This is a genomic window from Lentzea roselyniae (assembly GCF_039537795.1).
Taxonomy (GTDB): domain Bacteria; phylum Actinomycetota; class Actinomycetes; order Mycobacteriales; family Pseudonocardiaceae; genus Lentzea; species Lentzea atacamensis.
Genome location: NZ_BAABBE010000011.1, coordinates 114,568 through 170,026 on the forward strand (window position 1 = coordinate 114,568; position 55,459 = coordinate 170,026).

General features: G+C 68.9%; 60 protein-coding genes (2 of these 60 running past the window's edge). 33 read left to right on the forward strand and 27 right to left on the reverse strand.

Translation table 11 applies throughout. The features are described 5' to 3' along the window. The 4 genes in view from ABFX45_RS21090 to ABFX45_RS21105 are tightly spaced (at most 9 nt apart) and all read right to left on the reverse strand, a layout consistent with a single transcriptional unit that may run on beyond the window. Positions 1–47: the 5' portion of an o-succinylbenzoate synthase gene (locus ABFX45_RS21090; protein ID WP_346131746.1), read on the reverse strand. Its footprint begins 916 nt before the window's first position; the window shows 47 of its 963 coding nt (coding positions 1–47); its start codon is at positions 45–47; its stop codon lies beyond the left edge, outside the window. Positions 48–56: 9 nt separating this feature from the next. Beyond that, positions 57–566 carry a GerMN domain-containing protein gene (locus ABFX45_RS21095; protein WP_109631601.1) on the reverse strand — a complete coding sequence of 170 codons (510 nt, stop codon included), beginning with the start codon at positions 564–566 and terminating at the stop codon, positions 57–59. Beyond that, entirely contained in the window at positions 563–1,936 is a 1,374-nt protein-coding gene (locus ABFX45_RS21100) for an ATP-binding protein (RefSeq protein WP_109631604.1), read from the reverse strand. The genes ABFX45_RS21095 and ABFX45_RS21100 overlap by 4 nt, the downstream gene beginning before the upstream one ends. Next, positions 1,933–2,613 carry a response regulator transcription factor gene (locus ABFX45_RS21105; protein WP_109631608.1) on the reverse strand — a complete coding sequence of 227 codons (681 nt, stop codon included), beginning with the start codon at positions 2,611–2,613 and terminating at the stop codon, positions 1,933–1,935. Before ABFX45_RS21105 ends, ABFX45_RS21100 begins: the two co-directional genes overlap by 4 nt. Positions 2,614–2,742: 129 nt before the next feature. Between ABFX45_RS21105 and ABFX45_RS21110 the strand changes: the two genes are divergently transcribed. After that, the gene (locus ABFX45_RS21110) at positions 2,743–4,254 is read left to right on the forward strand and encodes a trypsin-like serine protease (protein WP_346131747.1); all 1,512 of its coding nucleotides are present in this window, start codon (positions 2,743–2,745) and stop codon (positions 4,252–4,254) included. Here the strand turns inward: ABFX45_RS21110 and ABFX45_RS21115 are convergent. The 3 genes from ABFX45_RS21115 to ABFX45_RS21125 form a co-directional block, all read right to left on the reverse strand. Further along, on the reverse strand, positions 4,172–4,399 hold the full coding sequence (locus ABFX45_RS21115) for an ABC transporter permease family protein (protein ID WP_146231399.1): 228 nt from the start codon (positions 4,397–4,399) through the stop codon (positions 4,172–4,174). The two genes, ABFX45_RS21110 and ABFX45_RS21115, sit on opposite strands and share 83 nt — an antisense overlap. A gap of 160 nt (positions 4,400–4,559) precedes the next feature. Beyond that, the gene (locus ABFX45_RS21120; RefSeq protein ID WP_109631614.1) at positions 4,560–4,988 is read right to left on the reverse strand and encodes a hypothetical protein; all 429 of its coding nucleotides are present in this window, start codon (positions 4,986–4,988) and stop codon (positions 4,560–4,562) included. Next, entirely contained in the window at positions 4,985–6,625 is a 1,641-nt protein-coding gene (locus tag ABFX45_RS21125) for a DNA repair helicase XPB (RefSeq protein ID WP_346131748.1), read from the reverse strand. The genes ABFX45_RS21120 and ABFX45_RS21125 overlap by 4 nt, the downstream gene beginning before the upstream one ends. A gap of 109 nt (positions 6,626–6,734) precedes the next feature. On the opposite strand from ABFX45_RS21125, the gene ABFX45_RS21130 reads away from it, so the two are divergent. From ABFX45_RS21130 to ABFX45_RS21150, 5 genes are all read left to right on the forward strand, one after another. After that, complete coding sequence (locus tag ABFX45_RS21130; RefSeq protein ID WP_109631621.1) at positions 6,735–7,316, forward strand: LppU/SCO3897 family protein; 582 nt, start codon at positions 6,735–6,737, stop codon at positions 7,314–7,316. A gap of 69 nt (positions 7,317–7,385) precedes the next feature. Continuing rightward, positions 7,386–7,868: an LppU/SCO3897 family protein gene (locus ABFX45_RS21135; protein ID WP_346131749.1), complete on the forward strand. Its 483-nt coding sequence runs from the start codon at positions 7,386–7,388 to the stop codon at positions 7,866–7,868. A 55-nt stretch (positions 7,869–7,923) separates the two neighbouring features. Continuing rightward, complete coding sequence (locus tag ABFX45_RS21140) at positions 7,924–8,439, forward strand: LppU/SCO3897 family protein (protein ID WP_109631627.1); 516 nt, start codon at positions 7,924–7,926, stop codon at positions 8,437–8,439. A 117-nt stretch (positions 8,440–8,556) separates the two neighbouring features. Then, the gene (locus ABFX45_RS21145) at positions 8,557–9,108 is read left to right on the forward strand and encodes an LppU/SCO3897 family protein (RefSeq protein ID WP_346131750.1); all 552 of its coding nucleotides are present in this window, start codon (positions 8,557–8,559) and stop codon (positions 9,106–9,108) included. A 95-nt stretch (positions 9,109–9,203) separates the two neighbouring features. Beyond that, on the forward strand, positions 9,204–9,953 hold the full coding sequence (locus ABFX45_RS21150; RefSeq protein ID WP_346131751.1) for an LppU/SCO3897 family protein: 750 nt from the start codon (positions 9,204–9,206) through the stop codon (positions 9,951–9,953). 47 nt (positions 9,954–10,000) lie between these two features. On the opposite strand, the gene ABFX45_RS21155 is transcribed toward ABFX45_RS21150, so the two are convergent. Then, entirely contained in the window at positions 10,001–10,978 is a 978-nt protein-coding gene (locus tag ABFX45_RS21155) for an ABC transporter substrate-binding protein (RefSeq protein ID WP_346131752.1), read from the reverse strand. Between the two features lie 414 nt (positions 10,979–11,392). Here ABFX45_RS21155 and ABFX45_RS21160 point away from each other — a divergent pair, with 414 nt between their 5' ends. The 4 genes from ABFX45_RS21160 to ABFX45_RS21175 are packed head-to-tail and all read left to right on the forward strand — an operon-like array spanning position 11,393 to position 16,567. Beyond that, positions 11,393–14,785 carry a sensor histidine kinase gene (locus ABFX45_RS21160; RefSeq protein ID WP_346131753.1) on the forward strand — a complete coding sequence of 1,131 codons (3,393 nt, stop codon included), beginning with the start codon at positions 11,393–11,395 and terminating at the stop codon, positions 14,783–14,785. Beyond that, positions 14,782–15,201: a roadblock/LC7 domain-containing protein gene (locus ABFX45_RS21165; protein ID WP_030470879.1), complete on the forward strand. Its 420-nt coding sequence runs from the start codon at positions 14,782–14,784 to the stop codon at positions 15,199–15,201. Before ABFX45_RS21160 ends, ABFX45_RS21165 begins: the two co-directional genes overlap by 4 nt. 30 nt (positions 15,202–15,231) lie before the next feature. Beyond that, a complete protein-coding gene (locus tag ABFX45_RS21170) occupies positions 15,232–15,981 on the forward strand; it encodes a DUF742 domain-containing protein (RefSeq protein WP_346131754.1) in 750 nt (249 codons plus the stop codon). Continuing rightward, a complete protein-coding gene (locus tag ABFX45_RS21175) occupies positions 15,962–16,567 on the forward strand; it encodes a GTP-binding protein (RefSeq protein WP_030470877.1) in 606 nt (201 codons plus the stop codon). Before ABFX45_RS21170 ends, ABFX45_RS21175 begins: the two co-directional genes overlap by 20 nt. A 214-nt stretch (positions 16,568–16,781) precedes the next feature. Here ABFX45_RS21175 and ABFX45_RS21180 read toward each other — a convergent pair whose 3' ends face one another. Together ABFX45_RS21180 and ABFX45_RS21185 are read right to left on the reverse strand one after the other, a co-directional pair. Continuing rightward, complete coding sequence (locus tag ABFX45_RS21180) at positions 16,782–17,303, reverse strand: hypothetical protein (protein ID WP_346131755.1); 522 nt, start codon at positions 17,301–17,303, stop codon at positions 16,782–16,784. A 116-nt stretch (positions 17,304–17,419) separates the two neighbouring features. After that, positions 17,420–19,672, reverse strand: a complete 2,253-nt coding sequence (locus ABFX45_RS21185; RefSeq protein ID WP_346131756.1) for a helicase-associated domain-containing protein — start codon at positions 19,670–19,672, stop codon at positions 17,420–17,422. A gap of 85 nt (positions 19,673–19,757) precedes the next feature. Here ABFX45_RS21185 and ABFX45_RS21190 point away from each other — a divergent pair, with 85 nt between their 5' ends. From ABFX45_RS21190 to ABFX45_RS21210, 5 genes are all read left to right on the forward strand, one after another. Beyond that, positions 19,758–19,943 (forward strand): hypothetical protein, encoded by a 186-nt coding sequence (locus tag ABFX45_RS21190; protein ID WP_109633120.1) that lies wholly within the window; start codon positions 19,758–19,760, stop codon positions 19,941–19,943. A gap of 108 nt (positions 19,944–20,051) precedes the next feature. Continuing rightward, on the forward strand, positions 20,052–21,434 hold the full coding sequence (locus ABFX45_RS21195; RefSeq protein WP_346131757.1) for an NAD-dependent malic enzyme: 1,383 nt from the start codon (positions 20,052–20,054) through the stop codon (positions 21,432–21,434). Between the two features lie 46 nt (positions 21,435–21,480). Further along, positions 21,481–21,954, forward strand: coding sequence for a cyclic pyranopterin monophosphate synthase MoaC (gene moaC, locus ABFX45_RS21200; RefSeq protein ID WP_346131758.1), 474 nt, complete (start codon positions 21,481–21,483; stop codon positions 21,952–21,954). Continuing rightward, complete coding sequence (locus ABFX45_RS21205; protein WP_233439174.1) at positions 21,951–22,418, forward strand: MogA/MoaB family molybdenum cofactor biosynthesis protein; 468 nt, start codon at positions 21,951–21,953, stop codon at positions 22,416–22,418. Before moaC ends, ABFX45_RS21205 begins: the two co-directional genes overlap by 4 nt. Next, positions 22,418–22,843 carry a molybdenum cofactor biosynthesis protein MoaE gene (locus tag ABFX45_RS21210; RefSeq protein WP_112229007.1) on the forward strand — a complete coding sequence of 142 codons (426 nt, stop codon included), beginning with the start codon at positions 22,418–22,420 and terminating at the stop codon, positions 22,841–22,843. The genes ABFX45_RS21205 and ABFX45_RS21210 overlap by 1 nt, the downstream gene beginning before the upstream one ends. 103 nt (positions 22,844–22,946) lie before the next feature. Here the strand turns inward: ABFX45_RS21210 and ABFX45_RS21215 are convergent, their stop codons facing one another. Further along, complete coding sequence (locus tag ABFX45_RS21215) at positions 22,947–23,591, reverse strand: transglycosylase family protein (protein ID WP_109631664.1); 645 nt, start codon at positions 23,589–23,591, stop codon at positions 22,947–22,949. A 402-nt stretch (positions 23,592–23,993) separates the two neighbouring features. Between ABFX45_RS21215 and ABFX45_RS21220 the strand changes: the two genes are divergently transcribed. Next, positions 23,994–26,429: a tetratricopeptide repeat protein gene (locus tag ABFX45_RS21220; RefSeq protein WP_346131759.1), complete on the forward strand. Its 2,436-nt coding sequence runs from the start codon at positions 23,994–23,996 to the stop codon at positions 26,427–26,429. Here ABFX45_RS21220 and ABFX45_RS21225 read toward each other — a convergent pair. Both ABFX45_RS21225 and moaA read right to left on the reverse strand, forming a co-directional pair. Next, on the reverse strand, positions 26,393–26,650 hold the full coding sequence (locus tag ABFX45_RS21225; RefSeq protein WP_112229004.1) for a MoaD/ThiS family protein: 258 nt from the start codon (positions 26,648–26,650) through the stop codon (positions 26,393–26,395). The two genes, ABFX45_RS21220 and ABFX45_RS21225, sit on opposite strands and share 37 nt — an antisense overlap. A gap of 3 nt (positions 26,651–26,653) precedes the next feature. Continuing rightward, entirely contained in the window at positions 26,654–27,712 is a 1,059-nt protein-coding gene (gene moaA / locus ABFX45_RS21230; protein WP_428834177.1) for a GTP 3',8-cyclase MoaA, read from the reverse strand. A 115-nt stretch (positions 27,713–27,827) separates the two neighbouring features. Between moaA and ABFX45_RS21235 the strand changes: the two genes are divergently transcribed. The 4 genes from ABFX45_RS21235 to ABFX45_RS21250 all read left to right on the forward strand — a co-directional run bounded on the left by ABFX45_RS21235 (position 27,828) and on the right by ABFX45_RS21250 (position 30,477). Next, a complete protein-coding gene (locus tag ABFX45_RS21235) occupies positions 27,828–28,274 on the forward strand; it encodes a MarR family winged helix-turn-helix transcriptional regulator (protein ID WP_109631670.1) in 447 nt (148 codons plus the stop codon). Positions 28,275–28,277: 3 nt separating this feature from the next. Beyond that, complete coding sequence (locus ABFX45_RS21240; RefSeq protein ID WP_233439175.1) at positions 28,278–29,069, forward strand: HAD-IIA family hydrolase; 792 nt, start codon at positions 28,278–28,280, stop codon at positions 29,067–29,069. A 53-nt stretch (positions 29,070–29,122) separates the two neighbouring features. Continuing rightward, a complete protein-coding gene (locus ABFX45_RS21245) occupies positions 29,123–29,908 on the forward strand; it encodes a metallophosphoesterase (protein WP_346131812.1) in 786 nt (261 codons plus the stop codon). A 176-nt stretch (positions 29,909–30,084) separates the two neighbouring features. Then, on the forward strand, positions 30,085–30,477 hold the full coding sequence (locus tag ABFX45_RS21250) for a VOC family protein (RefSeq protein ID WP_109631688.1): 393 nt from the start codon (positions 30,085–30,087) through the stop codon (positions 30,475–30,477). Positions 30,478–30,536: 59 nt separating this feature from the next. Here the strand turns inward: ABFX45_RS21250 and ABFX45_RS21255 are convergent, their stop codons facing one another. Next, positions 30,537–30,911: a YccF domain-containing protein gene (locus ABFX45_RS21255; RefSeq protein WP_109631692.1), complete on the reverse strand. Its 375-nt coding sequence runs from the start codon at positions 30,909–30,911 to the stop codon at positions 30,537–30,539. A gap of 22 nt (positions 30,912–30,933) precedes the next feature. Between ABFX45_RS21255 and ABFX45_RS21260 the strand changes: the two genes are divergently transcribed. Next, positions 30,934–31,890, forward strand: a complete 957-nt coding sequence (locus ABFX45_RS21260; protein WP_109631696.1) for a Gfo/Idh/MocA family protein — start codon at positions 30,934–30,936, stop codon at positions 31,888–31,890. Here ABFX45_RS21260 and ABFX45_RS21265 read toward each other — a convergent pair. Next, positions 31,869–33,074 carry an Nramp family divalent metal transporter gene (locus tag ABFX45_RS21265; protein WP_109631701.1) on the reverse strand — a complete coding sequence of 402 codons (1,206 nt, stop codon included), beginning with the start codon at positions 33,072–33,074 and terminating at the stop codon, positions 31,869–31,871. The genes ABFX45_RS21260 and ABFX45_RS21265 overlap by 22 nt on opposite strands. A gap of 46 nt (positions 33,075–33,120) precedes the next feature. After that, entirely contained in the window at positions 33,121–33,663 is a 543-nt protein-coding gene (locus tag ABFX45_RS21270) for a TetR/AcrR family transcriptional regulator (RefSeq protein WP_170154735.1), read from the reverse strand. A gap of 52 nt (positions 33,664–33,715) precedes the next feature. On the opposite strand from ABFX45_RS21270, the gene ABFX45_RS21275 reads away from it, so the two are divergent. Beyond that, on the forward strand, positions 33,716–34,333 hold the full coding sequence (locus tag ABFX45_RS21275; protein ID WP_109633124.1) for an HAD family hydrolase: 618 nt from the start codon (positions 33,716–33,718) through the stop codon (positions 34,331–34,333). On the opposite strand, the gene ABFX45_RS21280 is transcribed toward ABFX45_RS21275, so the two are convergent. Then, complete coding sequence (locus tag ABFX45_RS21280; RefSeq protein WP_109631708.1) at positions 34,305–34,508, reverse strand: hypothetical protein; 204 nt, start codon at positions 34,506–34,508, stop codon at positions 34,305–34,307. The genes ABFX45_RS21275 and ABFX45_RS21280 overlap by 29 nt on opposite strands. 125 nt (positions 34,509–34,633) lie before the next feature. Between ABFX45_RS21280 and ABFX45_RS21285 the strand changes: the two genes are divergently transcribed. Together ABFX45_RS21285 and ABFX45_RS21290 are read left to right on the forward strand one after the other, a co-directional pair. Beyond that, entirely contained in the window at positions 34,634–35,023 is a 390-nt protein-coding gene (locus ABFX45_RS21285) for a cold-shock protein (RefSeq protein ID WP_030470853.1), read from the forward strand. A 13-nt stretch (positions 35,024–35,036) separates the two neighbouring features. After that, the gene (locus tag ABFX45_RS21290; protein WP_346131760.1) at positions 35,037–35,621 is read left to right on the forward strand and encodes an HD domain-containing protein; all 585 of its coding nucleotides are present in this window, start codon (positions 35,037–35,039) and stop codon (positions 35,619–35,621) included. Here ABFX45_RS21290 and ABFX45_RS21295 read toward each other — a convergent pair. From ABFX45_RS21295 to ABFX45_RS21305, 3 genes are read right to left on the reverse strand one after another with little or no spacing between them, the layout of a single operon-like run. Then, positions 35,618–36,073, reverse strand: a complete 456-nt coding sequence (locus tag ABFX45_RS21295) for a DUF2771 family protein (protein ID WP_170154736.1) — start codon at positions 36,071–36,073, stop codon at positions 35,618–35,620. The genes ABFX45_RS21290 and ABFX45_RS21295 overlap by 4 nt on opposite strands. A 10-nt stretch (positions 36,074–36,083) precedes the next feature. Beyond that, on the reverse strand, positions 36,084–37,586 hold the full coding sequence (locus ABFX45_RS21300) for an MFS transporter (RefSeq protein WP_233439176.1): 1,503 nt from the start codon (positions 37,584–37,586) through the stop codon (positions 36,084–36,086). 4 nt (positions 37,587–37,590) lie between these two features. After that, positions 37,591–38,346 (reverse strand): glutaminyl-peptide cyclotransferase, encoded by a 756-nt coding sequence (locus tag ABFX45_RS21305; RefSeq protein WP_109633126.1) that lies wholly within the window; start codon positions 38,344–38,346, stop codon positions 37,591–37,593. 58 nt (positions 38,347–38,404) lie between these two features. Here ABFX45_RS21305 and ABFX45_RS21310 point away from each other — a divergent pair, with 58 nt between their 5' ends. Both ABFX45_RS21310 and ABFX45_RS21315 read left to right on the forward strand, forming a co-directional pair. Continuing rightward, positions 38,405–39,133: a DUF3027 domain-containing protein gene (locus tag ABFX45_RS21310; protein WP_233439177.1), complete on the forward strand. Its 729-nt coding sequence runs from the start codon at positions 38,405–38,407 to the stop codon at positions 39,131–39,133. Continuing rightward, positions 39,130–41,904, forward strand: coding sequence for a sacsin N-terminal ATP-binding-like domain-containing protein (locus ABFX45_RS21315; RefSeq protein WP_346131761.1), 2,775 nt, complete (start codon positions 39,130–39,132; stop codon positions 41,902–41,904). The genes ABFX45_RS21310 and ABFX45_RS21315 overlap by 4 nt, the downstream gene beginning before the upstream one ends. A gap of 71 nt (positions 41,905–41,975) precedes the next feature. On the opposite strand, the gene ABFX45_RS21320 is transcribed toward ABFX45_RS21315, so the two are convergent. From ABFX45_RS21320 to ABFX45_RS21330, 3 genes are read right to left on the reverse strand one after another with little or no spacing between them, the layout of a single operon-like run. After that, complete coding sequence (locus tag ABFX45_RS21320; RefSeq protein ID WP_109631733.1) at positions 41,976–43,250, reverse strand: MFS transporter; 1,275 nt, start codon at positions 43,248–43,250, stop codon at positions 41,976–41,978. Positions 43,251–43,308: 58 nt separating this feature from the next. After that, a complete protein-coding gene (locus ABFX45_RS21325) occupies positions 43,309–43,734 on the reverse strand; it encodes a MarR family winged helix-turn-helix transcriptional regulator (protein WP_109631737.1) in 426 nt (141 codons plus the stop codon). 40 nt (positions 43,735–43,774) lie between these two features. Then, positions 43,775–45,208, reverse strand: a complete 1,434-nt coding sequence (locus tag ABFX45_RS21330) for an NCS2 family permease (RefSeq protein ID WP_346131762.1) — start codon at positions 45,206–45,208, stop codon at positions 43,775–43,777. Between the two features lie 16 nt (positions 45,209–45,224). Between ABFX45_RS21330 and ABFX45_RS21335 the strand changes: the two genes are divergently transcribed. Together ABFX45_RS21335 and ABFX45_RS21340 are read left to right on the forward strand one after the other, a co-directional pair. Then, positions 45,225–45,488: a DUF2530 domain-containing protein gene (locus ABFX45_RS21335; RefSeq protein WP_198681039.1), complete on the forward strand. Its 264-nt coding sequence runs from the start codon at positions 45,225–45,227 to the stop codon at positions 45,486–45,488. A 6-nt stretch (positions 45,489–45,494) separates the two neighbouring features. Continuing rightward, positions 45,495–46,259, forward strand: coding sequence for an ABC transporter permease (locus tag ABFX45_RS21340; protein WP_112228989.1), 765 nt, complete (start codon positions 45,495–45,497; stop codon positions 46,257–46,259). 128 nt (positions 46,260–46,387) lie between these two features. On the opposite strand, the gene ABFX45_RS21345 is transcribed toward ABFX45_RS21340, so the two are convergent. Beyond that, positions 46,388–47,011 carry a superoxide dismutase gene (locus ABFX45_RS21345; RefSeq protein WP_109631748.1) on the reverse strand — a complete coding sequence of 208 codons (624 nt, stop codon included), beginning with the start codon at positions 47,009–47,011 and terminating at the stop codon, positions 46,388–46,390. Positions 47,012–47,102: 91 nt separating this feature from the next. On the opposite strand from ABFX45_RS21345, the gene ABFX45_RS21350 reads away from it, so the two are divergent. From ABFX45_RS21350 to ABFX45_RS21365, 4 genes are read left to right on the forward strand one after another with little or no spacing between them, the layout of a single operon-like run. Continuing rightward, on the forward strand, positions 47,103–48,755 hold the full coding sequence (locus ABFX45_RS21350) for an ABC-F family ATP-binding cassette domain-containing protein (RefSeq protein WP_346131763.1): 1,653 nt from the start codon (positions 47,103–47,105) through the stop codon (positions 48,753–48,755). After that, positions 48,752–49,162 (forward strand): hypothetical protein, encoded by a 411-nt coding sequence (locus tag ABFX45_RS21355; RefSeq protein ID WP_030467775.1) that lies wholly within the window; start codon positions 48,752–48,754, stop codon positions 49,160–49,162. Before ABFX45_RS21350 ends, ABFX45_RS21355 begins: the two co-directional genes overlap by 4 nt. A gap of 49 nt (positions 49,163–49,211) precedes the next feature. After that, complete coding sequence (locus ABFX45_RS21360) at positions 49,212–50,450, forward strand: penicillin-binding transpeptidase domain-containing protein (RefSeq protein WP_346131764.1); 1,239 nt, start codon at positions 49,212–49,214, stop codon at positions 50,448–50,450. After that, the gene (locus tag ABFX45_RS21365) at positions 50,447–51,331 is read left to right on the forward strand and encodes a penicillin-binding transpeptidase domain-containing protein (protein ID WP_170154737.1); all 885 of its coding nucleotides are present in this window, start codon (positions 50,447–50,449) and stop codon (positions 51,329–51,331) included. The genes ABFX45_RS21360 and ABFX45_RS21365 overlap by 4 nt, the downstream gene beginning before the upstream one ends. 3 nt (positions 51,332–51,334) lie before the next feature. On the opposite strand, the gene ABFX45_RS21370 is transcribed toward ABFX45_RS21365, so the two are convergent. After that, on the reverse strand, positions 51,335–52,831 hold the full coding sequence (locus ABFX45_RS21370; RefSeq protein WP_109631762.1) for a glutamate-cysteine ligase family protein: 1,497 nt from the start codon (positions 52,829–52,831) through the stop codon (positions 51,335–51,337). A 209-nt stretch (positions 52,832–53,040) separates the two neighbouring features. Here ABFX45_RS21370 and ABFX45_RS21375 point away from each other — a divergent pair, with 209 nt between their 5' ends. Further along, positions 53,041–53,832, forward strand: a complete 792-nt coding sequence (locus tag ABFX45_RS21375; RefSeq protein ID WP_109631766.1) for a TrmH family RNA methyltransferase — start codon at positions 53,041–53,043, stop codon at positions 53,830–53,832. Between the two features lie 24 nt (positions 53,833–53,856). On the opposite strand, the gene ABFX45_RS21380 is transcribed toward ABFX45_RS21375, so the two are convergent. Continuing rightward, positions 53,857–54,459 (reverse strand): DUF2537 domain-containing protein, encoded by a 603-nt coding sequence (locus ABFX45_RS21380; RefSeq protein ID WP_346131765.1) that lies wholly within the window; start codon positions 54,457–54,459, stop codon positions 53,857–53,859. 167 nt (positions 54,460–54,626) lie between these two features. Next, positions 54,627–55,459, reverse strand: the 3' portion of a protein-coding gene (locus ABFX45_RS21385) for an ABC transporter ATP-binding protein (protein ID WP_346131766.1). 1,003 nt of this gene lie beyond the right edge of the window; only the last 833 of its 1,836 coding nucleotides appear in the window; its start codon lies beyond the right edge, outside the window — the gene reads right to left on this strand; its stop codon occupies positions 54,627–54,629.

The window sequence follows — 55,459 nt, forward strand, 5'->3', positions numbered from 1 at the left end:
GTGATGCCGCGGAACCGGGAGCGCAGCGGTATGGAGTAGACGTGCACGACGCCGATTCAAGCGCACTTCTGGGACTCCAGCGAATGGCCGCCACCCCGCAGGTTCACGGTGCCGACGGCCTGGATGCCGAGCAACGTGCACACGATCTGCTGGACCGCGGTCCTGCTGAGCAGCGAGACGTCGGTGGACAGGTTGACGTCGAGGCCGCCTGCCACGCGGTCGACCGTCGCGGGTGCGGCGTCGAACGGGACCTCGGTGCTGAAGCCGCGGCTCTGTTCGGCGTTGGTGGGTCCCTGGGCGAGCAGGGCGACGACGTCGTACCCGCTCAGGCTGCCCTGCGGGCGGTTGACCGCGACGACCTTGCCCGCGGCCACCCAGTAGAGCGCGGGCGAGGTGTTCTCGACGGGACCGCTCGGCGCTTCGAGGCCGGGGATCGGGTCGGTCGGCCGGATGCCGCAGCCGGAGACGACGAGGAGAACGGCGACCGCAAGCTGACGCAGGGGTCCCCTCCAGGGGGTCCCCCTGTTTTCATTCTCCCAGGCAGCACCGACATCTTTCGTCGTCACCGCTCACCCTCCAGCGGCAGCCGCAGCGTGAACAACGCGCCGCCACCAGGCCGGTTCGCCGCGATCAGCGTGCCGCCGTGCAGCCGCGCGTTCTCCCACGCGATCGCCAGCCCGAGCCCGGACCCCTCCGACCGCCCGCGCGCCGAATCGGCCTTGTAGAACCGCGCGAACACGTGCGGCAACACGTCCTCCGGCAGCCCCGGCCCGGAGTCCGCGACCTCGATCACCAGCGACGACTCCACCACCGACAGCCGCACCGACACCGGCGGCGCTCCGTGCCGCAGGGCGTTCCCGACCAGGTTCGCCACGATCACGTCCAGCCGGCGCGGATCCAGCCGCGCCCGCACCCCGGAAGGCAGCGTCGCCGTCACCTCGAACCCGCGCATCCGCAGCGTCCGCGACACCACCTCGGCCACGTCGACGTCGTCCAGCGCCAGCGCCGCCGTCCCCGAGTCGAACCGCGTCACCTCGATCAGGTCGTTGACCAGCCGGGTGAGGTTCTGCGTCTCGCGGTTCACCAGCCGGGCCGCCTGGCCCGCGACGCCCGGCAGTGCGGCCGTCTCGGCGTCCAGCACGTCGGTCACCGCGGTCATCGCGGCCAGCGGCGTGCGCAGCTCGTGCGACACGTCGGCCACGAACCGCCGCGCGTCGGCCTCCATCCGCCGCAGCTCACCGACGTGGTGTTCCAGCGAGGCGGCCGTGCTGTTGAACGTCGTGGCCACCGACGCCAGCTCGTCCCTTCCCCGCACCGGCACCCGCGCGGTCAGGTCGCCCTGACCGAGCCGCCACGCCGCCATCCTCAGGTCCCTGACCGGCCGCAGCACCCCGCGTGCCGCCAGGAACCCCATCGCCAGCGCCAGCACCAGCCCCGCGCCGCCGATCAGCCACGCGTTGCGCGCGAGTTCGCCGACGACCTGGATCTCAGAGGTGAACGGCCGCAGCACGTACACCTCGATACCGGACGACCCACCGCCGGAGACCCGCATCTGCATGCCCACGACGAGCCACACGCCGCCCCCGTACGGCACCCGTTGCCAGCCCACCCGCCCGGCCGACACCAGGGACCGCAGTTCGGGGGTGATCACCGAAGAGTCCATCGAGCCCGCGGAGACACCGTTGGCTTGAGCGAGGGCCGACCCCTCACGCCCGGAGACCTTCCCGGCGATGCGTTCCAGCGCCAGAGCGTCGGGTGGCCGGGCGGGCAGCGGGTACAGCTGCTCGATCCGGGTCGTGGTCTCGATGACCGCGTTGTCCTGGGCGCGCTGCACGATCGCGTCGCGCGCCCGCACGTAGCCGGCGCCCGCCACCGCCACCGCGGTCACGACGCTCAGGAAGGCGAAAGCGAGCAGCAGCCGCAGACGCAGCGTCACAGCGGCCCGAAGCGGTAGCCGAAGCCGCGCACGGTCTGGACGTAGAGCGGCGCCGCCGGGTCGTCCTCGATCTTCGACCGCAGCCGCTGCACGCACGCGTCGACCAGCCGCGAGTCGCCGAGGTAACCCTGGTCCCACACCGACTCCAGCAGCTGCTGCCGCGACATCACCCGGCCCGGCGACGACGACAGCTCCAGCAGCAACCGCAGCTCCGTCGGCGCCAGCGACACCGGCCGGCCGAGCCGCGTCACCACGAGCCCTTCGCGGTCGATCGTCAGGTCGCCGTAGCGTTCGGCCACGACCTCGGGTGCCGTCACGGACGACCGCCGCAGCACGGCGCGGATCCGGGCCTCCAGCACGCGTGCCTGCGCGGGCTTGGCCACGTAGTCGTCGGCGCCGGCCTCAAGACCAGCCACCACGTCGATGTCGTCGTTGCGCGCGGTCAGCATGATGATCGGCAGATCGCCGGACGCGCGGATACGCCGGCACACCTCGAACCCGTCCACGCCGGGCAGCATCAGATCGAGCACCACGACGTCGGGTGCGACGCTCATCAGCAGTTCGAGACCCTCCTCGCCCGTGCGCACCGCGTCCACGGTGTGTCCCTGGTAGGTCAGGGCGAGCGACAGGCCCTCCCGGACCGCCTCGTCGTCCTCGATCAGCAGTACGCGCGGCATGACCTCCAGCTTTCCCGACGGGTCTCATGAGGACGTCCTTGCCGCGTCATCGTTGCGTAACGGACGTCCGTGCGCAGTTGTTGCCCAGCCATCACCCAGCGCGCACACGGGACCGAAACCCTCTGTGGCATGCGAAGAGTGCTACTGATGATGAGCATCGCGGCCATCGCGATGATCACCACCGTCACCCCTGCGTCCGCCATTCGCGGCGGCGTCGAAGCCACAGCGCCCTACCCGTTCTCCGGCTCGCTGCAGCGGCCCGACTCACCGCGCGAGGACGGCCACACCTGCGGCGTCACCCTCGTCGCGCCGAGCTGGGCCGTCACCGCGGGGCACTGCACCAGGAACAACCCCAGCCTCGCCCAGGTCGGCAGGCCGAAGGACTGGACGGTCCGGCTCGGCACGACGGACGCGGGCAGCGGCGGCGAGGTGATCGAGGTCGAGCGGTTCATCACCTACGCGCAGTACCCGGTCCAGGACGGCGACATCGGGTTGCTGAAGCTGAAGAGGCCCGCGAAGACCGCGCCCGTCACGCTGCCTTCTGCCAGGCCGGCGGAAGGCACGCCGACGCGGATCCTCGGCTGGGGCATGACGTGCGACCGCCGCGCGCCCGAGTGCTACCCGAAGAAGCTGCGTGAGGCGGACACCGTGATCCAGCCCGCGCAGGCCTGCGACGGCATGCACGTCGATCGTGAGCTCTGCATCGGAGCGCTGGACGGCAGTGTCGCCGCCACGAACATGGACTCCGGTGGCCCCGCACTCGTCCGCGACGGCGACCGCTGGGTGATCGCCGGGCTGGTGAGCGGGTCGGGCGGTGACGACCGGCCGGTCATGTACACCGACGTCCACCACTTCAAGGGCTGGATCGACGACGTCGTCACCGGCAGGGTCAACCCGCCCGACACCCCGGTGCCGAACCTCGAAGGCGCCGCGTCACTGGCCGGTTTCTGCTCCGCGTCCGTGGTCAGGACCGATCACACGAGGCTCGGCGACCCGGCGCTCCTGCTGACCAACGGCCACTGCGTCCCGGAACGCCCGGCTCCAGGTCAGACGCTGAAGGACGTCGCGATCGAGATCCCGGTGACCATCGGCGACCGCCAGGGCTACATCCAGGCCAAGGCGAAGACGACCACCCTCGTCCGCGCGACCATGTCCGGCACCGACACCGCGCTGTACCGGCTCGACCGGACCTACGCCCAGCTCTACGCGAAGGGCGTGAAGATCTTCAGGCTCGCGGACCGGTCGGCGCGTCCTGGCGAGAAGGTCGACATCATCTCGTCGGGCAACGGCAACCGCTTCAAGTGCACGATCGAAGCCGTCGTCCCGCATCTGCGCGAAGAGGGCTACACGCAGGACAACGCCTACCGCTACGACCCCGCGTGCAAGCCGTTGCACGGCGGTTCGGGCTCGCCGTTGGTGCTGCGCGACGGCGTCACGGTCGTCGGCGTGCACAGCACCGGCAACGACAACGGTGAGCAGTGCACGGCCGACAACCCCTGCGAGGTCGCGGCGGACGGCACGGTGACTGTGCGCCAGGGTGCCCGCTACGGCCAGCAGGTCAAGCACCTGGTCGCTTGCGCGCGAACGCAGAAGCCTGGTCGACCACAACCACGAGAAGAAGCACCACGAGGATGTGCGTGACCATCTCGTCGAACCGGAACAGGTTGATCAGAAAGCCGATCCCGCCCGCACCGACCAGCCGGTAGAGCAGAAGTCCGGCGAGAGAAGGCATGACGGTCGGGAGCACCACGTGCAGCGCGATCTGCGGGCCGGACGAACCGGTCACCCGCAACGCATAGCGCGGCCGCGGTCGCTCCCGTCCACCGCCTCAGCCCACAGCTCGCCAACACCCGGTGTCGTGGAACACCAGCGCCAGCACGCCCGCGGAGGAACTGGGCTCGGTCCGGCACACGCACCTGCCGCCCGGCGTCGCCGAGATCCCGGCCCTACTCCAGGGCGGCGGTGTGGCGTAGCTGCTCCGGCGTCGGGTCGGCGACCAGCACGTTCAACGCCGCCGCGAACCGGTCGAACCGCCGGTCGAACTCGGCCAGCTCGCGCGACGGCTCGGCCACCAGCGCCGCCCGCCCCGCCTTGGGCACCGCGGTCGCCAGCGCGTCCCTCAACGGCTGAGCCCGGCGCAGCGCCACGAGCAGCGTCCAGAGCCGCTGCTCCACCAGGGCCACCTGCACCGGATCACCGGTCACCCGCAGGAAGTCCTCCCGCACGGCCGTGGCGCGCCGGCGTTGCGCGGGGCAGGTGAAGTCGGTCGACCGGACCACCTGCGTGTCCGGTGCCGACCGGGCCAGCGACTCCTCCGACCGGAACCGGCGCACCGGCACGGTCCCCGCCGGGTCCCACATCCACCAGAAGGTCATCCGACCAGGTCGTCCGCGTCGACGATCTTGTACGCGTAGCCCTGCTCGGCCAGGAACCGCTGGCGGTGAGCGGCGTACTCGGTGTCGAGCGTGTCGCGGGCGACGACCGAGTAGAAGTGCGCCTGCCTGCCGTCGCCCTTGGGCCGCAGGATCCGGCCGAGGCGCTGGGCCTCCTCCTGCCGCGACCCGAACGTGCCCGACACCTGGACGGCGACCGAGGCCTCCGGCAGGTCGATGGAGAAGTTGGCGACCTTCGACACCACGAGCGTGCGCAGCTCTCCCCTGCGGAACTTGTCGAACAGTTCCTCGCGCTCCTTGTTCTTCGTCGATCCCTTGATCACCGGTGCGTCCAGCTCCTCACCCAGCTCGTCGAGCTGGTCCAGGTAAGCACCGATCACCAGGGCAGGCTCGTCCGGATGCTGGTCGAGCACCCGCCGGACCACCGGGATCTTCGTCCTGGCGGTCGAGCAGAGCTTGTAGCGCTCCTCGGGCTCGGCTGTCGCGTACTGCAGCCGCTCGTTGTCCGTGAGGGTCACGCGGACCTCGGTGCACTCGGCGGGAGCGATCCACCCCTGCGCCTCGATGTCGCGCCACGGCACGTCGTACCGCTTCGGCCCGATCAACGAGAAGACGTCGCCTTCCTGCCCGTCCTCGCGCACCAGGGTCGCGGTCAGCCCGAGGCGGCGACGCGACTGCAGGTCGGCGGTCATCCGGAACACCGGTGCCGGCAGCAGGTGGACCTCGTCGTAGACGATCAGGCCCCAGTCGCGCGAGTCGAACAGCTCCAGGTGCTTGTACTCGCCCTTCGACTTGCGGGTGATCACCTGGTACGTCGCGATCGTGACCGGCCGGATCTCCTTGCGCTCACCCGAGTACTCGCCGATCTCCTCCTCGGTGAGCGACGTCCGTGCGATCAGCTCGCGCTTCCACTGCCGCCCGGCCACGGTGTTCGTGACCAGGATCAGCGTGGTCGCCTGCGCCTCCGCCATCGCCGCCGCGCCGACCAGCGTCTTGCCCGCGCCGCACGGCAGCACGACGACGCCGGAGCCGCCCGCCCAGAACGCCTGGGCCGCGAGCCGCTGGTAGTCGCGCAGCTTCCAGCCGTTCTCGTCCAGCTCGATCGGGTGCGCCTCGCCGTCGACGTACCCGGCGTGGTCCTCGGCCGGCCAGCCGACCTTGAGCAGCAGCTGCTTGAGCCGCCCGCGCTCGCTCGGATGCACGACGACCGTGTCGTCGTCGATCCGCGCACCGAACATCGGGGCGATCTTCTTGTTCCGCAGGACCTCTTCGAGCACCGCGCGGTCGTTCGTGCTGAGCACCAGCCCGTGCGCCGGGTTGTTGCTCAGCACCAGCCGCCCGAACCGGCTCATCGTGTCGACCACGTCGACCAGCAACGGCTGCGGCACCGGGTAGCGGCTGAACCGCACCAGCGCGTCCACCACCTGCTCGGCGTCGTGGCCTGCCGCGCGGGCGTTCCACAAGGCCAGCGGCGTCACGCGATACGTGTGCACGTGCTCGGGCGCGCGCTCCAGCTCGGCGAACGGCGCGATGGAGGTGCGCGCGTCGTCGGCGAGCGGGTGGTCGACCTCGAGCAGCAGCGTTTTGTCCGACTGGACGATCAGTGGGCCATCGGTCACGCGTACAAGTCTCCCTGACGACGCCAAATACGTTCGACCTGCGTCAACTGGCGACGACAAGTGTGAGGCGACACACGCAGCCAACACGACGTGTCGTACTTTCTCGGCCATGAGCACCGAGTCGACTGATCCCGTCGAGCCACCGGCCACGGTGGCACCGGCTCCCGTGGAGACCGAGACCGACGAGTCGCCCAAGAAGAACAACTGGCTGAAGTTCGTCATCGTCGGCGTGCTGGCGGTGGTCCTGGTCGGCGGTGGTGTCTGGGCGTTCACGGCGCTCAACAGCACCAAGGTCGGCGACTGCGTCAGCGCGTCGCCGAAGGACGTCGACAAACCCGACGGCGACTGGAACCTCGCGTCGAAGAGCTGCGGCGACACGAACGCCACGCACCGGGTTGCCAAGGTGCTGAACAGCGCCGACGACTCGTGCCCAGAGGGCATCTACGAGATGATCAAGGCCGACGGCGACACGATGTGCCTGATGCCGAACCTCGCGGAGGGCAACTGCTACACGTCCCGTGACGACGGCGCCTTCGTGAAGGAGAACTGCACGACCGAGTCGCCGGTGAAGATCGTGAAGAAGGTCGACGGCCTGCCCGAGGAGGGCACGGTGTGTCCGGAGGGTTCGAGCGAGCTGCGGTTCAGCGAGCCGGCCTCGGTCTACTGCATGGGTGTGCACGAGGGGAGTTGATCCCCTCCTGCAGTCCTGATCGGGTGAACTCGGTTGAGTTGATCACCGCCCGGCGCCGATACCCAGGCCATGAAGAAGGCCGGCCTGGGTATCGCCGTTGTCCTCGCGCTCGTTCTGCTCGGCGGCTTCGTGCTGAACCAGCTCGGCGACGTGGCGAAGGCGGCTCGGGTGGGCGACTGCGCGCGCATCTCCGGCTCGGCCGACAACCCGAAGTACCAGGCGCTCGACTGCGCCTCGGAGCAGGCCACCGTCAAGATCGCCAAGATCCTGCAGTGGAACGAGGACAAGTGCCCGACCGGTGGCATGGACTACTCGACGTACACGGGTGAGTCCACGCTCTGCCTCATGCCGAACTTCGTCGAGGGCGCCTGCTACGGCCAGGACCCAGACAGCGGCATCACCAAGGTCGACTGCTCCACGAAGGACTCGGTGAAGGTCGGCAAGGTGCTGAGCGGCAAGGCCGACCGCGCCGCCTGCGGAGACGCGCGTGCGGCGGTCTTCCCGGAACCCGCCGTCACCTTCTGCCTGGAGCGCGGCGACCGCCAGCAGTGATCTTCGGGTAAAGCGCGCCGCTCGCGTCCGTCCACGTGGGAGCCTCTGCGGCGTGATGAACGAGGAGGCCGCGCCCGAGGCGAGCCCGTGGAAGCAGATCCTCACCTACTCGGCCACGCTTCTCGTCGCCGCCGTCGTGATCTACGGGATCTCCGAGTTCCTGACCCCGGTCCAGCCGCCGAAGCAGGGCGACTGCGCCCATCTCACGGGCCACACCGGCCAGGGCCGCTACCACGCCGTCGACTGCTCGGAGTCCAGCGCGAACTACATGGCCGCGAGCACCGTGGCCACGTCGCAGGCCTGCCCCAACAGCGAGGACCTGAGCTGGGTGCCCGTGCGGGCAATGGATCCGGAGATCCGGTTCTGCCTCGTCCCGCTCTACGCCGAGGGCGAGTGCTACCCGGGCGCGCAGCCGGCCTACGACATCGAGGTCGTCGACTGCGGTGACCAGAACGCCTTCAAGGTCACGAGGGTCAGCAGGGACGTGCCGGCGCCGTCGTGCGCGGCCGGTGAACAGACCAGGAAATACCCCGAGGTCAAGCTGACGTACTGCCTCCGCCGGAGCCGGTGACGAACCGGCCGTAACGTTTCCGCAAAGCGCGAGCGGATCCCATCCCCGCATGGCAACCTCTCCTCCGGCCGTTGTCGGGGGGCATGGGCCACTTGGGGTAATCGGAAGCAGGAATCAATGAGCACTGAGCCAGTCGCGCCCGCACCTGCCCAGGAGCAGGCACCCGCGCCCAAGAAGGCGAGCATCGGGAAGCGCGTCCTGACCTACATCGTCGGCCTGATCGTCGTCGGTGCGGGTATCTACGCGTTCAACTACTTCACCAGCGATGTCGCCCAGGCCAAGGTCGGCGACTGCGCGAGCGTGACCGGGACGACGAGCAGCCCGCAGTACAAGGCCGTCGACTGCGCGTCCGCCGAGGCGACCTACACCATCGGCAAGTCCCTGGCTCTCAACGAGAGCTGTGGCAACGACTCCTACTCGGAGCTCACCCAGAGCGCGCGCCGCGGTCCCAAGACCAAGCTGTGCATCGCTCCGGTGTACGCCGAGGGCAAGTGCTACAGCGACTCGACGACCGCCATGGACGTCAAGGCCGTCGAGTGCTCGGGCGGCAAGGTGTTCAAGGTGAGCAAGGTCGTCAAGGACGCCGCCGCGCCGCAGTGTGCCGAGGGCGAGCAGGCGCTGACGTATCCCGAGCTGAAGCTGAACTACTGCGTCGGTCTTCCCGCGTAACAGACCTGCGCGAGTGTTCGACCTAGTGGAACCGGAGTCGTGGCATGCGGCTCCGGTTTCGTTGTTCTTCGCTTGACCCATCGGAGAGGAAACCAGTGACCACCCCCAACTACCCGCAGCAGCCAGGGCCCTACGGTCCGCCTCCCGGTGGCCAGCCGCAGCAGCCCTACGGTCAGCCGCAGCCGTACACGCCGCCGATGGGTCAGCCGAATCCGTACGGCCCGCCTCCCGGCCAGATGCCGCCGGGCCAGCCCATGGGCCAGCCGATGCCGTACGGCCCGCCGCCGCCCAAGAAAAGCGCCGCCGGCAAGATCATCGGTTCGATCGTCGCGTTCGTGCTGGTCGCGGGCGGTGTCATCCTCGTGAAGTCGCTCATCAGCGGTGGCCTCGGCAGCATCACCGAGCCGTCGGCCAAGGCGGGTGACTGCGCGAGCGTCACGGGCACCACGATCAGCCCGAAGTACAAGAAGGTCGACTGCACCTCGCCCGAGGCGAACTACTTCATCGCCAAGGCCATGAACAGCACCTCCGAAGCCTGCCCGAGCGAGGACTACGCCGAGTACACCGAGTCCGGCCGGCGCCGCTCCTCGTTGAAGCTCTGCCTGGTCGAGAAGCTCGAAGAGGGCAAGTGCTACGAGGAAGAGCTCGTGAAGATGAACATGGAGGGCATGAAGGTCGTCGACTGCTCGAAGGGCGGCAACGAGTTCGCCGTCCAGAAGGTCTTCAAGGTCGAAAAGGTGGTCAAGGCGGCGACCGCGGAATGCAGTGGGGTCGCCAAGCCCATCTCGTACACCGAGCCCGCGCCGGGAATCACCTACTGCGTGAGTGCGGCGGGCGGGAACTGAAAAGGCGGGCCGCCGAAACGGCCCGCCTTTTTCATGTCCAGTAGCAACTAATTCGTCGTGCCCGGCGGCAAAAGCTGCTGCACGTCCAGACGACCGGACAGCACGTCCTCGGTGTCCATCATGTCGGCGACCCGCTGGAGCCGGATCGGGTTCAGCGACAGCGGGAACGTTCCCACGGACACGAGCGCCGCGGTGGGCTGGTCGACGTCCGCGTAGCTGGTCAGCGAGTCCTGCACGGCGAGCTTGTTGGCCTGCGCGCGCTGCTGGGCCTGGCGCAGCACGTCCCGGAAGACCTTGAGGGTCTTCGGGTTCGCCTCGGCGAACTTCTTCGACGACGCGTAGCCGGACATTGGGAAGTCCAGTGTCGGGCCGCGCGCGGTGTCGGTGAGGATCTTCGCGCCGATGTTGCGCTGCGACTTCGTGATGAAGGGCTCGATCATGAACGCCGCGTCGACCTGGCCGGCCTTCAGCGCGTTCTCCATCTCGGCGAACGGCATCGACCGGAACTTGATGCGCTGCTTCTCGACCGCGGCGGTGTCCAGCACGGCACGCGTGGTCAGCGCGCCGATGTCGGTCTCGCTGTTCACCGCGATGGTCGGCGCCGCCTTCTTGCCGGGGTCGTCGTAGTCCGACCCGGCATTCGTGACCAGAGCCATCGAGTTCGGACCCGCTTGGTAGGCCTCGCCCTGGAGCTGGAGTTCGGTGCCTTCGGCGACCGAGCGGAAGAGGCTGACGTGAGTGGCCCACGTGATGTCGAGCGTGGTGTCCAGCTGCTTGATGGCCTCGGCCTCGCTGGGCTGGGTGACCAGGCTGACCTGCAGACCGGCCTTCTCGAACAGCTTCTCGTTCAGCGCGATCCGCAGCGGGGCCACGTCGACGACAGGCAGCACGCCGATGCGCAGGGTGTTGCGTTCCACGTCCGATGCGCCGTTGTTCGACGAACTTCCGAACAGGCTGCAGCTCGCGGTCAGAACGCACGTGATGAGCACTGCGGCAAGCCGCAGAGCTTTGGCTCGGGTAGCCATGGCACCTCTCGCCGGTAGGCCTTGAGTAGCATCAAATGATCAGTGAGTGTCGCCACAGACCAGGTCGTCCGCAGCCCCAACTGGGCGTTCGGACGGACATGAGGCATGCCGACGACCGGGGATGTTAACCACCTGAACGTATGAAAGGACACCCCGTCTCGATACGGTGAGTGCTTCTGGAGACTTCCCCCGAGGAGGGGGTGGCCATTACGCTCCCCGCCGGGTGGCACAGGTCGCAGTAGACCGACGTGTCTTCAGAACGAGGTAGGGCGCCTCACCGGGCGAACGACCTCTGTGCTGCAATTCGGCCCGTTTGACGAGTCCATGCTCGGTCCTGGGGAGAGACCGGGACACTGCTGCTGGAAGAGGAAGCCCAGAGTGGCCCGACGTGAGAGAGGTCCCAGCCAGTTTGGCGTGGGTGACACCACACGCTCCGAAAGGCCCGAATCGGGTGACGGACTGGCTGCGCTGGGTAACGGCACCGTGACGGCGACACCGGACGTGGTGAAGGCCGACACCGGAGCCGGCCCCGGATCAGGACCTGCCCGATCCGCGGGGTGGCGGCTGCGCAACTGGCGGTTGCGCACGAAGCTGCTCGCCGTTCTGCTCATCCCGACGGTCTGTGCGCTCGCCCTGGGTGGTCTGCGGGTGCGCAGTGACCTCCAGGCAGCGACGGAGTTCAACAACCTCGCGAACCAGATCCGCCTGGAAACAGCCGTCGCGGACCTGGTGCAGCAGCTGCAGCGCGAACGAGACCTGTCGGTCAGCTACGTCGCGTCGAACAAGAAGGTCGACCGCGTCGTCCTCGAGCGCCAGCTGCGCCGCGTCAACGACACCAGCGAGGCGTTCAGCAACAAGATCGCCGAGCTCAGCTCCGACCTGAACCCGGCTGCCGTCGAGCGCTTCCAGGTCGCGTTCAACCAGCTCAACCGTCTGAACAGCCTCCGCAACTCGGTGCGCGACACGCAGTATCCCGCCGAGGCGGTCCAGCGCACCTACTCGGAGTCCATCGAGACGCTCATCGGCCTCGGTGAGCAGACGATCTCCGAGATCAACGACCCCGAGCTGGTGCGACTGCACCTGACGACGAACGCCATCGCGCGCATCAAGGAGCAGGAGTCGCTCAAGCGGGCGATTCTCCTCGACGTCTTCCAGCGCAAGGCGTTCACGCCGTCCCAGCTGCGTGCCCTGCAGGCGGCGGACGCCGAGCTCGAAGCGGCCCGCAACGACTTCCGCAAGTCCGCGACGCCGGAACAGGCCAAGATCTACGACGACACCGTCACCGGCCTCATCGTCGACACCGCGAACGACATGCAGGAATCGGCGATCAACCAGCAGGCCGCCACCGGCAAGAAGGACTTCAGCCAGCTGACGTCCGAGAAGTGGGACATCGCCGCCACGCTGACGGTCAACCTGACCCGCGACGTCGAGAACCTGCTGGTCGAGCAGCTGCAGAACCAGACGGACGTGGCCGCCGGCGATGCCCGCCGCAGTGCCTACATCCAGTCCGGCATCGTGCTCGCGGTCCTCGCGCTCGCCTTGCTCATGGCGCTGTTCGTCGCCCGCTCGATCCTCAACCCGCTGCGCACGCTGCGCCGCGCCGCTCTGGACGTGGCCGACCACGGTCTGCCGGACGCGGTCGAGCGCATCCTCGCGGACCCGAACCCGGAGGACGCGGCCAAGACCGCCGTCGAGCCGGTGCCGGTGCACACGCGTGAAGAGGTCGGTCAGGTGGCGCGCGCGTTCGACGCGGTGCACGGTGAAGCGGTGCGACTGGCCGCCCAGCAGGCCCTCCTGCGTGACAACGTCAACGCGATGTTCGTCAACCTGTCGCGCCGTTCGCAGGCGCTGGTCGAACGCCAGCTGAACCTGATCGACCGGCTGGAGCAGGACGAGCAGGACCCGGACCAGCTGGCCTCGCTGTTCGAGCTGGACCACCTCGCGACCCGCATGCGCCGCAACTCGGAGAACCTGCTGGTTCTCTCGGGCACGGACCTCTCGCGGCGCCTGACCCGGCCCGTCCCGGCCGCCGAGGTCCTCGGCGCCGCGGTCTCCGAGGTCGAGCAGTACGCCCGCGTGCAGGTCGGCCAGACCCCGGACCTCACCGTCCAGGGCCGCGCGGTCAACGACCTCGTGCACCTCATCGCCGAGCTGCTGGACAACGCCACGGCGTTCTCCGACCCGGTCACCAAGGTCACCGTTCGCACGGCCAGGACCCGCAAGGGCGAGCTGGCGATCGAGATCCAGGACCGCGGCGTGGGCATGGGCGACCAGGAGATTCTCGACGCCAACGAGCGTCTGGCCGACCCGCCGGACGTCGACGTCGCGGTCTCCCGCCGAATGGGCCTGTACGTGGTCGCGCGGCTCGCCAAGCGCCACGACATCAAGGTCCGCCTGCGCGGCAACGAGGACATCGAGGGCGGCACGACGGCACTGGTGATCGTGCCGGAGACGCTCATCGCGACGCCTGGCTCCGCTCCGTCGACCCCGCCGTCCGGTTCCGGTATCGCGGGCGCGTTCGGCATGCAGCCGCCCTCGGCGCCCTCAGCGTCCGAGCACACCACCGAGATCGGCACCACGGCCACCAGGGCCAGCGGTATCGCGGGTGCCTTCGGCGGTGCCACCGGCTCCGTGCCGAGGATCGACGAGTCGAGCCCGAGCATCCCGGTCAGCTTCGTCCCGAGCGCGCTCACCGACACCGGTGCGGGCGCGACGGCGGTGCCCGTCTACAGCGAGACGCCGATCGAGGACTCGACGCCGTCCGAGCGCTGGCGGCGCGACCAGCTGGCGGCCGTGGAGCCCGAGGGCTCCTTCGGCGAGCCGACCCTCTTCACGGCCTACGAGGACCGTCAGGAGGAAGAAGGGGAGATCTCCTTCGAGCCCGGCTACGAGACCACCCAGTTCGTACCCATCCCTCCGATCGACGACGAACCGGCCTCGAGCAACGGCGTGTCGCGCGCCTCGGTCGACCAGGGCCACGTCGAGCTGGGCATGGCTCACCGCAACGGCACCTCGGAAGCCTCGCGCAAGCAGATCGAGCACGATCTGGACGCCCCGACGGAGCGCCTGCCGATCTACGAGGCGGTCCTGTCGCAGTGGTTCCAGGCCGTCGGCAGCGAGACGTCCGCCTCCGCGGCTCAGCCGGTCCCCGCGGCCGCTGAGAACGACGCTCCCGCCGAAACCAACGGACGCGTCGAGCCCACTCCCGGCAGCGTCGACAAGGGCGAGAAGGGCGCGGTCGAGTACATCGACGAGCCGCCCACGACCCCTCCGTTGTCGGACGGGCCGGAGCCGGAGCTCCCGACCCGTACCCGCAAGCCTGTCCCGGCGGTGGCACCCACCACCACGTCGGCCGCTGGTCTTCCCGTGCGCAAGCCGCGCGCGAAGGTCCAGCCGGCGGTCGAGGAAGAAGTGATCGCACCCGCCGAGCAGGAGCGAGTTGTGGAACCGGAGCCCGTTGTGGAGGAGACTCCAGCGGCGGCACCCACTTCCGAGTCGGCTTGGCAATCGCCTGCCGACGAGGGATGGCAGGCGGCTCAGGCGTTGTTGAACAAGACGCCGGAGTCGAAGACAGCGGCAGGATTGCCGAAACGGACACCAAAGGCTCAACTCGTGCCAGGATCTGCAGCACCCAAGCCGCAGGCCGTGACACAAACAGCGCAGCGGCCCCCGCTGCCGCCCCGCTCCGCTGACGCGGTGCGCGGACGGATGTCGAGCCTTCAGAGCGGTGTCCGGCGAGGCCGGCACGCATTGATCGAGGCATACGCTGGTGACCAGTCGAGCCGGCAGAACGAGGAGCAGGAGTGACGACCGCAGCGCAGCCAGGCAGCTTTGGTTGGCTTATCACCGACTTCGTGCGGAGGGTGCCCGGCGTGGCACATTCCGTCGTGGTGTCCGCGGACGGGCTGTTGCTCGCGGGGTCCCAGGGCCTGCCCCGGGACCGTGCAGAGCAGCTCTCCGCCGTCGCGTCCGGGCTGGTCAGCCTCACACAGGGTGCTGCCCGCTGCTTCGAGGCAGGCGGGGTCAACCAGACCGTCGTCGAGATGGAGCGGGGTTACCTGTTCCTCATGTCGATCAGCGACGGCTCGTGCCTCGCTGTCCTCGCGGCACCAAACTGTGACATCGGTCTGGTGGCCTACGAGATGACGCTTTTGGTGGAGAGAGTCGGTCAACAACTCACCCCTGAGCTGCGCGCGCAGCTTCAGGGTGTGGTCCGTCGCTAGACCTCACTTGAAGTTCAGGGGTGAGAAGAGATGGCTGGAAGATCTGGCGCTAGAGGCCGAGGCTTCGGTAGGAACTTCAACTACCAGGAGTGGGCCGCTGGTGGGTTCCAGTTCGACGAGCCTGATGCGATACCCCAAGAACCAGAGGAAGCCGAGGACGCACCCCACGATGAGCGGGTTACAGGGCAAGGGCTAGGCGATATGTCTCAGCGTGAGGTGGATGACTCGTCGTCGTATCCGTACGACGACGTGCCGAACCGGTTCGACATAGACGGCGGGTACGGCACCGGGTTGTTCGGTGGCCCCGGTGCGGACCTCTTCGGCCAGCACGAGATGCCGGACGCGGTGCCGGAGCAACTGCCGTACACCACCGGGCCGCAGCCGGTGTACAGCACCGGCGCGCAGCCTGCTGTGCGTCCGGAGGAAACTTCTTCTGCGGACTCGGGTTCACTGGTGCGGCCGTACACGCGCACCGGTGGACGCACACGACCCGACTACGACCTGGCGATCGAGGCGTTGATCTCAACCAGCGAGCGTGGCCTCGAACGGGACGCCGCGGTGCTTCCCGAGCACAGGTCGATCTGCGGGCTGTGTGTGGACACGCGGTCGGTGGCCGAGGTCGCGGCACTCCTACGCTTGCCTCTTGGCGTCGTGCGGGTGTTGATCGGCGACATGGCAAGCATGGGATTGGTTTTGATTCACCAGGGCGGTCTGGTCGTGGGGGACCGGCCTTCCATGGAATTCCTGGAGAGGGTGCTCAGTGGGCTTCGCAGGCTCTAGTCCCCAGGGCGCCGAGGGCGCACGGAAGCCGACGACGTCTGCCAAGATCGTGGTGGCGGGTGGCTTCGGTGTGGGCAAGACGACGTTCGTCGGCTCGGTGTCCGAGATCGTCCCGTTGACCACCGAGGCGGTGATGACCGAGGCCAGCGCGGGGGTGGACGACCTCTCCGCCACGCCGAACAAGGTCACCACGACGGTCGCGATGGACTTCGGCCGCGTGTCGCTCGACAGCGACCTGATCCTGTACCTCTTCGGTACACCGGGTCAGCACCGGTTCTGGTTCATGTGGGACGACCTCGTGCGTGGTGCCATCGGCGCCATCGTGCTGGTCGACACCCGCCGCCTGGCCGACGCGTTCGCCTCGATCGACTTCTTCGACGACCGGCAGCTGCCGTACGTCGTCGGCGTCAACTGCTTCGACGGCCTCCTCCACCACAGGCTGGAGGACGTGCGTGAGGCGTTGACGATCGACGAGTCCGTGCCGATCGTGACGTGCGACGCGCGCAACCGGCAGTCGACGAAGCAGACGCTCATCACACTGGTCGAGCACGCCATGCGCCAGTGGATGTCCGTCCGCGCCGGCTGATCTCCCTCACCGGGACAACTGCAGAGACGTGAACGACGAGGCGAGCGCCACCTTCGGGTGCGGCGCTCGCCTCGTCGTTGCGGTCTGATCAGGTGTCGAGTGTTGTCGTCGTGGCCTCCTCCGGCATCACGGCGTCAGCTTCGGATCAGATGTGCAGCTGGACCAGGTTCGGCAACAGGCAGACGCTGAGGATTCCCAGCGCGGTGATGTTGGGTCAGCCCGACAGTTCGACTTCCTCGGGGCTGTCCTCTTCCTCGTCACCCTTGGGCTGGTCGGCCGCTGTGGCCGTGTCGTCCGCCAGGACCGTGTCGTCGGTGATCGTGACGGCGGATTCGAACGCCGGTGCCGCCTCGGGCGCCGGAGGTGCTGCCACCTCGGCCTGCGGCGCTGCGACGGCCACTGCCGGTGCGTCGACCGCCGCCGCGATGTTCGTGAACGGAACGTCGACCCCCGCATCAGCCCAGACCGGCGCGTGGGCGATGTCCAGCGCGAGCTGGATGCCCTCGTTGGTGCCGAGGGGGATACCGCTGCCGGTGTTGAGGCTCACGCCCGCACCCAGGCTGACCGGGATCGAGTTCACGTTGTTGTTGTAGGCACCAACGGCCACGTTGACGTTGTTGTCCCCGAGGGCCTCGATGATCGGGTCGGCCTGTGCTGTTCCTGTTGAGAACGGCAAGGTGAACGCCAACGCCGTTGCGGTGAGGACCGCTCTGCGCGCCCACCGTGTGATGGCCATTTGCGCTGCTCCTCCTTCGTCGACGGAGCGTCGTGAAACGCTCACGCCACTCGACGCTAGGTCGCGGCGGGCACACGCAAGGGTGGACGTGCGGTTCGTCCGGGGATGACCGACCGTCAGTCCTCGTCCACCAATGCTGCGGATGTGACGCGATGAAGCGGGAACCTGAGCACCTCTCCGTAGCTGTGGTCGTAGCCCTCGAGGACGCCTCCGCCGACCACGTGCGGCTCGATGACGCGCTGTGCGGCCGTGCCGTGGGAGTCGACGAACCCGACGAGCACTCTCCGTTGCGCCCGTGCTGCCTGCTGGAGCAACGACAGGGTGGCGGACGGCCCGGCGCCGAGGTGCCCTGGGACCGCCACCCGTTCACCCCGTGGTGTCGCGGCGGCACGATCACCCGCCCGCACCAGCCGGACGAGTTCCCCCAACCGCTCGTCGGCGGGCACGGTGGGTGACACGACTTTGCGCGCTGACCGCTGCCGCGGCGTGGTCCTGCGTCCGCCTGGCCGCAGGTCGAGGACCTGGCCGTCTGGTCCCTCCGCCGCCGGGGCGAACCCGGCGGAGCGCAGCCCGTCCAGCACGTCGGCCAGCGGCAACGGGCTGACCAGCACGGTCGGTGCGATCCGGCGCAGTTCCAGCCGTGTGGCTTCCGGGTGCGCGAGGACCTCGCTGATCAGGACGGAGTCGTCGCACCGCAGGAACGAGCCGGCGGAACCGCCGCGCAGCCGCCCGTGGCGCCGCGCGGCGTCGTCGATCAGGTAGGTCAACGACTGCGGTACGGGAGTGCGCGAGCGGATCTTGAAGAGTTCGTGCAGCTCGTCGGCGGTGCGTCCGGAGTCGAGCGCACGGCGGACCGTGGTCTCGCTGATCCGGTAGACCGTCGCGCTGCCAGCCGACTCGACGTCCGCGACGAGTGCCATCTCGTCCGCGAGCTCGGGTTCGAGCCTGCCGGGCGCGATGACGGTGAGGTCGGCCTGCACCAGCACGTGGTCGAGCGGCGCCGGCAACGCGTCCCCGAGCGACTTGGCCGCGTGGCCGGGGCCCTCGTCGAGCAGCACGCGGCCCGCGCTGGTGATTGCGCCGAGGGCGAGCACACCGACCGCGGTGCCTTCCTCGACGGTCCAGCGCACCAGCTCGTCGCGCTGCCGCCCGCCGCGGCGCGGGGCCCGCCAGCCGAGCAACGCGGCGAGGTCGGCCGGGTCCGTGACGGCCGTGCCCTTGGGGAACGCGGCGAGCGTCTCGAGGACCCACCGGCGGTCGCGGGGCGCCTGGACGCGGCGGATCTCGTCCGCGAGCGGCGTGAAGAGCCTGTCCTTCTCGTCGCGGCGGCCGACCAGCGCCGGCAGCCTCGGCAGCTCCAGCCAGGCGTGCGCGATGGTGGCCCAGCGGACCTCGGCGGTCGCGGCGAGCCACACGTCGGCCTTGGTCGTCGGCACCCACTCCGGTTCGGCGGCCTCGGTGTTCGCGGCCAGGTCGGCGCCGACCACCAGCTCGATCAGCAGGGCGGCACGGCGTTCGTCGACGTCGAGGTCCTTGGCGACCTTGCGGAGCTCGCGCACGCCCAGCCCGCCGGTCCGCAGCACGGGTGGCGGCTCGGCCGACCAGCCCGCGATCAGGTTCTCCACGTGCCGGACGAGCTCGAGCGCCTCGCCGCCGCCCGTCGCGTCGATGCCGGTCTGCTGGAGGGTGCTCGTCTTCGGCTTCGGCTCGGTGACCTGGATCGGGCCGAGTGGGCGTTCACCGCGCAGTTGCAGCGCGATCTCTCGTGGCAGCTCAACGGTGCCAGGATCGCGTCGCAGCAGCAGGTTGCGTGCGAGGAGCCGTTGCACGGGCGTCTCCGCCTTCTCCAGCGGCACGACGCGTGAGGCGTCCTTGGTGTCGCCGATGGGCGGCCCGGCGGCGAGCTTCTGCAGGACCCGCTGCTCGCCCTCGGTGATGCCCTGGATGTCGTACGTCCGCCCGGTCGCCCGGCCCAGGCCGCCGGGATACGTGCCGAACGCCTCCCGCGTGACCGGAGGGACCGACAAACCGTCGTCCTCGCCCCACACGAGCGCGAGGGACTTCAGCTTGGCCACGGCCTGCTTGAGCGGCTTGGGCTTCACGTCCGGCCCGAGCAGCCCGGCGAGTGTGGCCAACGCCACGGGCTCGGTGTCCGCGCCCTGCACCACCAGGCCTTCGAGCACGGCGAGCGTGAACGTGTCGAGGTCCTCGCAGGCACGCGCGATCGACGCCCTGGTGCCGACCCGTGTCGCGAGCACGGACATATCGGCAGGTGGGGGCGTTGCCAGGTCAGGACGCGCGCGCAGCAGTGCCACCAGAGCGGCGTCGTCCTGAGCGCGCAGCCAGTCGGCGAGAGTGATGCCGGACATTCTCACCACGGTATATGGGTCGGTTGAGCTGCGATCGTGCTCTGTCACACTTGTGCGCGTCACTGGTACCACCGAGGAGGAGAACGTGGCGAAAGGACGCCCTGGACGGGTCGACCCGCACTGGCCGGAAGGGCCCGACGGCGGCCACCCCGTCACCGAACTGACCAGCGACGTGCAGGGTGCGCTCTCCCCGTTCGGCACGGTGACGTTCCCGCTGCCGGTGGAGGACCTCGGCTACACCCACCCGGTGACCGAGATCAACAAGTCCTGATCCGCGGACTGTCAGAGCGGTCTTAACTCTGTCGAGTCGCGTGAGTACCGCAATGGGGCCGGGGATAGGCTCGCTTCCCGCTTGAGCTGCACTTCGTGGGAGGATGCGATGCCGGTCCCCGGCCCTGGTTACTCGATCACCGTTCGCCTGGAGGCGCCGCCGTCAGCGAGCGCCGCGGGTGACCTCACGACGGCCGTCGGCCGCGCGGGCGGGGTGATCACGGCGTTCGACGTCGTGGAGTCGCACAACGACCGCGTCGTCATCGACCTCACCTGCAACGCCCTCTCCGCGAACCACGCGAAGGACATCACCGACACGCTGGAGACGCTGCCCGGCATCGTCGTCCGCAAGGTGTCGGACCGCACGTTCCTCGTGCACCTCGGTGGCAAGATCGAGATCTCGTCGAAGGTGCCGCTGAGGAACCGCGACGACCTCTCCCGCGCGTACACGCCGGGTGTGGCTCGTGTGTGTGAGGCGATCGCCAAGAACCCGGACGACGCGCGCCGCCTGACGATCAAGCGCAACACCGTCGCCGTCGTCACCGACGGTTCGGCCGTGCTGGGCCTGGGCAACCTCGGCCCCGCCGCCGCTCTGCCGGTGATGGAGGGCAAGGCGGCCCTGTTCAAGAAGTTCGCCGGCGTCGACGCCTGGCCGGTCTGCCTGGACACCCAGGACACCGAGGAGATCATCCGCGCGGTCGAGCTCATCGCTCCCGTGTACGGCGGCATCAACCTCGAGGACATCTCCGCGCCGCGCTGCTTCGAGATCGAGGCCCGCCTGCGCGAGAAGCTCGACATCCCGGTCTTCCACGACGACCAGCACGGCACCGCGATCGTCGTGGTCGCGGCTCTGCGCAACGCTCTGCGCGTCGTCGGCAAGGACATCAAGAACTGCCGCATCACGGTCTGCGGCGTCGGTGCCGCCGGTTCCGCGATCATCCGCCTGCTGCAGGCCCAGGAGCCGGGCGACATCATCGCGGTGGACGTCGACGGCATCGTGCACCGCGACCGTCCCGGCCTGGACTCGAACCTGAAGTCCATCGCGGCCTCCACGAACAAGGAGAACCTGTCCGGCCGTCTGCACGACGCGCTGGTCGGTTCGGACGTGTTCATCGGTGTCTCGGCCCCGAACCTCTTCGGTGCCGACCAGGTCGCGACCATGGCCAAGGACGCCATCGTCTTCGCACTGGCCAACCCGGACCCGGAGATCGACCCGATGGAGGCCCAGCAGCACGCCGCCGTCGTGGCGACGGGCCGCTCGGACTTCCCGAACCAGATCAACAACGTGCTGGCGTTCCCCGGCGTGTTCCGCGGCCTGCTGGACGCCCACGCCAGGACCATCACCGACGCGATGCTCCTGGCCGCCGCGCAGGCCATCGCCGACGTGGTGGACGGCGACCGCCTCAACGCGTCGTTCATCGTCCCGTCGGTCTTCGACAACACGGTGGCCCCCGCCGTCGCCGAAGCCGTCCGCAAGGCCGCGACCTCGTAGGGAGTTGGCACGGGCTGTTGCGCGGGGCCAGGCATACGATCGCGGTATGACCAAGCAGTTCACCCACCTGGACTCCCACGGCGCGGCCCGCATGGTCGACGTCTCGGGCAAGGAGCAGACCACCCGAACGGCCGTGGCCACCGGGATCCTGCGCACGACCGCCGAGGTGGTTGCGCTGCTCGGCACCGACGGCCTGCCCAAGGGCGACGCCCTCGCCACCGCCAGGATCGCGGGCATCATGGCCGCGAAGCGCACCTGGGAACTGGTCCCCCTGTGCCACCCGATCGCCCTGTCGTCGGTGGTCGTGGACCTGGCTCTGGCCGACACCTCCGTGTTGATCACAGCCACGGTCCGCACCACCGACCGCACGGGCGTGGAGATGGAAGCCCTGACCGCCGTCTCGGTGGCCGGCCTCACCCTGCACGACATGGTGAAGTCCGTCGACCCGGCCGCCTCCCTGGACGCCGTCCGGGTCGAACGCAAGGAAGGCGGCAAGTCAGGCCTGTGGGAGCGCCCGTGAAGGCAGTGGTGATCACCGCCTCGAACCGCGCCGCCGCGGGCGTGTACGCCGACCGCAGCGGCCCGCTGATCGTCGAGTGGCTGTCCGCGCGCGGTTTCTCGGTCGCCTCACCGGTCGTGGTGCCTGACGGCGACCCGGTCCAGCAGGCGCTCACCGAGGCGGTGTCCGGCGGCGCCGACCTCGTCCTGACCACCGGCGGGACCGGCATCAACCCGACCGACCGCACGCCGGAGGCCACCCGTGCCGTGCTGGACTACGAGGTGCCCGGCATCGCCGACGCGATCAGGATGTCCGGCTGGCCGCGCGTGCCGGGTTCGGTGCTGTCGCGCGGCGTGGCCGGCGTGGCGGGCCGGACGTTGATCGTGAACCTGCCTGGTTCGACCGGCGGGGTGCGGGACGGGCTGGACGTGCTCGGCAACGTCGTGGAGCATGCGCTCGACCAACTGCGCGGAGGTGACCACTGATGGGTGTCGTGCTGCGGGCTGTCGTGACCGAGGAGCCCTTGTCGGTAGAGGAACACGCCGCCCTGGTCGGTTCCGACCGCGCCGGCGCGGTGGTGACGTTCTCCGGCGTCGTGCGCGACCACGACGGCGGCCGCTCGGTGCTGGAGCTCGAGTACCACTCGCACCCGTCGGCAGGCGACGTCGTGGCCGAGGTCGTCGCCTCGCTGGCCGACCGCTACGCCGGCGTGCACGGGATCGCCGTGTCGCACCGGGTCGGGCCGTTGAAGATCGGTGACGTGGCGCTGGCCTGCGCGGTGGCGGCCGAGCACCGCAAGGAGGCGTTCTCGCTGTGCGCCGACCTCGTGGACGAGGTCAAGGCCCGGCTGCCGGTGTGGAAGCGGCAGGTCTTCTCCGACGGCAACGACGAGTGGGTCAACTGCCCCTGAAACGCAGGCAGGGACCTCACCGCCGGGGGGTAACGGTGAGATCCCTGGTCCTGCATCAGTCCGCGTCAACGGGACTGCCGATTCGAACGGCCAGACGTCCTGCTCAGATCAGGATCTTGTGGCCCGGGAAGATCAGGTCCGGGTTCGTGATGAAGCCCTTGTTCTTCTCCACGATGGCCTGGTAGCCGCCGGCGACCTTGTTGGCCTCGGCGATCTTCGACAGAGTGTCGCCGACCTTGATCTCGTAGTTGCCGTTCGGGTTGCTCTTCGAACCCTCGACAACGACGACCGGAGCCTGCTGCACCGGAGCGGCCTGGCGCTGCTGCGGCTGCGCCTTGCGCTGCGGCTGGGCCTGCTTCGGGGCCGGGGCGGTCTTCTTGCCCACGTAGGCGCCGATGCGCTTGCTGCACGACGGCCACGCGTTCTGGACGCCCTGGCCGGCAGCGACCCGCTCGGCGACGGCGATCTGCTGCTCGCGGGAGGCGTTGGCGGGGTTGCCCTGGCCGCCGTAGGCCCTCCACGTCTGCGGATTGAACTGCAGGCCGCCGTAGTAACCGTTACCGGTGTTGGCGGCCCAGTTGCCGCTGGCCTCGCACTGCGCGAGTGCGTCCCAGTCGACAGGGGCGGCGTTGGCGGTGCCAACGGCCAGGCCCAGAGGGGCGCCGGCGATGATGCCGACAGCCGCGACCTTGGCGATAGTGCGAGCGGCGGAACCCTGCTTGCCCTGCTTGCCTCGGTTGAAAGCCATGTGCCTCTCGGTCCACCGCACCTGCGGTCAGGGACTCGGGTTCGGGGCCCGGTGCGTCCCTGCGTCCCAGTCCGGCGGTTTCTCTCGCTCGGGGTTGTTCCGGAGAACCCTCGGACTGGGTTCGGTGCTGGTCCTCCGGTCTTGCTCGTGGCTGGTCGGGGCCAGCCGAGGAGCGACGGTACGTAACCGACGGCAGCCCACCAAACGTATCAGGCTGTGATGCGCATCACAGTAACGTTTTGGAACGTTGTTCTGAGGCTACAAAACAGCAGCTCAAAGGTGTCGTTATCGGTTCGTTTCCATCCTGAGATCGGCCGAGATCTATTACGGAAAGTGAGGCGTGGCTCACGCCTGTTCGGCCGATCGGAGACACGCCGCGATCGGGGGCGACACGATGGACACATGAGGATCGAAGCGCTCCGGAAGGCGTTGGCGGCCAGGCCGGGCCAGCCCGTGCCGTTCGACGAATTGATCGACTCGATCTGGGGCGCCGGGAAGCCCGCGAACCCGAAGGCGGCGTTGCGGAAACTCGTGCAGCGCCTGCGCGTCACCGATCAGGTCGTCACCGAGCCGTACGGCTATCGGCTGGTGCCGCGCAAGCCAGGACCGCGACAGCTCCCCGCGGACCTGCCCGACTTCGTCGGTCGCGCCGACGGCATCCGGGTCGCACTGGGGTCCACGGCGCGGGTGCTCGCGATCACCGGTTCGCCCGGCGTTGGAAAGACGTCGCTCGCCGTCCATCTCGCGCAACGGATGAGTGACCGGTTCGCGGACGGTCAGTTGTACGTGAACCTTCGCGCGTTCTCGGAAGGTGAACCTGTGACGGCGGAGCAGGCGCTGTCGCGATTCCTGCGCGCGCTCGGCGCCGAGCAGATTCCGGTCGGCCTCGATGCGCAAATCGCACTGTACGAGCAGATGACGGCGGATCGCGCAGTGCTCGTGGTGATCGACAACGCCGGTCGGGACCAGATCTGCCCGCTGCGGCCGGCCGGTGACAGGTCTGTGCTGATCGTCACCAGCCGCATCGACCTGCCGGAGCACTTCCAGGTCAGGCTCGGCGTCTTCGACGACGACGAGGCCCACGCGTTGCTCGACAACATGCGTGTCCGTGGCGGGCACCACGAGCGCTCCGAGCTGATCCGGTTGTGCGGCAACCTTCCGCTCGCCCTGCGCATCGCCGCGGCGCACCTGGTCGACCGGCACATCAGCGACTACCTGGCCGATCTGCGGGGTGAGGGCAGGCTGGACGCGCTGGAGATCGAGGGCGACGCTGCCGTCCGTGCCACGTTCGAGGTGTCCTACCAGGCTCAGCCCGAACGTTCCCAGCGTTTGTTCCGGCTGCTCGGACAGGTGCCCGGCCCGGACTTCTCGATCGACGGCGCAACGGCGCTGCTCGGCGAGGACGCGGCCCTTCCGCTCGATCAGCTCGTCACCGCCAACCTCGTGCAACACTCCGGCGACAGGTACAGCCTGCACGACCTGTTGCGGGTCTACGCCCTCCAGCTCGGTGCGCCCGCACCCGTCCGGCTGTACGAGTACTACTTGATCAATGCCCACGCGGCCGGCCGGATGCTGAATCCGGAACTGCACAGGCTGGGACTGCCGGAGGTCTCTGCCGGGCTGCCCTCGCACGGCGTGAGTGACATGTCGCGTGCACTCGCATGGCTCGACACGGAACGTGCCAACCTCGTGGCCGCCGTGCTCGCGGCGGGCGACCGGCCGATCACCTGGCAGCTGGCCGACGCGATGCGCGCGTACTTCCTCTACCACGCCGCGAACGTGGTCGACTGGAGCATGACCGCCCGTGAAGGGCTGCGGGCCGCACAGCGCCTAGGTGACGTGGGCGCCGAGGCGAACATGCACGGCTCGCTCGGACTTGCGCACTGGCGGTCCGGCCGGTTCCTCGATGCGCTGCCCGCCTACGAGCGGGCGGTGGCGCTCGCCCGGCAGAGCGACGACCTCGGCCCGTTGGCGTCGTACGTCGGCAACCTGGGGATCATCCACTGGGAACTCGGCAACCTGGCCGAAGCGGCCGGCGCGATGCACGAGGCGCTGGCCATCACCCGGAAGCCGACCACCCTGTTCAACCTGAGTTGCGTCCTGACCGATCTCGGTCCGTTGGATGAGGCGGTGTCCTACTGCGAGGAGGCGCTGCGGACGTCGGTCGAGCGGAATCTGACTGCCGGCAAGGCGTTCTGCCTGCACGGTCTCGCCATCGCACACCTCTTCATCGGCGACTTCGACGAGGTGGCGAGGTGCCTCGACGAGGTGGAGCCGCTGGTGGCACCTGAGCTCGGTCCGACGTTCGAGTCCCGTGTCCTCGACGCGCGTGCCTTTCTCCTGTTCGAACAGGACCGGACAATCGAAGCCGAGGTCATCTGCCGACGTGCTGTCGACGTCGCGACCGGTTCCGAGAAGGACATGGCCGAGGTGGACGCCCGAGCCACTCTCGGCGCGGTGCTGCGGCGGCTCCAGCGGCTCGACGAGGCCGTCGAGCAGCACGAACGGGCGCTGGCGATCTGTCGGAACGCGGCGTTCGCGCGCGGCGAGGTCCAGTCGCTCACCGGTTTGGCGGCCGACCACCGCGCACTGGGGAACCTGCGGCAGGCACTCCTGTGCGCCACGGAGGCGGACGAGATCGCCGAACGCGGCGGGCTGCGAGTCCGTCAGGTGCAGGTCGTGGCCGAACTCGCGGAGATCCACCTGGCGATGGGCTCCGTGGAGGAAGCGGAACGACACCGGCTCCGTGCGCTGGGGCTGGCAGGCGAAACCGGGCGGCGAGTCTGGGTGGAAAGGCTGCGTCAGCCGCCCGCGAACGGCGGCAGCACGTCCAGCTGAGCACCGGCGGGCACGCGCGTCGACGTGTCCCGCACCGCGACGCCGTCGAGCAGGAAGCTGGACGCGGCCAGCACCTTGCCGAGCTGGTCGCCGTGCCGTTCACCGATGGTGCTCACGACGAGAGCCACGGTGGGGTCGGAGGTGTCGAGCACGAGATCCTCGTCGGCAACCCCGGCCGCAGCGCGTGCGCCCGCGAAGTAGCGGATCTTCACCGAGGTCACCTGTCATCCTCCGATGGCGCTCATGGGCCGGTCGGGCTGGGAGAAGCCCGCGTCGTTGATGCCGTGACCGGCCGCCTTGGCCCACATGTTGGCACGCCAGGCGTCGGCGATCGCGGAGTCGGGGGAGCCGTCGCGCAGCAGCGCGCGCAGATCGGTCTCGCCCTGGCTGAACAGGCAGTTGCGGATCTGGCCGTCCGAGGTGAGCCGGGTGCGGTCGCAGGCGGCGCAGAACGGCCTCGTCACCGACGCGATCACGCCGACCACCGAGGGGCCGCCGTCGACCAGCCAGCGCTCGGCGGGGGCACCACCGCGCGGGGTCTCTTCAGGCGTCAACGTGTAGGCGGTCGACAGCATCGTGAGGATCTCGTCGGCCGTGACCATGTCCGTGCGGGTCCAGCCGTGCTGCGCGTCCAGCGGCATCTGCTCGATGAACCGCAGCTGGTAGCCGTTCTCGACGCAGAACCGCAGCAGCGGGACGGCCTCGTCCTCGTTCACGCCGCGCATCAGCACGGAGTTGACCTTCACCGGCTCCAGCCCGGCCGCACGGGCGGCGTCGAGGCCGTCCAGCACGTCGGTGATGCGGTCGCGCCTGGTCAGGGTGGCGAAGCGGTCGGGGTCGAGGGTGTCGAGCGAGATGTTGATCCGGTTCAGGCCGGAGTCCTTCAGCGACTGGGCGCGCCGGGCGAGGCCGATGCCGTTCGAGGTCATCGACATGCGCGGGCGGGGCTCCAGCCCGGCCGTCGCGGCGATGACCTGCTCCAGGCCGCGCCGCAGCAACGGCTCGCCGCCGGTGAAGCGGATGTCCGTGATGCCCAGGTCGACCACCGCGATTCGCATGAGCCGGATGAGCTCGTCGTCGGTGAGCAGCTCGTCCTTCTTCAGCCAGTCGAGGCCCTCAGCCGGCATGCAGTAGGTGCAGCGCAGGTTGCAGCGGTCGGTGAGGCTCACCCGGAGGTCCTTCCCGACCCGCCCGAACCTGTCCACGAGCAGTGGCGTGTCCGGTCGTGCGGACGCGTCCGGCGTACTGCGCACGACGGGTAGTCCCAACTCCACTGCTGTCACCTTATTTAGCTTAATGAACAACCCCTTGTAGGTGACTCCAAGAACGAGGTTTCTCACGTTCCGCCCGTTTGGAGCACTGTCACAAGGAATTGTCTTAGCGGCTAAGATGTTCAACATGGAACCTGAGGTGCTGGAGAGGTTCACCTGGTACATGCGGGAGCAGAGCGCGCTCACGATCATGTTCCACACGAAGGTCGCCGAGCAGATGGGTCTGTCCGCGACCGACGAGAAGTGCCTCGATCTCGCCATGCGGGCGGACGGGCCGCTCACCGCGGGACGCATCGCCGAGCTCTCCGGCCTCTCCACCGGCGCCGTCACCGGCGTGATCGACCGCCTGGAACGTGCCGGATTCGTCCGCCGGGTCCGCGATCCGCACGACCGCCGCAAGGTGCTCGTCGAGGTCACAGCAGGTGACCTGGCCAAGTTCGCGCACCTCTTCGAGAAGGCGCAGCAGAGCCTCGTCCAGGTCCTGAGCCGCTTCGACCCCGACGAGATCGAAGTTATCGAGCGTTATCTCCAGCTTCAGATCGAGACGTTCCGCAAGGCCGTGATCAATACTTAGGCCATGTGGCACTACTTGATGGACATGGACGGTGTTCTGGTTCACGAAGAGCACCTGATCCCCGGCGCTGACGAGTTCGTCGCGGAGCTGCGCGCTTCAGACACCCCGTTCCTCGTGCTCACCAACAACTCCATCTACACGCCACGAGACCTGCGCGCGCGGTTGCAGCGCACGGGCCTGGACATCCCGGAGAAGTCCATCTGGACGTCCGCCCTGGCCACGGCCAAGTTCCTCGACTCGCAACGCCCCAACGGCTCGGCGTTCGTGATCGGCGAGGCCGGCCTCACCACAGCGCTGCACGAGATCGGCTACGTGCTGACCGACCGCGACCCGGACTACGTGGTGCTCGGCGAGACCCGCACCTACAGCTTCACCGCGATCACCAAGGCCATCCGCCTGGTCGAGGAGGGCGCGAAGTTCATCGCGACCAACCCGGACGCGACGGGCCCGTCCCGCGAGGGCTCGCTGCCCGCGACCGGCGCCGTGGCGGCGTTGATCGAGCGCGCCACCGGCCGTGAGCCCTATTACGTCGGCAAGCCGAACCCGTTGATGATGAGGTCGGCCCTGCGCGCTCTGGGCTCGCACTCCGAGAACGCTCTCATGATCGGTGACCGGATGGACACCGACGTGCGCTCCGGCCTGGAAGCCGGGCTCTCCACCATCCTCGTGCTGTCCGGGATCTTCACCTCCGAGCACGCCGAGATGTACCCGTACCGGCCCACACGGGTGCTGAAGTCGATCGCGGAGCTGGTCGGTCACTCACAGGACCCGTTCGGTGACTGGGCTGGCCACTGACGCGCGAGGGTCAATCACCTATCGTCGCGGACGTGGACACGGATCGACGCTCGATGTACGTCGTGGGCGACGTGCACGGGCACCTCGCCGAACTGACCAGAGCCCTGCACGTCGCCGAGCTGTGCGACGAGGAGGGGCACTGGACGGGCGGTGAGGCCGAGCTGTGGTTCCTCGGCGACTTCGTGGACCGCGGGCCTGACGGTGTCGGCGTGATCGACCTGGTCATGCGCCTGAGCGAGGAGGCCGTGCAGGCGGGTGGCGTGGTCAACTCGTTGATCGGCAACCACGAGGTGCTGCTGCTCGGCATGCACCGGTTCGGCGACGAGCAGGTGCCCGACAGCGCGGGGCCGCGGTCGTTCGCGCGGAGCTGGCTGCTCAACGGCGGGCTGCGCAGCGACCAGGACCGGTTGACCGACGAGCACGTCGAGTGGCTCACCAGCAGACCGGTGCTGAAGCTGCGCGACGACCACCTGCTGATGCACTCCGACACGGCGGCCTACCTCGAATGGGGGTCCTCGATCGAGGAGGTCAACGAAGCCGTCCGCCAGGTGCTCAAGGGCGACGATCTCGTCGACTGGTGGGAGTGCTGGCGCAAGATGACGACGCGCTACGCGTTCCGCGGCCCGCAGGGTCCCGAAATCGCGGACGAGCTGCTCGGGACCCTCGGCGGTAGCACGATCGTGCACGGGCACAGCGTCATCGCCGACCAGCTCGGGGTGCCGCCGGACCAGATCGACGGGCCGCTCGTGTACGCCGACGACAAGGTGCTGGCGATCGACGCGGGCCTCTACAGCGGCGGCCCGTGCCTGGTCGTCCCCTTGCCCTACACCGAAGCCTGACCGCGGTCGGGGAGATGACCCGCGCCGGCGTTCGAGCACGACGAGGCGCGGTGCGTTGACGGAGCGAAATCGCCGCGCGAATCAACAATCCCCGCAGGTCACGAAGGGGTGAAAGGCCTCTTGCGGATGCGGTGTGACGCGCGCAACATCGTGGGATTCCGTCGAAGGAGGCGCGCATGCTCACCGCCACCAGAACCACGACGATGCTGCCCGTAGAAGACCCAGACCGGGCTGGGCGCTTCTACGCGGACAAGCTCGGCCTCAAGGCCCTCGCCACCGCGCCGGACGGTACGCGGATCTTCGCGCTCGGCCAGGGCGACGCGCTGGGGCTGATGCCTGCGGAAAAGGGCGCGCAGACCGCACACACGGTGCTCAGCTTCGAGGTGCCCGACCTCGAGGGCGAGATCCGCGAGCTCGAGGACAAGGGTGTCCACTTCGAGGACTACGACATGCCCGACCTCAAGACCACCAACCACATCGCGGTCATGGGCAACGAGCGCGCGGCGTGGTTCACGGACACCGAGGGCAACATCCTGTGCCTGCACGAGCTGTCGGGCGACGAAGCCTGACGGTGCGTGCCTGATGAGAGGTCTTCCGCTCCTCGCCCCCGACGAGGAGCGGGAGACCCTCACGGGACCTCGACGATCTCCTTGCCCAGCGGCACCAGCGAGACCTTCACCAGCTTGAAGTTGGCGACGCCGAGCGGGATGCCGATGATCGTCACGCACAGCGCGATGCCGGTGAGGATGTGGCCGATGGCGAGCCACAGACCGGCGACGATGATCCAGATGATGTTGCCCAGCAACGACCCGGTGCCCGCGCCGGGCTTGTCGACCACCTCGCGCCCGAACGGCCAGAGCGCGTAGTTGGCGATGCGGAACGACGCGATGCCCCACGGGATCGTGATGATCAGGATGCAGCAGATGAGACCGGCGACCGCGTAGCCGACGGCCATCCAGAACCCGGCGAGCACCAGCCAGATCACGTTCAGGATGAGGCGCATACCTTCAATCTAAGCTCACTTCATGAAGTGGGGTGTGATCGCAACAGGCGGAATCGCGCAGACCGTGACCGCCGACATGCTGAAGGTCGAGGGCGTCACCGTTCTCGCGGTGTCTTCACGCGACAAGAGCCGCGCCGAGGCGTTCGCCGAGCGGTTCGGCATCGAGCGCGCGTACGGCGACTACCGCGACCTGCTGGCTGATCCCGATGTCGAGGTCGTCTACGTCGCGACCCCGCACGGGCAGCACCGGGAGGTCACGCTCGCCGCGCTCGACGCCGGCAAGCACGTGCTGTGCGAGAAGGCCTTCGCGCTCACGGTCGCCGACGCGGAGGAAATGATCGAAAGGGCGAAGTCGAAGAACCTCTTCCTGATGGAAGCCATGTGGACGCGGTTCAACCCGTTGATCCGCAAGGTGCACGAGGCCGTGCGCAGCGGGGAGATCGGTGAGGTCCGCTCCCTCCGCGCGACTTTCGGTTTCGCGCTCGCCTTCGATCCGGACCACCGGCTCTGGGCGAAGGAAGCCGGCGGTGGGGCGCTGCTCGATCTCGGCGTCTACCCGGTCGCGCTCGCGCACCTGCTGCTCGGGGTTCCCTCGGAAGTCCGCGCGTGGGGTGGCAGGGCACCATCCGATGTGGACTCCGACGCCGGACTGCTGCTCGGGTATCCCGATGGCGCCCACGCGTTGCTGAGCTGCTCGCTCGTCGCGAACCTCGGCTGCACGGCGGACATCGTCGGCACCTCGGGGCGGATCGACCTGGCCGAGCCGATGTTCGCCGCGACGAAGGCGACGATCAACGGTGTCGAGCACACCATCGAGGACGAGGGCTACCAGCACCAGATCCGCGCGGTCGAGGAGTGCATCGCCGCGGGCCTCGTGGAAAGCCCGCTGATGACCTGGCAGAACACGATCGACGTCATGCGCACGCTGGAAGAGGCGTTGCGCCAGCTCGGTGTCGACTACGGGGACATCGTCAGGTAGATCAACGCCACGTTCAGCACGACCACCGCGAACGCCACGCAGGAAGCGGCAACGGTGACCGTGCGCCGGTTCGTGAACGAACCCATCAACGGACGGCGCGCGGTCAGCCACACCAGCGGCACCAGTGCGAACGGGATGCCGAACGACAGCACGACCTGCGACAGCACCAACGCGAACGTCGGGTCGACCCCGAGCGCCAGGATCACCAAAGCCGGCACCAGGGTGACGATTCGCCTTGCCGGCAACGGAACCCGCACCCGCAGCAGCCCGTCCATCACCACCGCGCCCGCGTAGCAACCGACCGCCGTGGACGCGAAACCCGAAGCCAGCAGACCAAGAGCGAACAACAGCGCGATGCCGCCGCCCAGCGTGGCGCCGACCGCCGCGTGCGCTCCTTCGAGCGTGTCCACGCCGTCCTCGCCCTGCAAGGCCGAGGCCGCGAGCAGCAGCATCGCCAGGTTCACCGCACCGGCCAGCATCATCGCGACCACCACGTCGACCTTGGTCGTGCCGAGCAACGCCGGATTCCTGCCGTGCCGGTCCCGGGCCAGCGCCGAGTGCAGGTAGACGGCGTGCGGCATCACGGTCGCGCCGAGCATGCCCGCCGCGAGCAGCACGCTGTCCGCGCCGTCGAACCTCGGCAGCAGACCGGAGACGGCACCGGAAACGGACGGCGGTGACACGAACAGCCCCGCCACGAACCCGATCGCGATCACGGCCAGCATCGTGGTGATCACCCGCTCGAACGGCCGCTGCCCGCGCTTGTCCTGCACCAGCAGCAACACCGTCGACACGACACCGGTGATCACCCCGCCGAGCAGCAGCGGGAGGTCGAAGAGCAACGACAGCGCGATGGCGCCACCGAGCACCTCGGCGAGATCGGTCGCCATCGCGACCACCTCCGCCTGGCCCCAGTACGCGAGCCGTGCCGGACGTGGCAGGTGATCTCGCACCGCCTCCGGCAACGACTGCCCGGTGACCAGGCCCAGCTTCGCCGACAGGTACTGCACGAGCCCCGCCATGACGTTCGCGACGACGAGCACCCACACCAGCAGGTACCCGTACTTCGCGCCCGCCGCGGTGTTGGTGGCCACGTTGCCGGGATCGACGTACGCGATCGCGGCGACGAACGCCGGACCGAGCAACGCCGCACCGGCCCGCAAACGCGTCCCGACAGCAACCACCGGACACCTCCCCTTGTTGCCAGATTATTGCAACAAGGGGAGGTGTTCAGGCCTCCAACGTGGCCTTGGCGACTCTGACCACGGCGTCGACAGCGCTTTCCAGGTCGCCGCTCGGCATCAGCAGGTGGCTCAGCGCGAGCCGCACCGTCGTCTCCGCCGCGAGCCGCACGTGCCTGCCGGGGAAGTGCTCGGTGAGGTGCTGCTCGACGACCTCGGTCGCGTGGAACAGCACGGGATGGCCCCTGGTCGTGAGGAACGGCAACAGGTCCTCGGCGTCCTGCCCGGTCAGCATGGCGGAGACCAGCCGGTCCTTCTCGGTCTGCTCGAAGGTGAACCGGAACGCCGATCGCATCGCCTCCCACGGATCGGGGTCCTGGCCGAGCCGGCTGGCGATCCCGGTGAGGTACTCCTCGGTCCGATGCGCCGCGACGGCTTGGACGAGCCCTTCCTTGTTGCCGAACTCGTTGTAGACGGTCTGCCTGCTCACCCCGGCGCGGCTGGCGACCTCGATCATGCGCAGTCCGTGGAACCCGTGGACGGCGAGCAGGTCCGCAGCCGCATCCAGCAAGAGCTCGGTGATGTCGCTCACGCTGCCAGCTTTACACAGATACAGTTTTTGTACAGACGTAGAGTTGGGTTCTGTGCCGTTCACCGTGGGCTTCGACCTCGACATGACCCTCATCGACCCCAGACCGGGCATGGCGGCGGTGATGAACGAAGTCGGCGCCCGCACCGGACACCAGCTGGACGGCGAGCACTTCGCGTCGAACCTCGGCCCGCCCCTCGACATGATCTACCGCGAGATGGGCGTGCCGGAGGAGGAGATCCCGGACCTGGTCACGCTCTTCCGCGCGCTGTACCCCGAGGTCGTGATCCCGGCGACGGTCGCGCTGCCCGGTGCTTCTCACGCCCTGCAGGCCGTCCGGGAGCTGGGTGGCCAGACCATGGTCGTGACGGGCAAGTACCGCAAGAACGCCGCGCTGCACCTCGAAGCTCTCGGCTGGGAGGTCGACCACCTCTACGGCGAGCTGTGGTCGACGGGCAAGGCGGAGTCGCTCAAGCTGCACGGCGCGGCCGTTTACGTCGGTGATCACGTCGGCGACATGCGGGGTGCCGAGGCCGCCGGTGCGCTGGCCGTCGGCGTGGTGACGGGGCCCTGTTCACGCGCTGAGCTGGCAGAAGCGGGCGCCGCGGTCGTGCTGGAGGACCTGCGCGAGTTCCCGGAGTGGCTCAGGACTTCTTCTGGCGTGCTTTCCTGATCACCGCGATGATCCCGAGCGCCAGGCCGATCGCCGGCAGGTAGGTGGCGGCGACGTTCAGCCAGAGCGGCAGGTCGCTGTGGCCCGTGGCGAAGAGCACGAAGACCGCGATGATCGCCAGTACGCCGATGGCGAACAGGCCGATGGCCAGCGGCATCAACTTCGGAGCGGTCATGCGGGCAGCGTAGTCGCGCTAACGGAGGTGCCTTCCGCCTGGTCTTCTGGCTACTCTGGTGAGACGCGTCCTGGGTACGCCTGGGGCGCGTTCGTTGTGCGACAAGCTTGGGAATGGTGAGCGCGGTGCCGACCGGCAAGGTCAAGTGGTACGACACGGAGAAGGGCTTTGGGTTCGTCACCCAGGACGGTGGCGAGGACGTCTACGTCCGCAAAGCCGCGTTGCCTCCGGGTGTCACCGGTTTGAAGGCCGGCCAGCGCATCGAGTTCGGCATGGCGGAGGGCCGGCGCGGCCCGCAGGCGCTGTCGGTGCGCCTGATCGACCCGCAGCCGTCCGTCGCCGAGGCGCGCCGCCGTCCCGCGGAGGAGCTGCACGGCCTGATCGAGGACATGATCAAGCTGCTGGAGAACAAGGTGCAGCCCGACCTGCGCCGCGGCCGCTACCCGTCCGACAAGAAGAGCATGAAGCTCGTCGCCGAGGTCGTCCGGGCGGTGGCGCGGGACCTCGATCCGTAAAAAGATCGGCCGCATGTCCGAAGCTGACAAGATCGTCGAATTCGTCTACGAGGTCGGCCAGCTCAAACGCCTGCCCAGAGCGGGGTGGCTCTTCGCCGGGGTGCAGAACCCCGAGTCGGTGGCCGCCCACTCGTTCCGGGTGGGCGTGCTGGCGTACGCGATCGCCGTCCAGGAGGGTGCGAACCCGGACCGGGCGGCGACGCTGGGCCTCTTCCACGACGTGCCCGAAGCGCGGATCGGCGACATCCCGTACGTCGGCAAGCTCTACCTCGACGTGAAGGTGCCGCCCGAGGAAGTGGCCAGGGACCAGGTGAAGAACCTGCCCGCGCCTCTTGCCGCGCACATCGAGGCGTTGGTCGCCGAGCACGAGTCCGCGAAGGGCGACGACCACACGCCCGAAGCGCGCTGCTCCCGTGACGCCGACAAGCTGGAACTTCTGCTGCAGGCACGGGAGTACCAGGCCGCAGGCGTCACGAAGATGGAGCGCTTCATCCAGACCATGCAGGGATCGGTGGTCACCGACACCGGCAAGGCGCTGATGGACTCGGCCCTGCGGATCGTGCCGAGCGAGTGGTGGGAAGCGTTCGGCAGGCGTTAGCGCGTGATGTCGACGACCCACGAACCGCGCATCAGCGGCTGACCGGTGTCCAGCACCGCGCCGGCCGCCTCGTGCACCTCGATGCGCAGCAGCTGGTCCTTCTCGTTCGGCACGGCCAGCGTGTAGGAGAAGTTGTCGCCCTTGCCGAGCAACGGCGAGGAGCAGCCCTCCTGCACCTTGGCGGCGTTCTCGTACACGCACACGACCTCCCAGAGGCCGTCCGCGAGCTGGCCGTCCACCGAGATCTGCACGACCTTGCCCGCCGGCACCTTCAACGTGCCGGGCGCGTTCTTCTCGGCGCAGTTGGAGCCGTCGATGTCGCAGTAGATCGTCGGCTCGAGGCGGATGGTCTTGCCGTTCGCGTAGAACGTGACCTCGGGGTCGTGCCGAGGCAGAGCGCATCCGGTCAGCACGAGGACGCTGGCGGCCAGGACAGAAGCAAGTCGACGCACGTCAGGCAGCCTACGGGGTCGCAGGAGCCGGCCTGCGGACGAGCCTGTGCAACGACGTCCCGTTGCGGTACAGCCAGGTCTGGGTGAGTCCGAGCGCGAGCAGGACGCCCAGCACCAGGAAGCCGATCCAGAACGTCGCGGGCAGCAGTACGCCCAGCGCGCCGCCGAAGACCCACGCGAGCTGCAGGATCGTCTCGGAGCGGCCGAACGCCGACGCGCGCGACTCCTCCGGCAGGTCGTCCTGGATCACCGCGTCCAGGACGACCTTGGCCAGCGACGACGCCGTGGCGCCCAGCAGGCCGACGATCGCGGCGGTGACCAGGCCGGGCAGCGCCGCGGCCACGATGGTCACGACGAGAGCCGTACCCACGCAGGCGAGGATCACCTCGTCCGGTTTGCCGAACTGCTGGCGTGCGCCGATCGCGTTGCCGAGGAAGCTGCCGGTTCCGGCGGCGGCGGCGATCACGCCGAGCAGGAGCAGCTGCTGGAACGCGTCGCCCTCGGTCTGCGCGCGGACCACGAAGGCCGCGAACAACGTCAGGAACCCGGTCAGCATGCGGATGGAACCGTTGCCCCACAACGCGACCACAACGTGCCGGGAAATGCGTTGCTTGGCGGGCCTGGACGTCAGCGTGGCGGGAACCTCGCCCTCGGTCACCTCGACCCAGGACGGGATCCGCATGCACAGCACCGCGTTCACCAGGCACAGCACCGCGGTGAACCACAGCGCGCCCGGTGAGCCGAACAGCTTCGCGAACCCGGCGGCGAACGCACCGAACACCGCACCGGCAGCGAGGCCGAAGACCGTCATGCGCGCGTTGGTCTTGGACAGCGTGATCTCCGGCGGCAACACGCGCGGGGTGATCGCGGACTTGAGCACCGTGAACGACTTGCTCAGGACCATGCTGCCCAGCGCCGCCGGGTAGAGCAGCCAGTTGTCGAAGTTCAGCGCCATCACGATCGACAGCACGATCCGCACCACGCACGACGCGGCCAGCGCCAGCCGGCGGCCGCGCTGGATCCTGTCCAGCAGCGGGCCGATCACCGGCGCGATCAACGCGAACGGCGCGACCGTGATCAACAGGTACAGGGCGACCTTGGTCTTGGACTCCGCCGACGCGGCGCTGAAGAACAGCGTGTTCGCCAGCGCGACGGCCATCGCGGCATCGGCGGCGTAGTTCATCATCACCGCGTAGGTGACTGACGACATGCCGGACTTCTTGGCACCGTCGGCGTGGGCTGCGCGCCGGAACGCCGCGACGGCCTGCTGCGAGAGCTGCTTGCTGCGGAACCACGCGACGCGCGTGACCGTGAGCTTCTTCGGCGGCTTGGGCGTCGGGGTGGTCTGCTGATCCTGGTTCGGCAGCGGACGGGTGTTCTGGGCACGGCGGGGCGGGGCCTGGAAACCGTGCTCGGACGCGGGACGGGAACGCTGCCGCGGCTGGTACTCGTCGTCCTGCCACGGGTAGCGCTTCGGAGTCGGCTCGTCACTCCACCCGCCGTTGCCCGTCACACCCTCAATCCTGCCCCATTCCGTTGAACCTCACTCGGAAGATGGTGGGCCAGTTCTTGCCTGTGACCAGGAACTCGTTGGTGCCGGGGATGTGCGCGATGCCGTTCAGGACGTCGACGTTCTGGCCCGTCGGCTTGAGCGACGACAGGTCGTAGGCGTCGGTCACCTGGCCGTTGGCGGGGTCGATGCGGACGATCTCGTCGGACTTCCACACGTTCGCCCAGACCTTGCCGCCGACGCACTCCAGCTCGTTCAGCTGGGTGAGCGGCTTGCCGTCGCGGGTGACCTGCACGCTGCCGGTCTCGGAGAACGACTTCGGGTCGCGGAAGGTGAGCTTCGCGCTGCCGTCGCTCATGATCAGCCGCTGACCGTCGTCGCAGATGCCCCAGCCCTCGCCGCTGTAGTTCACCCGGCGGACCTCGTTCAGCGTCTTGCGGTCGCGTTCGATCGCCACGCCGTTGCGCCACGTGATCTGCCAGATGGTGTCGCCGACGACCGTGATGCCTTCGCCGAAGAAGTCCTGCGGAAGATCGACTTTCTTCTGCACGTCGCCGCTCGACGGGTCGAGCGCGCGCATCGTCGACTGGCCCTCGAGCCCGGTGCCCTCGTAGAGGACGCCGTCGACCAGTTCCAACCCCTGGGTGAACGCCGACGAGTCGTGAGGGATCTTTTGCAGGACTTCTACCTGCGGTTTTGTCTCCTGCTGCGGCGAACAGGCGGCCAGAACCGCGACGATGAACAGCCAGACGGGTGAGCGCACCCCACGGAGGGTGGCACGAGTTTTCGTCCCGGCGAAGACCTGCGGCACAATTCACGACGTGAACGCCACGCAACTGCTCGCCGACGCCGTTGACCTCGCCCGCGCCGCCGCGCAGGAGGAAGCCGGGTTGGAACGCGTCGGCGCTCACGTCGGGGTGCTCGGCGAGGACGAATTCTCGGTGACGCACCTGTTCGAGGCCGAGCACGCGGGCTACCGCGGCTGGAACTGGGCGGTGACCGTCGCCTACGCGGGCGAGGGCACCCCGGTGTCGGTCAGCGAGGTCGTGCTGCTGCCGGGTCAGGACGCTCTGGTCGCGCCCGAGTGGGTGCCGTGGAGCGAGCGGGTCCGCGCAGGCGACCTCGGTGTCGGCGACCTCCTGCCGCCCCGCGAGAACGACCCGCGCCTGGTCGAGGCCTACGTGCAGTCCGACGACCCCGCGGTGGAGGAGGTCGCGCTGGAGATCGGCCTCGGCCGCACGCGCGTGCTGTCCCGCGAGGGCCGCCTCGAGGCCGCGGACCGCTGGGCGTCCTCGGACTTCGGCCCGAAGTCCGACATGGCCCGCAGCGCCCCCGCGCACTGCGGCACGTGCGGCTTCTACACCCGCGTGGCCGGTGCGTTCGGTGCCGCGTTCGGCGTGTGCGCCAACGAGATCTCGCCCGCGGACGGCCACGTCGTGCACGTCGAGTACGGCTGCGGCGCGCACTCGGAGGTCGAGGTCGAGATGGGTTCGATCGTCCCGGTCGCCGATCTCGTCTACGACGACGCGCAGCTGGACGTCTCGGAGTGACCGACCCGTTCGGCACCGAGGCCCTGCGCACCTCGGTCCTCGCCGCGTGGCGTGGTTCGCCCACCCGCTTCCGCGAAGACGCGAACGCTGAGGAAGACCTCCGTCTCGGTGGTTACCGGGACCGTCTGCTCGTCGAGCTCGCCCAGAACGCGGCCGACGCGGCCGGCGCAGAGCCGGGTGTGTTGCGAATCACTCTGGTGGACGGCGAGCTGCGTGCCGCCAACACCGGTGCACCGCTGACCGCCGCCGGTGTCGCCGCGCTGGCCTCGCTGCGGGCCTCGGCCAAGGAGTCCGGCGTCGGCCAGTTCGGTGTCGGTTTCGCGGCCGTGCTGGCCGTGACGGACGCGCCTCGGGTCGTTTCCACCTCCGGCGGCGTGGAGTTCTCCGCCGCGCGGACGCGTGCAGAGGTGCCGGAGCTGGCGTCGGAGCGCGGCGGGGACGTGCCGGTGCTGCGCCTGGTCTGGCCGTGCGCAGAAGAGGTTCCCGCCGGTTTCACGACCGAGGTCCGGCTGCCGCTGAAGGTCGACCTCTCGCTCGACGACTTCGTGGACGAGGTGCCGGACCTGCTGCTCGCGCTGCCGGGTCTGCGGCGCATCGAGATCGGCTCCCAGTCGTGGGAACGCTTCGTCACCGCGGACGGTGTGGTCACCATCGGCTCGTCGCGCTGGCTCGTCGAGCGCACGACCGGTGAGCTGCCCACCGAGCTGGTGCAGGGCGTCGAGCACCGTCCCCATTGGACGGTCGTCTGGGCGTACCCGCTGGACTCGGAGCTCGGCGAGGACGTGCTGCACGCGCCGACGCCGACCGACGAACGCTTGTCGTTGCCGGCCCGTCTGATCGCGACCACACCGGTCGAGCCGTCACGCCGCCGCGTGCTGCCCGGCGCCGCCGCCTGGTCGGTGCTGGACGCCGCCGCCGCGCTGTACCCGGCGCTGGTGCAGCGGGTGCCCGCGGTCGAGCGGACCGCTCTGGTGCCGCTGCCGGGCTTCCCCTTGTCCGAAGTGGACGATCGGCTGCGCACCGCCGTGCTGCGAGAGCTGCGCGCCGCCTCGTGGCTGCCGCTGGCTTCCGGCGAGTGGATCACTCCTGCGCGCGCTCGCGTGCTGGACGTCGGCTCCGAGGAGCTCGTCGAGCTGGTCGAGGACGCGCTGCCGGGCCTGCTGGACGCCGAGCTGTCCGCGCCGGTGCACGCCAAGGCGTTGGCAGCGCTGGAAGTTCCGCGGGTGTCGACCGCCGAGGTGGTGGCCGCGCTGGCCGGTGTCGACGGCGATCCCGGTTGGTGGCGGGAGGTCTACGCCGCCTTCGAGCCGTTGGCCGAGGTCGATCCGGACGTGCGCGAGGCGCTGCAGTCGTTGCCCGTGCCGCTGGCCGATGGGCGCACGGTCACCGGGCCGCGCACGACCCTGATCGCGGACGAGCCGTTGCCCGGTCTGCGGGTGGTGCACCCGGACGCCGTTCATCCGCTGCTGGTGCGGCTGGGCGCGGTCGAGGCCGGAGCTGCCGAGCTGCTGGCCGATCCTTCGTTGCGGGAGAACGTCGCCCGCTCGGTGGAGGACGCCGAGGCCGGTCTCGACGGCGAGGACCTGATCGAAACCGTGCTGCGCCTGGTCGACCGCGCGGCGCTGCGTGCGGGCGAGGAACCGTGGCTGGGCGCGCTGGCGTTGCCCGACGCTTCCGGTGAGTGGCACCGGGCGGACGAGCTGCTGATGCCCGACTCCGCTCTGGTCGGCGTGGTCGAGGCGGACGCGTTTCCGTTGTTGTCCAAGGAGATCGCCGACGCCTACCCGCGGGCCGCCCTGGTCGCCGTCGGTGTGGTCGACACGTTCTCCGTGGTGATCGACGACGAGCCGTCAGGACCGGACCACGACCTGCCGGACGAGTCCGCGTGGTGGTCGTCCATGGCGGACGAGCCTCGTCGCGTGGTGGCCGTGCGGGATCTGGACCTGGTGGCGGACTGGCCGGCCGCGTTGCGGTTGCTGGCCTCGGATCCGGTGACGTGGCGTGCGGTCACCGAGCCCGACGGTTACACGGGCTGGTGGATCGCCCGGCACGCAACGCTTGCCGGAAAGGCGCCGCGCGAGTACCGGCTGGCCGAGGCCTCGTTGCTGGACGGGCTCTTCGACGCCGTGCCCGAGCTGGAGCTGCCGGAACACGTGTTGCGGGCGGCCGGAGTCCGGTCGCGGCTGGAGATCTGGGACGACGACGATGCCGAGTTCGTCCTGGAGCGGCTCGGGGATCCGGACCGGGCCATCGCGGACGCGGTCGTGCTGCGGGCCCATGCGGCTTTGCCTGAAGGAGATTTCGCGCCGCCTGAGCGCGTGCGGGTGCTTTCCGGTGAGGTCGTGTTCGCCGACGACGTGGTGGTGCTCGACCACCCGTGGCTGCTCGGGGTCGTGCCGCCATCCCGGGTGTTGCTCGCGGACGGGTCCGAGGAGCTGGCGGATCTGCTGGACCTCGCGCTCGCTTCCGAGGAGTTCGACGGGTCGCCGGATCACGTCGGTGAGGTCGTGCGGTGGCAGGACCTCGCGGCGGTGCGGATGGCCTGCGAGCTGCTCGAGGTCGCGCTGCCGGACGGGGTCGTCGTCGTGCACGAGGAGCTCGTGGTCGACGGACAGCGCGTCGAGTGGTGGATGGCGGACGGTGTGCCGCACGCCACCGACACCCCCGAGGGCCTGGCGCGCGCACTCGCGTGGGTGACGGAGCGGTGGGAGGACCGGCACACGTTCGCCGCGCTGATCACCGATCCCAGTGCGGCTACGTTGTTGGGCTGATTTTGTGGGTCGTCCCCGGTTGCGTTCGGCCCTCGCCGCTCGCCTGCGGCCTCGCGAGACGTTCGTGGCGACTACCTGTCTGACGGCTGCAGTTCTGCTGTGCTGGCGGGAGGGTCTTCGTGTTGCTTCTGCTTGCGGAAGCGTGGGCGGGGCCTGGCTATGTCGCCGCGCCTCACCAGGATGATCCACGCGGTGATCGACACCAGCATCGACACCGCGCCGCCCACCACGATCGGCGCGCGGCCGTTGATCTCGCCCAGCCAGCCCATCAGCGGGCCGCCCACCGGGTTGCCGCCGAGGAACACGAGCATGTAGATGCCCATCACCCGGCCGCGCATCTCCGGTTCGACCGCCAGCTGGATGGTGGCGTTGGCGGTGGTGTTGAAGGTCATCATCGCGATGCCCACCGGGATCATCATCAGACCGGTCAGGAGCATCGTCGGCATCAGGCCGGAGATGGCTTCCAGCAGGCCGAAGACGATGCCGGAGCCGATGAACACGGTCAGTCGGGGCGTCTTGCGGCGGGCCGCCCAGGCCGCGCCCGCGAAGGTGCCGACCGCGATCAGCGTGGAGAGGAGGCCGTAGGCGTCGGCGTCGCCGCCGAAGACGTTGCGGGCCATGATCGCCAGGGTCATGTAGAAGTTCATGCCGAACGTGGCGATGAAGAGGACCAGGAGCATCACGGTCAGCAGGTCCGGGCGGCCGCGGACGTAGCGGAGGCCGGAGAGCAGCTGGCCCTTCTCGCGCGGCAGCGGGTCGGAGCGGAGGAGCTCGGACGTGCGCATCAGCCAGATGCCGAGCACGACGCCCACGAAGCTGATGGCGTTGGCCAGGAAGACCCAGCCGGTGCCGATGGCCACGATCGTCACGCCGGCGATGGCCGGGCCGATGATGCGGGCCAGGTTGAACATCATCGAGTTGATCGCCACGGCGTTGGTCAGGGACTCGCGGCCGACCATCTCGACGACGAACGACTGGCGCACCGGGGTTTCCACCGCGGAGAAGCAGCCCAGCAGGAAGCAGAGCACCAGGACGTGCCAGAGCTGCACGACGCCGGTGACGTCCAGCAGGCCCAGCGCCAGCGCGCAGACACCCAGCGCGGATTCGAGCCAAAGCAACAACTTGCGCTTGTCGAGGCGGTCGGCGAGCACGCCGCCCCACATGGAGAACAGGAGCACGGGCAGAAACTGGAGGGAGGCGGCGATGCCCAGGGCGACGGGGGAGCCGTTGGTGAGCTCCAGGACCAGCCAGTCCTGGGCCACGCGCTGCATCCAGACGCCGACCAGCGAGATGATCTGGCCGGAGGCGTACAAGCGATAGTTGTAGATGCCCAACGATCCGAACATGCCGGTACGACGAGGTGGGGAACTGTCCGCTCCACCACCCGCGTAACCCGCCACGTTCTTACTGCCCCGCCATCCTGTCGATGATCTCGGCGGCACGGGAGAGCAGCTCCCGTTCCTCCGGTTCGAGCTCTGCCAGCCGCTTGTCCAGCCACGCCTCGCGCGCGGTGATCTCGTCCTTCAGGTACGACAAGCCTTCGCCGGTCAGCTCGACGATGGCTTGACGGCCGTCGGTGGGGTGCGGGCTGCGCGTCGCGAAGCCGAACTCCTCAAGGGCGGCGATCACGCGCGTCATCGACGGCGGTTGCACGCCTTCCTTGGACGCGAGCTCTCCCGGGGTCAGCGGTCCGCACTTGTGCAGTGTGGACAGCGCGGACACCTGCGTGAGCGACACCGACGAGTTGGTGCGCTGTGCCCGCAGGCGACGGTTGAGGCGGACGACGGCGAGTCTGAGCTTGCTCGCCAGTCCGTGCTGTTCGGTCGCCACGTAGTTAGCATACCTCACGAAATAGTTTCCTGCCGAAAGGTCAGCTGAGCAGGCTCTGGATCGGTCCCAGTGCGAAGTAGACGACGAAGGCGCCGGCCACGATCCACATCAGCGGGTGGATGCCGCGCGCCCTGCCGGTCAGAGCCCTGAGAAGCACGTAGCTCACGAAGCCCGCACCGATGCCGTTCGCGATCGAGTAGGTGAACGGCATGACGACGATGGTGAGGAACGCGGGCAGCGCCACCGTGAAGTCGGTGAAGTCGATCTCGCGGATCTGCATCATCATCAGCGCGCCGACGATCACCAGTGCGGGAGCGGCCGCCTCGATCGGGATGACCTGGTAGAGCGGCGTGAAGAACATCGCCAGCAGGAACAGCACACCGGTCACGACGTTCGCGAGGCCCGTCCGCGCGCCCTCCGCGATGCCGGACGCCGACTCGATGTAGACGGTGTTCGACGAGCTGGACGCGGCACCGCCGGCCACGGCGCCGAGGCCGTCGACGAACAGGGCCTTGCTGACGTTCGGCAGCTGGCCGTCCTTGTCGATGAGGTCCGCTTCCTTGCCCAGGCCGGTCATCGTGCCGACGGTGTCGAAGAAGTCGGTGAGGACCAGGGTGAAGACGATCAACGCGGCCGCGAGCGCAGGCAGTCGCGTCCAGGCGCCGAACGACACCTCGCCGAGCAGCGACAGGTCCGGCACGCCGAACACCTCGTCCGGCAGGGCCGGGTAGCCGAGGTTCCAGCCCCTGGCGTTGGTGCCGGCCGACGGGCCCGCCTTCACGATCGCCTCGAGCACGATCGCGAAGATCGCCGTGGCGACGATGCCGATGAGGATCGCGCCCTTGACCCTGCGTGCGAAGAGGACGCCGGTGACCACGAGTCCGACCACGAAGACGAGGGTCGGCCAGCTCGCGATCGACCCGTTGATGCCGAGACCGACCGGCACGGTGGTGTTGGCGGCGTCCGGCAGGCGGCGCACGAAACCGGCGTCGACCAGGCCGATGAAGGTGATGAACAGGCCGATGCCGACCGCGATGGCGGCCTTGAGCTCGTTCGGCACGGCGTTGAACACCGCGGTCCGCACGCCCGTGACCACCAGGAGGAGGACGACCAGGCCGTTGACCAGGACGAGGCCCATCGCCTCCGGCCACGACACCTTGGCCGCGACGGAGACCGCCACGAACGAGTTGATGCCCAGGCCGGTCGCGAGCGCGAACGGGTAGTTCGCGATCAGTCCGAACAGGATGGTCATCACGCCGGCCACCAGCGCGGTGACCGCTGCGACCTGGCCGACGGGGAGGATGTTGCCGAGGACGTCGGGGTGCGCACCCGGCCCCGTCGGAGCGAAGCTGCCGATGATCAACGGGTTGAGCACCACGATGTAGGCCATCGTGAAGAAGGTCACGACGCCGCCGCGGACTTCGCGCGCCACGGTCGACCCGCGCTCCGAAATCTTGAAGAACCCGTCCAGCATCTGGTCTCCTAACGATGTGTCCGAACGCGACTCCGCCCCTCATCCGCCGCCGCTGCCGCATCGGCTGGCAGACCCCGTGCCGGTGGTGCTGGGTGGTACCGCGCTGTGGTTCCTCGGTTTTTTCGTCGTGCTGGTGGTCGACCGCTCCAACAGCACGCTGCTGTGGACGACCCTGTCGGGCGGTCTGCTCGGGATCATCGGCTACGGAGTGTTCTACTGGCAACGCCGGGCCGCGAGGCGAGGGTCACGTACCGCCCAGCAAGGCCTGGACGACGCCTAGCCGCGCATGATCGCCGTCACCGACTGGGTCCGGCTGCTGATCGTCTGCGTGGTCTTCACGGCCGCCGCGGGGGCGATCGCGTGGGCGACGGGACTCGCCACCCCGAAGCCGTTCCTCAAGGCCGCCGCCCGTGCCGTGCTGCAGCTCGCGGCGGTCTCGGCGGTGATCACGTTCGTCCTCACCCACCTGGGGCTGACGGGGGTCTTCCTCGTCGTCATGGTGGTCGTGGCGACGGCCACGTCGGCCAGGCGCACCAGGACCGGCTGGAACGGTGTCTGGGTCGGGACGGCGATCCTGATCGGCACGGTGCCGGCGCTCGTGCTGATGATCGGCATCGGGCTCCTGCCGGTCGAGGGCATCGCCCTGATCCCGGTCGGCGGCATTCTGATCGGCGGCGCGATGTCCGCGACGACCCTCTCGGCGAGAAGGGCCCTCGACGCGCTGAGAGACCGTCACGGCGAGTACGAGGCCGCGCTGGCGTTGGGATTCCTGGAGCCGACCGCGGCCAGGTTGATCATCCGTCACCCCTCGGCCGAGGCGTTGCTGCCGGCGCTCGACCAGACCAGGACGGTCGGCCTTGTCACCCTTCCGGGTGCATTCGTCGGGATGCTGCTCGGAGGGGCTCCCGTTTGGCAGGCGGGCGCACTACAACTCGTGGTCCTGCTCGCGTTGCTCGCCGTCGAAGTGGCCGCCGTCGCCACCGTGGTCGAGCTGATCGCGAGAGGCCTCGTCAGACGGGCTTCCCAACAAGGCGAAGTTAGGCTAACCTAAGTCACGTCGCTTCGTGGTGGGAGCGGCAGTCAGTTCGGGAACGGACGAGGCCCCCGCTCTGGGCAGAGCGGGGGCCTCGTCGTATCCGGCGGGCGGGAGGCTTTGTCGGAGCACCCACCGCCGAAGCGTCAGCCGAGCTGCAGGCCGTTCTTGCCGGCGCGGGCAGCCTCGAAACGGGCGGAGACGTCCTCCCAGTTGACGACGTTCCACAGCGCCGAGATGTAGTCGGCCTTCAGGTTGCGGTACTGCAGGTAGTACGCGTGCTCCCAGATGTCGAACGCGAGCAGCGGCGTGGTCGCGATCGACAGGTTCGAGTGGTGGTCCTTGAGCTGCTGGGTGATCAGCTTCTGGCCGACCGGCTCCCACGCGAGGATGCCCCAGCCGGAGCCCTGGATGCTCGAAGCGGCCGCGTTGAGCTGCGCGCGGAACTTGTCGAACGAGCCGAAGTGCTCGTCGATGGCCGCCGCGAGCTCGCCGACCGGCTTGTCGCCACCGTTCGGGCTGAGGTTCTTCCACCACACCTGGTGCAGCGCGTGACCGGCCAGGTGGAACGCCAGCGTGGTCTCCAGGCCGACGATGCCCCCGAAGTTCTCCTTGTCGCGGGCCTCCTCGATCTGCTCCAGCGTGTCGTTCGCGCCCTTCACGTACGCCGCGTGGTGCTTGCCGTGGTGCAGCTCGTTGATCTCGCCGATGATCGCCGGCTCCAGGTCGCCGTAGTCGTAGTCGAGATCCGGCAGCACGTACTGGGCCATGACATCTCCCCATTTGCAATCTCTTGGTACTTGCAACTTACTAGCAACAAGCCCGAGTAAACCAGTTGCGGAGGCACGTAGCGTCGGAAGCGTGTCCGTGCTGACAGCCAGGAACATTTCGCTGTCGTTCGGTCCGAGGACCGTGATCTCGGAGGTCGATTTCGATGTTTCGCCTGGTGACCGCGTCGGTCTGATGGCGCCCAACGGCGTCGGCAAGTCCACTTTGCTGCGGCTGCTCTCCGGTGAGCTGCAGCCCGAGACCGGATCTGTCTCAAGCACCGGAACCGTCGCGCACCTGACGCAGGAGACCCTCCACCAAACTGGAGAGTCACTGCGCGACCACCTCGCCCGCCGCACCGGTGTCGCGGCGGCGGAGGCGTGGTTGCAACGTTCGGCCGAAGCACTCGGTGAGGGCGGTGGGGACGACTACCCGGACGCGCTCGACCACTGGACCGCGATCGGTGCCGGTGACTTCGACGAACGCGCGGATGCCGTCTGCGATCGCCTCGGCCTGAAGGCGGACCTGCTCGACGGACGGTCGCCGGACGAGTTGTCCGGTGGTCAGCAGGCCCGGCTCAGGCTCGCGGCCGTGTTGCTGACCCGCGCGGACGTGCTGCTGCTCGACGAACCGACGAACGACCTCGACGCCACCGGACTCGATCTGCTGGAAGCCCACGTGCAGGGGTGTCCGGGCGCGATCGTGCTGGTGAGCCACGACCGGGAGTTCCTGGCGCGCACCACGACGGCGATCGCCGAGCTCGACGAGTTCTCGCACAAGATCAGCGTGTTCGGTGGTGGCTGGGACGCGTACGTCGAGGAGAAGGCGAACGCGGAACGGCGCGCGCAGGAGGAGTACGAGTCGTACGCGGTCAAGCGCGACTCGTTGGTGCAGCGCTCCCGTCAGGTGAAGGAGTGGTCGCGGCAGGGTGTGCGGCGTGCGGGCAGTGCCAAGGCGCGCAACGACGAGCCGGACAAGAACGTGCGTGCGGGCCGCAAGCAGGGCGCGGAGAACCTGATGGCCAAAGCGTCCGTTGTGGACCGTCAGCTGGCGAGGCTGGAGGAGGCCGAGGAACCCCGCGAGGCGTGGCAGCTGCGGCTCACCCTGCCGTCGGCCGGGCGTGGCAGCTCGGTGGCGTTCACGTTGCGGCAGGCCGTGGTCAGCCGCGGCGACGTGACGCTCGGGCCGGTCGACCTCACGATCGGCGCGGGTGAGCGGTGGCGGATCACCGGTCCGAACGGCTCCGGCAAGTCGACGTTGCTCGGCGCGTTGCTCGGACGCCTCCCGCTGGTGTCGGGTGATCGTTCGATCGGGCCGGGCGTGGTCGTCGGCGAGGTCGACCAGCTCCGAGCCGAGTTCGCTTCGGATGCCTCCGCGTTGCGGATCGTGGCCGGCGCGACCGGGCTGCCGGACGTCGAGGTGCGCACGTTGCTCGCGAAGTTCCGGGTGGGCGCGGACAGCGTGCTGCGGCCGGCAAGGGAACTCTCGCCGGGCGAACGGACCCGCGCGGGATTGGCCTTGCTGCAAGCCCGTGGCACGACTTGTTTGGTTCTGGACGAACCTACGAACCATCTCGATTTGCCGGCAATCGAACAGCTCGAACGCGCGCTCGAAACCTATGAAGGCACGTTGTTGCTGGTCACGCACGATCGGCGGCTCGCTTCCGCCGTGCGGGTGGATCGCGAGATCAACGTGCGTGACCTCCTCACGTTTCCTCGCGTGAAGGGTGGAAGATATGGGACATGACCACCGAGGAGGACTGGCCGGTCGAACAGACCTGGTCGATGCGCAACACCCACTGGCATGCCTATGTGGAGCACACATCGCTCGACCACGCGTCCCCTCGGCAGGTCCGGCTCGAACGCACGCCTGAAGAGGTGCTCACCTCTCCGGCCGAGGTCGCCGCGTGGCTGGAGGTCAACCTCCGCAGCGCGACGAGGCCGGAGGAAACCGGCAAGAAGCGGGTGAAGGACGAGCGCGACTTCACCGACTCGAACCGCGTGCACGCGTCGCTGGCCTCGCGCGGTGAGTCGATCTACACGGGTGTGAAGGGCGAGCTGACCCTGGCCGTCGAGGCCGTGACGCCGGACGAGTGCAGGATTTCGCACGACGGTGCGGACGTCGCACCCCTGAAGGCAGGACGCCGCCGCTAGACGCCGCCGCTACATTCAGTCCCTGGGGAGTTTCACTTGGGGGCTTTTGATGAAGCGTTTCCTGCCTGTTCTGGGTGCGCTGGTGCTGGTCGCCGCGGTCGTTGCGGTGGTGGTCTGGCAACGATCCGACACGGCGCCGCCGTCCACCGCTTCCGGGGCCGTCGTGCTGCAGTACGCGGACGGCTCGCAGCTCTGGCGCACCGGCGACCCGGAGACACCGGTGGTCAAGCAGGTGGTCCAGGAGCTGGGCGGGAAAGCGTTGGTGTCGCTGGACCAGCTGCGCACCGGCGGCGGCGCGATCGTGGTGACGACGATCGACCCGAGGGCGCAGTCGGGTGCGGTGGACGTGATCCGCACCGCGGCGGCGGGGGAGCCCGCGTCGCTGAGGTATTCGATCACCGCTGTCGACCCGAACAACGGCGCGGTGAAGGCCTACGCGCCGGGCAACGACCCGGCCGTGGACTACGCGGGCGGCGTGCTGAAGGAGCCCGGCCCGGCGTTCTTCCCGTTCAACGTGGTCGCCGCGCTGCAGAGCGGCAAGACGCTGGACAGCACGTACGACGGCCGTTCGCCGAGGACCTTCGGCGAGGTGACGATCAGCGACAGTGCGAACTGCGGCGAGCGTTGCACCGTGCGCGACGCGCTGCGGAAGTCCGGCAGCGTCGCGATGTACGACCTGGTGACCAACGACGTCGGAATCATGCCGGTCGTCACCGCCGCGCGCCAGGCCGGTGTGCCGGAGTCGGTGCACGTCGACGGCAAGAAGACGAGCCTGCTCGTCGGTGAAGGCGGTGGCACTCCGAACGCGGACATGGCGCTCGGTGAGAAGGAGGCCAGGATGCGGCCGCTCGATCTCGCCGCGGCCTACTCGGCGTTCGCTTCGGAGGGCACGCAGCGCGTCGCACACTTCATCACGCACGTCACCGACGTCAACGGGGCCACGCTGTACCGGGCGGTGAACCCCGCCAAGCCCGCGTTCGACCAGGATCCCGCTCGCAGCAAGGACATCGCGAGCCAGATCAACGCCGCGCTGCAGGACGGAGAGGCCTGCAGCAACTACCCGAACACCCGGTGCCGGCACGGTGAATGGCGGCCGAAGGGGCTCGACCAGACCACGGTCGCGCATGCGTGGATGGTCGGTTACAGCCCACAGATGTCGGTGGCGGTGTTCGTCGGAGGCGACCGGCCGACCACACCCGCGGTGGACTCCCAGGGGCGCGCGGTCGTGGGTTCCGGACTGCCGAAGGCGCTGTGGCGGGCGTTCGAGCAGAAGCTGACGCAGTGGTGAGGCGCTCACTGATCGCGCTGCTTCTGGTCGCGGGCGTCGTCGGGTACGTGGTGTGGCAACGGCCCGATCCGCCGGCGGCACCACCTCCGCCGCGCAAGGAGGTCGTGGTGCAGTACGCGGACGGCTCCAGGCTGTGGAGCAGCACCTCCGGCCGGCCCCGCACCCTGCTCGTGAAACGTGTGCTCGCCGAGCTGGCCGAGGCGTCGCTGTCGTACGACTCGCTTCAGGTCAGCGGTGCCGTGGTGCGCACGTCGATCGACGCGAAGGCGCAGACCGTCGCCGCCACCGTCCTCGGCCGGCTGGTGGCCCCGCAGCGAGAGCTCGACGCAGCGGTGACGGCGATGGATCCGGCCTCGGGCGCCGTACGGGTGTACCTGCCCGGTTTCCGCTACACCAACGACATGGTGAGCGAGGTGCAGAAGGAACCGGGGCCGGGGCTCCTTCTCGCAGATGGCGGGCGGAACTCTCTGAAAGAGCCGGCGACGCCGCTGAAGGTGAACGCCACGTACGCGGCACTCGCCGCAGGAGGTGTCCAGCGCAAGCCGCACCTCGTCACAGAGGTCACCGCTGCGGACGGCTCGACGCGCTACCGTGCGGCCGAGGCCGGGGAGCAGGCGTTCAGCAAGGAGTTCGCGGACCAGGTCACCACCCGGTTGAAGGGGAATCCCGCCTGCAACGGGATGGCCTGTGCGCCGAGCGCGTACACGTCTCCCGCGGAGCCGAGGAAGACCAAGCACGCGTGGGTGGCGGGCTACACGCCGGAGCTCGCGGTCACGGTGTGGGTGGGGCAGACCGAAGTCCCGTACGACGACGGCCTGCCCGAGGCGAATGTTGACGCTGACCTGCCCAGGGTGATCTGGCAGGAGTTCCTGGCAGGCTGAGGGTCAGCCGACGTGCCACGTGTGCACCGGCTCGCCGGCGTGCATCAGCTCCATGTACCGCTTGAGCATCCCGGACAGGGCGGCGTCCCTCGACAGGCCGCGTTCCTCAAGCAGGGCAACGGTTTCGCGCTGCCACGACGAGCCGGTGCGCCGTGCGAGGCAACGCTGCTCGATCACGCCGAGGTAGCGTTCGCGGGCCTCGTCGGAGACACCGCAGTCGCGCAGGCCCTCGTGCGCCATCGGCAGGAGCCGGCGCAGCACGAGCTCGTCCGGTGGGATCCAGCCGATGCCGGGCCAGTACAGCTGGGCGTGCATGCCGTGCCTGGCACCGGTGTAGAGGTTCTCCTCGGCCGCCTGGAACGACATCTGCGTCCACAGTGGACGTTCCTGGGCGGTGAGCGCGCGTTGGGTGCCGTAGAAGAAGGCGGCGTTCGCCATCGTGTCGAGCACCGTCGGTCCCGCGGGCAGGACCCGGTTCTCCACGCGCAGGTGCGGCACGCCGTCGACGACGTCGTAAACCGGGCGGTTCCAGCGCCAGATCGTGCCGTTGTGCAGGCGCAGCTCGGAAAGACGAGGCGCGCCACCGGCTTCGAGGGTTTCGATCGGATCCTCGTCGTCGGTTTCGGGCAGCAGGCTGGGGAAGTAGCGCACGTTCTCCTCGAACAGGTCGAAGATCGACGTGATCCACCGTTCACCGAACCACACGCGCGGACGGACGCCCTGGTTCTTCAGCTCGTCCGGGCGGGTGTCGGTGGCCTGCTGGAACAACGGGATGCGGGTCTCGTGCCAGAGCGCCTTGCCCAGCAGGAAAGCCGAGTTCGCGGCGATCGCGACCTGCACGCCGGCCAGGCACTGGGCGGCGTTCCAGTGCGCGGCGAAGTGCGTCGGCTCGACCTGCAGGTGCAGCTGCACGGACGTGCACGCCGCCTCCGGCAGGATCGACTCCGCGTAGGCGAGCAGCTTTTCCGGCGCTTTGCCCGGCATCGCCGGGCCTTCCATCTGCAACACCATCTCCTCGCCGCGGGCGGCGAAGATGGTGTCGTTGAGGAGCGCGTACCTCGGGCTCTCGGAGAGCCACTTCTTGTCGAAGTGCCGCTCTCGCAACGTGGGCAGCACGCCGATCATGGCGAGGTTGGCGCCCACGTCGTTGGCCTTCGAGTCGGCGCTGTCGAGCGACGTGCGCAGTTCCTCTTCCAGGCCAAGCATCTCACCCCCTGCCAGCTCGCGCGGCGGGACGTTGATCTCGAGGTTCTGCTGTCCCAGTTCGAGCGTGTAGGAGGGATCGTCGATCTTCTCGAGCACCTCCGAGTTCGCCATCGCCGGCCGCATCGCGTCGTCGACGAGGTTCAACTCGATCTCGAGCCCCATCTGCCGACGGGGAAAGGAAAACGTGTCTTCTGCCAGCATCGTCGCCAACGCGTCCAGGCTGCGCTGCATCTTGGAGCGGTAATGCTGGCGATCATCTCTGGTGAACGTGCGGCTGGACACTTCGCTTCCCATGCCGCTACCCCTTCGCTCGGCGCCGGTGGGCGCGGGCCAGGCGGAACGCCAAACGTGACACAGCCGAAACCTCCTTTACATCGCCCATTTCGGTGCTCTCTGTCACGTCGAGGTAACAACCAGCGATCATCCGCTGGTCGGGCGTGTGCCATTCCGCCCTCCGGACTACCTCGCCTGTTCCACGTCGGGCCGGATGCGAAACTTCCGGCGTGGCAAAGGTGATCGAGATCAACGATCCGGCCGACCCGAGGCTGGACGACTTCCGCGACCTCTCGACGGCCGATCGCAGGCCTGACCGGCCGGGTGGGCGCGGTCTCGTGATCGCCGAGGGCGTCGTCGTGGTCGAACGGCTGCTGGCCTCGCCGTACCCGGTGCGCGGGCTGCTCGGGGTGCGGCGCCGGATCGAGGCACTCGACCTCTCCGACCTGGACGTTCCCGCCTACGTGACCTCAGCCGAGGTGATGGCGTCGGTCGTCGGGTTTCACCTGAACCGGGGAGTGCTGGCCGCCGCCGACCGGGCTCCGGCGGTGTCGTTCGACGCGTTGGCCGACCGCTCGCAACGCCTGGCGGTCCTGGAGGGCGTGGGCGACCACGAGAACCTGGGTTCGATCTTCCGCAACGCCGCGGCCCTGGGCGTGGACGGCGTGGTGCTGGGCCCCGGCTGCAGCGATCCGCTGTATCGACGCAGCGTGCGGGTGTCGATGGGCCACGTGCTGCGCGTGCCGTTCGCTACCACGGATCAGTGGCCCGCGGCGCTGAACTCGTTGCGGCACAAGGGGTTCACAGTTGCCGCTCTGACCCCGCGCGCCTCCGCCCTGCATCTTGCAGATGCCGGTTTGCGCGGTCGCAGGGTGGCGGTCCTGCTGGGCTCGGAAGGGCCGGGGCTGACCGAGGAGGCGATTTCGGCGGCGGACCTGGCGGTGCGGATTCCGATGTCGTCCGGGGTGGACTCGCTGAACGTGGCCACTGCCGGTGCGGTGGCGTTCTACGCGCTGCTCTAGCGGCCGGGTTTGCAGAGCCGGGTTTCAGAGCAGCGTGAGGATCAGCGTGAGCCAGGCGACGATCACGCCGGTGACCACGCCGTAAGCGACCCAGCGCCACACCGGCACGTTGCGGCCCAGCCACACGCTCGGTGCCAGACCACCCACGACCAGGATGTTCGCGATCAGCGCGAGCCACCGGCTGGTCTCGCCCAGGCCCAGCGACAGCGACACCACGGTCACCGTGACGATCGCCGCCGTGATGAAGCTGACCGTGAGCCCGGTGCCCCACGGCGTCGGCTCGGGTTCCTCGTCCTCGGTCACGGTCTGCACGGTGGCCCTGGGAGGCGCTTCCGGCGCCCCGACGCTCACCAGCTCGCCGCTGACCGGGTCCGTGTACTGGACCGGGGCGTTCATGACGGCCGCGATTCTGCCCGCGAGTTGCTTGCCCCGCCGCGTGACCAGCGCGCTGGCCACACCGTCGGCAGGCGTTTCGGTGCGGACGACCGCGTCCGCGACCTTCGCCCACTCGTGCAGAGCTTCGGCCAGATCGGCGCCCAGCGGCAGGCTGTGCGGGTCGACCTCGCGTTCACCGGACTCGTCCTCGCCGGCTAGCACGGCGCGGCCGTCCCGGACTCGCAACTCCACGAACCCTCCTACGGTCTTTGGGAGCCCTCGTGGCAGAACCTATCGGACGGCTGTGGGGAGGGAGAACGGCTGCGGGGATGCCTCGGCTTCGCCTTGGCCGTTTCGACGGCCAGGTCGTGAGGTCGCGTTCGCGCCAGATCCCCATTGGCGCGAACGCGACCACTGGCCTAGGCGAGCGAGTCGCGCCAGGCCGTGTGCAGAGCCGCGAAACGGCCCCGCTCACCGATCAGCTCCTCGGGGGAGCCGTCTTCCACCACAATGCCACCATCCAGCACCAGTACGCGGTCTGCGATCAGGACCGTCGACAGGCGGTGGGCGATGATGAACGCTGTGCGGTCGGCCAGGACTGTTTCCAGGGCGGCCTGCACGGCGCGTTCGGTGGGGACGTCCAGGGACGATGTCGCCTCGTCCAGGACCAGTACCGCCGGGTCGGCCAGGAAGGCGCGCGCGAAGGCCACCATCTGGCGCTGGCCGGCTGACAGGCGGCCGCCTCGTTTGCGGACGTCCGTGTCGTAGCCGTCGGGGAGGGCGGCGATGAACTCGTGTGCGCCCACCTCGGCGGCTGCCGCTTCGATTTCGGCGCGTGACGCCGACGGGCGGCCCAGGGCGATGTTGTCGGCCACGGAGCCCGAGAACAGGAAGTTCTCCTGGGTCACCATCACCACGGCCCGGCGCAGGTCCGTGTCCGCCACGGAACGCAGGTCGACGCCGTCCAGCTGGACGGAGCCAGCGGTCGGGTCGTAGAAGCGGGACACCAGTTTGGCCAGCGTGGTCTTGCCGGCGCCGGTTGCGCCCACCAAGGCCACGGTTTGGCCTGCGGGCACGTCCAGGGAGAAGCGTGGCAGCACCTGCCTGGACGCTCCGGGGTACTGGAACTCGACCTGGGCGAAGCGGATGGCGCCGCGTGCGTGCGGCAGCGCTACGGGCGAAGTGGGTTCCGGGACCGACGGCTCCTCCTCCAGGACACCGGAGATCTTCTCCAATGCGGCCGTCGCCGAGG

Coding starts and splice junctions, on each gene's coding strand:
- ABFX45_RS21120 (WP_109631614.1), bottom strand. CDS start 4,988: ATGACCTTCTGGTGGATGTGGGACCCGGCGGGGACCGTGCCGGTGCGC.
- ABFX45_RS21215 (WP_109631664.1), bottom strand. CDS start 23,591: ATGGCTTTCAACCGAGGCAAGCAGGGCAAGCAGGGTTCCGCCGCTCGC.
- ABFX45_RS21320 (WP_109631733.1), bottom strand. CDS start 43,250: ATGTTCGGATCGTTGGGCATCTACAACTATCGCTTGTACGCCTCCGGC.
- ABFX45_RS21370 (WP_109631762.1), bottom strand. CDS start 52,831: ATGGGAAGCGAAGTGTCCAGCCGCACGTTCACCAGAGATGATCGCCAG.
- ABFX45_RS21155 (WP_346131752.1), bottom strand. CDS start 10,978: ATGGCTACCCGAGCCAAAGCTCTGCGGCTTGCCGCAGTGCTCATCACG.
- ABFX45_RS21195 (WP_346131757.1), top strand. CDS start 20,052: ATGCCGGTCCCCGGCCCTGGTTACTCGATCACCGTTCGCCTGGAGGCG.
- ABFX45_RS21250 (WP_109631688.1), top strand. CDS start 30,085: ATGCTCACCGCCACCAGAACCACGACGATGCTGCCCGTAGAAGACCCA.
- ABFX45_RS21345 (WP_109631748.1), bottom strand. CDS start 47,011: ATGGCCCAGTACGTGCTGCCGGATCTCGACTACGACTACGGCGACCTG.
- ABFX45_RS21135 (WP_346131749.1), top strand. CDS start 7,386: ATGAAGAAGGCCGGCCTGGGTATCGCCGTTGTCCTCGCGCTCGTTCTG.
- ABFX45_RS21170 (WP_346131754.1), top strand. CDS start 15,232: ATGGCTGGAAGATCTGGCGCTAGAGGCCGAGGCTTCGGTAGGAACTTC.
- moaC (WP_346131758.1), top strand. CDS start 21,481: ATGACCAAGCAGTTCACCCACCTGGACTCCCACGGCGCGGCCCGCATG.
- ABFX45_RS21220 (WP_346131759.1), top strand. CDS start 23,994: ATGAGGATCGAAGCGCTCCGGAAGGCGTTGGCGGCCAGGCCGGGCCAG.
- ABFX45_RS21255 (WP_109631692.1), bottom strand. CDS start 30,911: ATGCGCCTCATCCTGAACGTGATCTGGCTGGTGCTCGCCGGGTTCTGG.
- ABFX45_RS21280 (WP_109631708.1), bottom strand. CDS start 34,508: ATGACCGCTCCGAAGTTGATGCCGCTGGCCATCGGCCTGTTCGCCATC.
- ABFX45_RS21360 (WP_346131764.1), top strand. CDS start 49,212: ATGAAGCGTTTCCTGCCTGTTCTGGGTGCGCTGGTGCTGGTCGCCGCG.
- ABFX45_RS21185 (WP_346131756.1), bottom strand. CDS start 19,672: ATGTCCGGCATCACTCTCGCCGACTGGCTGCGCGCTCAGGACGACGCC.
- ABFX45_RS21290 (WP_346131760.1), top strand. CDS start 35,037: ATGTCCGAAGCTGACAAGATCGTCGAATTCGTCTACGAGGTCGGCCAG.
- ABFX45_RS21210 (WP_112229007.1), top strand. CDS start 22,418: ATGGGTGTCGTGCTGCGGGCTGTCGTGACCGAGGAGCCCTTGTCGGTA.
- ABFX45_RS21340 (WP_112228989.1), top strand. CDS start 45,495: ATGATCGCCGTCACCGACTGGGTCCGGCTGCTGATCGTCTGCGTGGTC.
- ABFX45_RS21140 (WP_109631627.1), top strand. CDS start 7,924: ATGAACGAGGAGGCCGCGCCCGAGGCGAGCCCGTGGAAGCAGATCCTC.
- ABFX45_RS21130 (WP_109631621.1), top strand. CDS start 6,735: ATGAGCACCGAGTCGACTGATCCCGTCGAGCCACCGGCCACGGTGGCA.
- ABFX45_RS21105 (WP_109631608.1), bottom strand. CDS start 2,613: ATGCCGCGCGTACTGCTGATCGAGGACGACGAGGCGGTCCGGGAGGGC.
- ABFX45_RS21260 (WP_109631696.1), top strand. CDS start 30,934: ATGAAGTGGGGTGTGATCGCAACAGGCGGAATCGCGCAGACCGTGACC.
- ABFX45_RS21180 (WP_346131755.1), bottom strand. CDS start 17,303: ATGGCCATCACACGGTGGGCGCGCAGAGCGGTCCTCACCGCAACGGCG.
- ABFX45_RS21235 (WP_109631670.1), top strand. CDS start 27,828: ATGGAACCTGAGGTGCTGGAGAGGTTCACCTGGTACATGCGGGAGCAG.
- ABFX45_RS21355 (WP_030467775.1), top strand. CDS start 48,752: ATGACCACCGAGGAGGACTGGCCGGTCGAACAGACCTGGTCGATGCGC.
- ABFX45_RS21330 (WP_346131762.1), bottom strand. CDS start 45,208: ATGCTGGACGGGTTCTTCAAGATTTCGGAGCGCGGGTCGACCGTGGCG.
- ABFX45_RS21245 (WP_346131812.1), top strand. CDS start 29,123: ATGTACGTCGTGGGCGACGTGCACGGGCACCTCGCCGAACTGACCAGA.
- ABFX45_RS21240 (WP_233439175.1), top strand. CDS start 28,278: ATGTGGCACTACTTGATGGACATGGACGGTGTTCTGGTTCACGAAGAG.
- ABFX45_RS21145 (WP_346131750.1), top strand. CDS start 8,557: ATGAGCACTGAGCCAGTCGCGCCCGCACCTGCCCAGGAGCAGGCACCC.
- ABFX45_RS21110 (WP_346131747.1), top strand. CDS start 2,743: ATGCGAAGAGTGCTACTGATGATGAGCATCGCGGCCATCGCGATGATC.